The organism is Nonomuraea deserti, from assembly GCF_004348685.1.
Lineage (GTDB): Bacteria > Actinomycetota > Actinomycetes > Streptosporangiales > Streptosporangiaceae > Nonomuraea > Nonomuraea deserti.
Genome location: NZ_SMKO01000053.1, coordinates 1 through 51269, shown reverse-complemented (window position 1 = coordinate 51269; position 51269 = coordinate 1). Strand labels below are relative to the sequence as shown.

Annotated in this window: 48 protein-coding genes; 27 read left to right on the top strand and 21 right to left on the bottom strand. The window is 71.1% G+C overall.

The features are described 5' to 3' along the window. Window positions 1-376 precede the first annotated feature (376 nt). Window positions 377-865 (bottom strand): hypothetical protein, encoded by a 489-nt coding sequence (locus E1292_RS20880; protein WP_132596913.1) that lies wholly within the window; start codon window positions 863-865, stop codon window positions 377-379. A 402-nt stretch (window positions 866-1267) separates the two neighbouring features. Between E1292_RS20880 and E1292_RS20875 the strand changes: the two genes are divergently transcribed. After that, entirely contained in the window at window positions 1268-1831 is a 564-nt protein-coding gene (locus E1292_RS20875; RefSeq protein WP_132596912.1) for a hypothetical protein, read from the top strand. Window positions 1832-1985: 154 nt separating this feature from the next. Next, complete coding sequence (locus tag E1292_RS20870; RefSeq protein WP_132596911.1) at window positions 1986-2726, top strand: isocitrate lyase/PEP mutase family protein; 741 nt, start codon at window positions 1986-1988, stop codon at window positions 2724-2726. On the opposite strand, the gene E1292_RS20865 is transcribed toward E1292_RS20870, so the two are convergent. Next, window positions 2720-3619, bottom strand: coding sequence for a ribonuclease Z (locus E1292_RS20865; RefSeq protein ID WP_132596910.1), 900 nt, complete (start codon window positions 3617-3619; stop codon window positions 2720-2722). The two genes, E1292_RS20870 and E1292_RS20865, sit on opposite strands and share 7 nt — an antisense overlap. Between E1292_RS20865 and E1292_RS20860 the strand changes: the two genes are divergently transcribed. From E1292_RS20860 to E1292_RS20835, 6 genes are read left to right on the top strand one after another with little or no spacing between them, the layout of a single operon-like run. Then, on the top strand, window positions 3618-4154 hold the full coding sequence (locus E1292_RS20860) for a methylated-DNA--[protein]-cysteine S-methyltransferase (protein ID WP_132596909.1): 537 nt from the start codon (window positions 3618-3620) through the stop codon (window positions 4152-4154). The two genes, E1292_RS20865 and E1292_RS20860, sit on opposite strands and share 2 nt — an antisense overlap. A 13-nt stretch (window positions 4155-4167) precedes the next feature. Beyond that, window positions 4168-5073 (top strand): tRNA (adenosine(37)-N6)-dimethylallyltransferase MiaA, encoded by a 906-nt coding sequence (gene miaA, locus E1292_RS20855; RefSeq protein ID WP_246090232.1) that lies wholly within the window; start codon window positions 4168-4170, stop codon window positions 5071-5073. Between the two features lie 9 nt (window positions 5074-5082). Next, window positions 5083-5895 (top strand): diaminopimelate epimerase, encoded by an 813-nt coding sequence (dapF, locus tag E1292_RS20850; protein ID WP_132596907.1) that lies wholly within the window; start codon window positions 5083-5085, stop codon window positions 5893-5895. A gap of 48 nt (window positions 5896-5943) precedes the next feature. Next, on the top strand, window positions 5944-6699 hold the full coding sequence (locus E1292_RS20845) for an SCO6745 family protein (protein ID WP_246090231.1): 756 nt from the start codon (window positions 5944-5946) through the stop codon (window positions 6697-6699). Between the two features lie 19 nt (window positions 6700-6718). Beyond that, window positions 6719-8995, top strand: coding sequence for a tetratricopeptide repeat protein (locus E1292_RS20840; RefSeq protein WP_165974648.1), 2277 nt, complete (start codon window positions 6719-6721; stop codon window positions 8993-8995). Window positions 8996-9029: 34 nt separating this feature from the next. Continuing rightward, the gene (locus E1292_RS20835; RefSeq protein WP_132596905.1) at window positions 9030-9788 is read left to right on the top strand and encodes an SDR family NAD(P)-dependent oxidoreductase; all 759 of its coding nucleotides are present in this window, start codon (window positions 9030-9032) and stop codon (window positions 9786-9788) included. Between the two features lie 110 nt (window positions 9789-9898). Here E1292_RS20835 and E1292_RS20830 read toward each other — a convergent pair whose 3' ends face one another. After that, on the bottom strand, window positions 9899-10897 hold the full coding sequence (locus tag E1292_RS20830; protein ID WP_132596904.1) for a helix-turn-helix transcriptional regulator: 999 nt from the start codon (window positions 10895-10897) through the stop codon (window positions 9899-9901). A 241-nt stretch (window positions 10898-11138) separates the two neighbouring features. Here E1292_RS20830 and E1292_RS20825 point away from each other — a divergent pair, with 241 nt between their 5' ends. Genes E1292_RS20825 through E1292_RS20800 form a run of 6 tightly spaced genes read left to right on the top strand, consistent with a single transcriptional unit; the run spans window position 11139 to window position 19439 of the window. After that, a complete protein-coding gene (locus E1292_RS20825) occupies window positions 11139-13589 on the top strand; it encodes a GcvT family protein (RefSeq protein WP_132596903.1) in 2451 nt (816 codons plus the stop codon). Continuing rightward, a complete protein-coding gene (locus tag E1292_RS20820) occupies window positions 13586-14788 on the top strand; it encodes a sarcosine oxidase subunit beta family protein (protein ID WP_132596902.1) in 1203 nt (400 codons plus the stop codon). The genes E1292_RS20825 and E1292_RS20820 overlap by 4 nt, the downstream gene beginning before the upstream one ends. Then, entirely contained in the window at window positions 14788-15030 is a 243-nt protein-coding gene (locus E1292_RS20815) for a sarcosine oxidase subunit delta (RefSeq protein ID WP_132596901.1), read from the top strand. The genes E1292_RS20820 and E1292_RS20815 overlap by 1 nt, the downstream gene beginning before the upstream one ends. Beyond that, window positions 15027-18134 carry a 2Fe-2S iron-sulfur cluster-binding protein gene (locus tag E1292_RS20810; protein ID WP_132596900.1) on the top strand — a complete coding sequence of 1036 codons (3108 nt, stop codon included), beginning with the start codon at window positions 15027-15029 and terminating at the stop codon, window positions 18132-18134. The genes E1292_RS20815 and E1292_RS20810 overlap by 4 nt, the downstream gene beginning before the upstream one ends. 60 nt (window positions 18135-18194) lie before the next feature. Continuing rightward, entirely contained in the window at window positions 18195-18863 is a 669-nt protein-coding gene (locus tag E1292_RS20805; protein ID WP_246090230.1) for an HNH endonuclease family protein, read from the top strand. A 21-nt stretch (window positions 18864-18884) separates the two neighbouring features. Then, a complete protein-coding gene (locus E1292_RS20800; RefSeq protein ID WP_132596898.1) occupies window positions 18885-19439 on the top strand; it encodes an endonuclease/exonuclease/phosphatase family protein in 555 nt (184 codons plus the stop codon). A 6-nt stretch (window positions 19440-19445) separates the two neighbouring features. On the opposite strand, the gene E1292_RS20795 is transcribed toward E1292_RS20800, so the two are convergent. Beyond that, window positions 19446-20333, bottom strand: a complete 888-nt coding sequence (locus E1292_RS20795; RefSeq protein WP_132596918.1) for an MBL fold metallo-hydrolase — start codon at window positions 20331-20333, stop codon at window positions 19446-19448. A 155-nt stretch (window positions 20334-20488) separates the two neighbouring features. Between E1292_RS20795 and E1292_RS20790 the strand changes: the two genes are divergently transcribed. Next, window positions 20489-20917, top strand: a complete 429-nt coding sequence (locus E1292_RS20790; protein ID WP_132596897.1) for a MarR family winged helix-turn-helix transcriptional regulator — start codon at window positions 20489-20491, stop codon at window positions 20915-20917. 119 nt (window positions 20918-21036) lie between these two features. Here the strand turns inward: E1292_RS20790 and E1292_RS20785 are convergent, their stop codons facing one another. Further along, complete coding sequence (locus tag E1292_RS20785) at window positions 21037-21246, bottom strand: hypothetical protein (protein ID WP_132596896.1); 210 nt, start codon at window positions 21244-21246, stop codon at window positions 21037-21039. A gap of 29 nt (window positions 21247-21275) precedes the next feature. Next, window positions 21276-22448, bottom strand: coding sequence for an epoxide hydrolase family protein (locus E1292_RS20780; RefSeq protein ID WP_132596895.1), 1173 nt, complete (start codon window positions 22446-22448; stop codon window positions 21276-21278). A gap of 103 nt (window positions 22449-22551) precedes the next feature. Here E1292_RS20780 and E1292_RS20775 point away from each other — a divergent pair, with 103 nt between their 5' ends. Next, window positions 22552-23127: a CGNR zinc finger domain-containing protein gene (locus E1292_RS20775; protein ID WP_132596894.1), complete on the top strand. Its 576-nt coding sequence runs from the start codon at window positions 22552-22554 to the stop codon at window positions 23125-23127. Between the two features lie 142 nt (window positions 23128-23269). Here E1292_RS20775 and E1292_RS20770 read toward each other — a convergent pair whose 3' ends face one another. Both E1292_RS20770 and E1292_RS20765 read right to left on the bottom strand, forming a co-directional pair. Next, window positions 23270-24187, bottom strand: coding sequence for an alpha/beta hydrolase family protein (locus E1292_RS20770; protein WP_132596893.1), 918 nt, complete (start codon window positions 24185-24187; stop codon window positions 23270-23272). Window positions 24188-24202: 15 nt separating this feature from the next. Then, on the bottom strand, window positions 24203-25078 hold the full coding sequence (locus E1292_RS20765; protein WP_132596892.1) for an LLM class flavin-dependent oxidoreductase: 876 nt from the start codon (window positions 25076-25078) through the stop codon (window positions 24203-24205). A gap of 249 nt (window positions 25079-25327) precedes the next feature. Between E1292_RS20765 and E1292_RS20760 the strand changes: the two genes are divergently transcribed. Then, complete coding sequence (locus E1292_RS20760) at window positions 25328-25930, top strand: TetR/AcrR family transcriptional regulator (RefSeq protein WP_132596891.1); 603 nt, start codon at window positions 25328-25330, stop codon at window positions 25928-25930. A gap of 44 nt (window positions 25931-25974) precedes the next feature. On the opposite strand, the gene E1292_RS20755 is transcribed toward E1292_RS20760, so the two are convergent. From E1292_RS20755 to E1292_RS20745, 3 genes are all read right to left on the bottom strand, one after another. Beyond that, entirely contained in the window at window positions 25975-26304 is a 330-nt protein-coding gene (locus E1292_RS20755) for a PepSY domain-containing protein (RefSeq protein ID WP_132596890.1), read from the bottom strand. Window positions 26305-26402: 98 nt separating this feature from the next. Next, complete coding sequence (locus E1292_RS20750; protein ID WP_132596889.1) at window positions 26403-27641, bottom strand: sensor histidine kinase; 1239 nt, start codon at window positions 27639-27641, stop codon at window positions 26403-26405. Further along, window positions 27638-28318 carry a response regulator transcription factor gene (locus tag E1292_RS20745; RefSeq protein WP_132596888.1) on the bottom strand — a complete coding sequence of 227 codons (681 nt, stop codon included), beginning with the start codon at window positions 28316-28318 and terminating at the stop codon, window positions 27638-27640. The genes E1292_RS20750 and E1292_RS20745 overlap by 4 nt, the downstream gene beginning before the upstream one ends. A gap of 94 nt (window positions 28319-28412) precedes the next feature. Between E1292_RS20745 and E1292_RS20740 the strand changes: the two genes are divergently transcribed. Further along, entirely contained in the window at window positions 28413-28835 is a 423-nt protein-coding gene (locus E1292_RS20740; RefSeq protein WP_132596887.1) for a hypothetical protein, read from the top strand. A 9-nt stretch (window positions 28836-28844) separates the two neighbouring features. Here E1292_RS20740 and E1292_RS20735 read toward each other — a convergent pair whose 3' ends face one another. From E1292_RS20735 to aceB, 7 genes are all read right to left on the bottom strand, one after another. Further along, window positions 28845-29057 (bottom strand): DUF2277 domain-containing protein, encoded by a 213-nt coding sequence (locus E1292_RS20735; protein WP_132596886.1) that lies wholly within the window; start codon window positions 29055-29057, stop codon window positions 28845-28847. Between the two features lie 3 nt (window positions 29058-29060). After that, window positions 29061-29801, bottom strand: coding sequence for an IclR family transcriptional regulator (locus tag E1292_RS20730; RefSeq protein WP_181958266.1), 741 nt, complete (start codon window positions 29799-29801; stop codon window positions 29061-29063). Window positions 29802-29911: 110 nt separating this feature from the next. Further along, window positions 29912-30664 (bottom strand): IclR family transcriptional regulator, encoded by a 753-nt coding sequence (locus tag E1292_RS20725; protein WP_132596885.1) that lies wholly within the window; start codon window positions 30662-30664, stop codon window positions 29912-29914. Next, entirely contained in the window at window positions 30661-31863 is a 1203-nt protein-coding gene (locus tag E1292_RS20720) for a (Fe-S)-binding protein (RefSeq protein ID WP_132596884.1), read from the bottom strand. The genes E1292_RS20725 and E1292_RS20720 overlap by 4 nt, the downstream gene beginning before the upstream one ends. A gap of 1 nt (window position 31864) precedes the next feature. Beyond that, window positions 31865-33052, bottom strand: coding sequence for an FAD-binding oxidoreductase (locus E1292_RS54980; protein ID WP_132596883.1), 1188 nt, complete (start codon window positions 33050-33052; stop codon window positions 31865-31867). Further along, complete coding sequence (locus E1292_RS20710; protein WP_132596882.1) at window positions 33052-34488, bottom strand: FAD-linked oxidase C-terminal domain-containing protein; 1437 nt, start codon at window positions 34486-34488, stop codon at window positions 33052-33054. Before E1292_RS20710 ends, E1292_RS54980 begins: the two co-directional genes overlap by 1 nt. Before the next feature lie 36 nt (window positions 34489-34524). After that, on the bottom strand, window positions 34525-36102 hold the full coding sequence (gene aceB, locus E1292_RS20705) for a malate synthase A (protein WP_132596881.1): 1578 nt from the start codon (window positions 36100-36102) through the stop codon (window positions 34525-34527). A 164-nt stretch (window positions 36103-36266) separates the two neighbouring features. Between aceB and E1292_RS20700 the strand changes: the two genes are divergently transcribed. The 8 genes from E1292_RS20700 to E1292_RS53865 all read left to right on the top strand — a co-directional run bounded on the left by E1292_RS20700 (window position 36267) and on the right by E1292_RS53865 (window position 46763). After that, on the top strand, window positions 36267-36959 hold the full coding sequence (locus E1292_RS20700) for a DUF4097 family beta strand repeat-containing protein (protein ID WP_132596880.1): 693 nt from the start codon (window positions 36267-36269) through the stop codon (window positions 36957-36959). A 75-nt stretch (window positions 36960-37034) separates the two neighbouring features. After that, entirely contained in the window at window positions 37035-38456 is a 1422-nt protein-coding gene (gene hflX, locus E1292_RS20695; protein ID WP_439331897.1) for a GTPase HflX, read from the top strand. A gap of 486 nt (window positions 38457-38942) precedes the next feature. Further along, window positions 38943-40151, top strand: a complete 1209-nt coding sequence (hutI, locus tag E1292_RS20690) for an imidazolonepropionase (protein WP_132596879.1) — start codon at window positions 38943-38945, stop codon at window positions 40149-40151. Between the two features lie 14 nt (window positions 40152-40165). Beyond that, on the top strand, window positions 40166-40987 hold the full coding sequence (locus E1292_RS20685; RefSeq protein ID WP_132596878.1) for a DegV family protein: 822 nt from the start codon (window positions 40166-40168) through the stop codon (window positions 40985-40987). 106 nt (window positions 40988-41093) lie between these two features. Beyond that, complete coding sequence (locus E1292_RS20680) at window positions 41094-41963, top strand: helix-turn-helix domain-containing protein (RefSeq protein WP_132596877.1); 870 nt, start codon at window positions 41094-41096, stop codon at window positions 41961-41963. Between the two features lie 48 nt (window positions 41964-42011). Then, window positions 42012-42623: a dihydrofolate reductase family protein gene (locus E1292_RS20675; RefSeq protein WP_132596876.1), complete on the top strand. Its 612-nt coding sequence runs from the start codon at window positions 42012-42014 to the stop codon at window positions 42621-42623. 992 nt (window positions 42624-43615) lie between these two features. Then, a complete protein-coding gene (locus E1292_RS53870) occupies window positions 43616-44155 on the top strand; it encodes a ComEA family DNA-binding protein (RefSeq protein ID WP_246090229.1) in 540 nt (179 codons plus the stop codon). A gap of 1 nt (window position 44156) precedes the next feature. After that, entirely contained in the window at window positions 44157-46763 is a 2607-nt protein-coding gene (locus E1292_RS53865; RefSeq protein WP_246090228.1) for a ComEC/Rec2 family competence protein, read from the top strand. Between the two features lie 74 nt (window positions 46764-46837). Here E1292_RS53865 and E1292_RS20655 read toward each other — a convergent pair whose 3' ends face one another. After that, window positions 46838-48010, bottom strand: a complete 1173-nt coding sequence (locus tag E1292_RS20655) for an RNA-guided endonuclease InsQ/TnpB family protein (RefSeq protein ID WP_246090227.1) — start codon at window positions 48008-48010, stop codon at window positions 46838-46840. 167 nt (window positions 48011-48177) lie between these two features. Between E1292_RS20655 and holA the strand changes: the two genes are divergently transcribed. After that, window positions 48178-49149: a DNA polymerase III subunit delta gene (gene holA / locus E1292_RS20650; RefSeq protein ID WP_132596874.1), complete on the top strand. Its 972-nt coding sequence runs from the start codon at window positions 48178-48180 to the stop codon at window positions 49147-49149. Window positions 49150-49536: 387 nt separating this feature from the next. Here the strand turns inward: holA and E1292_RS20645 are convergent, their stop codons facing one another. Together E1292_RS20645 and E1292_RS20640 are read right to left on the bottom strand one after the other, a co-directional pair. Next, complete coding sequence (locus E1292_RS20645; RefSeq protein WP_165974647.1) at window positions 49537-50229, bottom strand: ABC transporter ATP-binding protein; 693 nt, start codon at window positions 50227-50229, stop codon at window positions 49537-49539. Continuing rightward, window positions 50222-51148: an ABC transporter ATP-binding protein gene (locus E1292_RS20640; protein WP_132596873.1), complete on the bottom strand. Its 927-nt coding sequence runs from the start codon at window positions 51146-51148 to the stop codon at window positions 50222-50224. The genes E1292_RS20645 and E1292_RS20640 overlap by 8 nt, the downstream gene beginning before the upstream one ends. Window positions 51149-51269 lie beyond the last annotated feature (121 nt).

The window sequence follows — 51269 nt, the reverse complement described above, 5'->3', positions numbered from 1 at the left end:
TGTATAAGGGACAGGGCTCCTGTTCAGCCCTCTGACCCCGGCGCCCCGGTGCAGGCCTCCTCGCTTCGGCGCTGACGCCTGCCTTCGCCACGCTCCGGCCGCGGTTGAGGAACGAGGCGCCACTGACGGCGGTGGGTTCTCCTGCCGGTACGTCCGAAGCCCCTGGCGGCGGTGGACCGCCGGTTCGACAGGGTTTCCGGGCATGGTGTGGAGCCGCCGGATCGGGCGGGGTCGTCCCCGGATCGGGGGGCCACGGCCGGGTGGGTGGTGCGAGGTCTTCAGATCCCCGGCGCACCGCCTGCCCGCCTCCCTGTCCGGTGCCGGGCACCGGACAGGGAGGCGGGCAGGCGCTCCCACAGCCGCACCCGGATGGGGGTCAGCGGGTGAGGCGGTCGAGAAAGCTGTAGCAGGGCTGCCGGCGGAAGTCGTCGAACGTGGCGCAGGGGTCGAGGCCGCGTGCCGGAGGTGCGGGGACGACCGAGCGCCGGGTCGGCGCGGGCACGGGCGCGGGGTCGCGGCGAGGTGGCTGAGGGGGCGGTTGCGGAGCGGGCGAGCCCGCCGGGCCGGGCGCCGCGGACCGTACCTGGACGGGTGCTCGGGGAGCCGCCGACCGGTCGCGGAAGGGCGGCGGAGGTGCGGCCGTGCGTTCGGGGAGGTGCGCCGGCGAGCCCGGGGACGCGGTCGCGACCGGGGGGCCCGTGGCCGGTGACGCGCGGCCGGGTTCGAGCGTGCCCGAGGACGGCGTTCCCGAGATCCCCCAGGGCGGCGTTTTCGAGGTGCCCCAGGGCGGCGTTCCCGTGATGCCCCAGGGCGGCGGGACGGGCTGGATCCACGGCGGCGACAACGGCCCCATCACGGCGTCCACGGCCTGTGCGGACGGCTGCGGGAACGTTCCAAACAATGGCTCCGGAGATGGGGACGTGGTTGCTATTGGTGTCATGTTCGACGCCCAGAGTGGCGGCGGAGGCGCGATCGATCTTGGGAAATGCGGAGATTCCTGATCGAATTCGGCGGAGCTTTGCGGAGACGGTTCTGAGGAGTCGGTGAATGCCAGGAAAATCCCCAGGGTCGCGGTGACGAGTACCCCGGCTGCTCCGGCCAGCGGTGCCAGGCGGGCGCGGCTACCTGGTCTTATGGATCTAAGGGGGGACAAGTCGTGATTCCTTCGTGATTGTTCTGCGAGCATTCCGGTGTTGCGGCTAGTGTGGTCCATCACCCGCGGAAGCCGGTGAGCTTTCCCGATACGACCGCAGGGAGCTGCAACACCATGCAAGGTTCGCGTGAGCCGGATCATCAGGAGATCCTGGTCGGGCCTGGGGACACCCACCTGACTTCGAGGAACGCGCCCTCTGGGCACAAGTCCTCGAAGAACAACAAGAAGATCGCCGTGATCGTCGCCTCGGTGGCGGTCGCCCTCGTGGTGGCGGCCGGCGGCGGCTACATGCTGGCAGGAAACCCCACTGACCCCGCACAGCCCGGAGGCGCCCAGCCGGTGCCCTCGCAGAGCGCCGGCGGCGACGAAGAACTCCAGGGCGACGACGACGCGACCATGGGTGACGCCAAGACCGACGCTCCTGACGACAACCTGCCGACCGGCGAGGACGGCGGCAGCATGGGCGACGTCAGGACGGGCGACGACGGCGAGGGCGGCCCCGGCAACGACGACACGGGCTCGACGGGCTCCAACCCGTCCGATGGCACCAAGCAGACCAACACCGGCAAGAAGCCCGCGACGACGTCCCCGAACAAGCCTCCGCAGGACGAGGGCGACACCCCGGCCGACGGTCCGGCGGGCCTGGTCAACGGCCAGTGCGCCACGGGCGGCTGCTGAAGGCGTCAGGGAGGAAAGGCCGGGGCCGCTCGCACGAGCGCCCGGGTGCCTCGCGTCCGTACACGTGCCTGAGCAGGGCACAGGTGAAGTGGCTTGCCGTAATTCGCCGGTATTGGACCTTCGGCGGCGCCGGGGCGCTCCCTAAAGTCGCCGCATGACGACTGACAAGGCGGCCGCGCTACGAGCCCTTCACGTGCCGGGCACTCCGCTGGTCCTGCCCAACGTCTGGGACGCCGCGTCGGCGCGCGCCGTACAGGATGCCGGTTTTCCCGCGGTCGCCACCGGCAGCGCCGCCGTCTCGCGCGTGCTGGGCTACGAGGACGGCGAGGGCACCCCGGCCGACGAGATGATGGCGGCCGTGGCGCGCGTGGCCAGTGCGGTCGACGTGCCCGTCACCGCTGACGTCGAGCGCGGGTACGCGCTTGGACCGGCCGCGCTGGCCGAGGCGCTGGCGGGCGCCGGAGCCGTCGGGTGCAACCTGGAGGACTCCGTCCCCGGGACCGGAGAGATGGTGGAGACCGGCGTCCAGGCGGAGTTCCTCGCCGAGGTACGAGCCGCCGCAGGTCCGGACCTGGTGATCAACGCCAGGATCGACCTGTACCTGCACGGACGCGGAGACCGCGCCGCGGCCGTCGAGCGCGGACGGCGCTATCTGGAGGCGGGAGCCGACTGCGTCTACCCGATCGGCCTGGCGGACGAGGAGGAGATCCGGGCGCTGGCCGGCGAGCTGGGCGGGATGGTCAACATCCTGTTCGGGCCGGGAGGCTCCTCGCCGGCGCGCCTGGCCGAGCTGGGGGTGGCCAGGATCAGCTTCGGCAGCGGGCTGCACCGCGCGTCCGACGACTACACGCGCGGGCTGCTGGCGAAGGTCAGGGAGGGCCGGAGCCCCTACTGACGGCGGCGCGGCACGGGGATCCTCATCAGGTCGCGGGCGAGCACCACCTCGCCGTCGAAGCTGCGCCGCGCCTCGGCGGCGAAGACCGGCTCCTCGGCGAACCCGTACCGCTCGGAGAAGTGCGTGAGCACCAGCCTGCGCACCCCCGCGTCCGCCGCGACCACCCCCGCCTCGAAGGCCGTCAGGTGCCCGTACTCCTTGGCCAGCGCGCTCTCCGATGACAGGAACGTCGACTCGATCACCAGCAGGTCGGCCCCCGACGCCAGCTCGAAGACGGCGTCGCAGAGCCGGGTGTCCATCACGAAGGCCACGCTCTGCCCCGGCTTGGGCTCGCTGCACTGGTCGAGCGTGACGCCGCGTACGGAGCCGGTCCGCTGCAGCTCGCCGACCTCGGGGCCGCGGATGCCGTGGGCGGCCAGCCGGGCGGGCAGCATGCGGCGGCCGGCCGGCTCCTGGAGGCGGTAGCCGTAGGACTCGACCGGATGGGACAGGCGGCGCGCGGTCAGCGGGCCGACGGTGGCGAGGTCGCCGTCGAGGGGATGTTCGGAGATGACGGATGTGTCGGCGAACACGGCCGCGTGGCGGAGCCTGCGCCAGTAGGGCTCGCCGGTGCCGGGGAAGAGTGCCCGCACCGGGTGCCTGACCTTGTCGCGGGCGATGCGCTGGACGACGCCGGGCACGCCCAGGCAGTGGTCGCCGTGGAAATGTGTGACGCAGAGCCAGTGCACGTCGTGCGCGCTGACCCCGGCGTGCAGCATCTGCCGCTGCGTGCCCTCGCCCGGGTCGAACAGGAAGCCCTGACCGTCCCAGCGCAGGAGGTAGCCATTGTGGTTACGGTGTCGGGTAGGGACCGCGCTGGAGGTGCCCAGCACCACGAGCTCACGTGAGGACATGATGCCCGCCGCCGCAGAGACCGCCGCCTTCGCCGAGGTGCCGACGCCCGTCGGCCTGTTCGTGCTGGCCGTCACCGAGACCGGCCTCGTGGCGTCGGGCTGGGCGTCGGCACACGGGTCGCGTGCGCGCCTGGCCGACCGGCTCGGCCTGCCTGAAGTTCATGATGCGGATCGTACGGCCTTCGCGGTCGCGGAGCTGAACGCCTACTTCGCCGGCGACCTGAAGGTCTTCGAGACGCCGATCGACTGGCGCCTGATGTCCGGCTCGCGGCTGCGGGTGCTGCAGGCCCTCCACCAGGTCCCGTACGGCACCGCCGTCACCTACGGCGAGCTGGCCCGGCGCAGCGGCTCCAGCGTGCCGGCCCGCGGCATCGGCTCGATCATGGGCTCCAACCCGATCCCGATCTTCGTGCCCTGCCACCGCGTGATCGCGGGCACCGGCCTGGGCGGCTTCAGCGGCGGCGAGGGCGTGGAGACCAAGCGCCGGCTGCTGACTCATGAGGGTTATCTGCAACCGACGCTGCTCGACCTCTAGCAGACTGGTCAGCGTGAGCCAGCAGCCCGTCATCGCCGTCGTCGGCCCCACCGCGGCGGGAAAGTCCGATCTCGCCGTCGACCTAGCGCTCCGGCTGGGGGGTGAGTGCGTCAACGCCGACTCCATGCAGCTCTACCGGGGGATGGACATCGGCACGGCCAAGCTCACCCCGGCCGAGCAGCGCGGGGTTCCCCACCACCTGCTGGACGTCTGGGACGTCACGGTCACGGCGAGCGTGGCCGAATACCAGGAGCTGGCCAGGGCCGTCCTCGACCGCGTCGACGTGCCCGTCCTGGTCGGCGGCAGCGGCCTCTACGTGCGGGCGGCCATCGACGAGCTGGAGTTCCCGGGCACCGTCCCGGGGATCAGGGCGAGGCTGGAGTCGGAGCTGGCCGAGCGCGGCACCGCCCCGCTGTACGAGCGGCTGCGCGGGCTGGACCCGGCCGCCGCGGCGGCGATCCTGCCCAGCAACGGCCGCCGCATCGTCCGCGCCCTCGAGGTGATCGAGCATTCCGGGCGCCCGTTCTCGGCCACGATGCCCTCCTACGAAGCGGTCTACCCGAGCGTGCTGATCGGCCTCGAGGTGCCGAGGCTCGAGCTGGACGAGCGGATCGCGGTCAGGGTCGAGCGCATGTGGCGGGCGGGCCTGGTCGACGAGGTGCGGCGGCTGCTCGGCGAAGGGCTGGCCGAGGGCCGCACGGCGAGCCGCGCTCTCGGGTACGCCCAGGTCATCCGCTTCCTGGAGGGCGAGTGGAGCGAGGAGCAGGCGATCGCGGAGACCATCAGGCTGACCAGGCGCTTCGCGCGCCGCCAGGAGTCGTGGTTCCGCCGTGATCCGCGGGTGTGCTGGCTGCCCTACGACGCACCCGACCTGCTTGAGCGATCCCTCGATCGAATAACGGCAAGCCGGTGTGCATAAACTTTTAGAATGCGCTTTCTCAAGGGGCACGGCACCGAGAACGACTTCGTCATCCTGCCTGATCCCGACGGCGAGCTGGACGTCTCAGCCTCGCTCGTCGCGAAGATCTGCGACAGGAGGACAGGCATCGGGGCCGACGGTGTGCTCAGGGTCGCGCGCACCAAGCAGAGCCACGAGGTGGCCGAGCAGGCGTCCGCGGCCGAATGGTTCATGGACTACCGCAACGCCGACGGCAGCATGGCGGAGATGTGCGGCAACGGCGTGCGCGTGTTCGCCCGCTACCTGATCGACAACGGGCTGGTGGAGCACTCGGAGTTCGCGGTGGCCACCCGTGGTGGCCTGCGCAGGGTCCGCGTCGAGCCCAACGGCGACGTCACGGTCGACATGGGCCGGCCCGTCGTCCACGGCGAGAGCGTGGCCACCGTCGGCTGCCACGAATACACCGGCCTGTACATCGACATGGGCAACCCGCACCTGGCCTGCGCCATCGGCGATCCCGTCGCCCAGCTCGACCTCGCCCACCAGCCGGGCTTCGACACGGGGGTCTTCCCCGGCGGCGTCAACATCGAGCTGTTCAACCCGGTGGGCACCAGCCGCGCGGTGATGCGCGTCTTCGAGCGCGGCTCCGGCGAGACCCGTTCGTGCGGCACAGGCGCGGTGGCCACGGCCGTCGCCGCCGCGAGCCTGTCGGGCGACAGCACCGGCACCTGGACGGTCGAGGTGGTCGGCGGCACACTGACCGTCATCCTCGACGAGGACACCAGCTACCTTTCCGGTCCCGCGGTCATCGTGGCGAGTGGCGAACTGATGCTTGCAGAATGATGTTCTCCTGAGGAATGCTGGGTTCACTTCGCGAACTGAGAGGTGGACATGGCGCAACCACGCACGACCGCGGCACAACTCAGGGCTCCGATCGGCCAGTTCGGCGGCGGTTTCACGATCTCCAGGGAGGCCAAGGCCGTCTGCGACGAGTACGGCCTCGGCCCCCGCGAGCTGTACTTCCGCGGGCGCTGCGGCGTGCTCGGCGAGTGCGACGCCGACGTGGTCAGCGCGGTCGTCGTCTTCTTCCCGCCCGAGCACGTCGAAGAGAGCTGGAACGGCGGCCGCAAGGTGCCCGCGGAGCAGGCCGTCGAGCTCTACGCCGAGGCGTGCAGGGCCTGGGGGCGGCGCAAGCTGGGCGGCCACGACGGCTGCTCCAGGATCGCCGAGCTGCTCCAGCGGGTCGTCGAGGAGGCCTCGCCCGTCGGCGCGCCGCTGTTCGCGGGCTGGCGGGCGGTGCCGCTGGCCGACGACTCGCCGGCGCGCGCCGTGCAGCTCATGCACGTCGTACGCGAGCTGCGCGGCGGGCTGCACGCCAATGCCGTGATAGCGGCGGGCCTCGACCCCCTGGAGGCGACGCTCGCCGCCGGCCACGACGCGACCCCGTTCGGGCGCACGACCGGGGAGGAGATCGCCCGGTTCTTCACCTGGCCGGAACCCTACCCGCAGCCCGGCCCCGACGTGGTCGAGCGGCGCGCCGCCGTGGAGGAGACGACCGACGATCTCATGGCGCGCGCCTTTTCGGTCCTGAGCGACAGCGAATCGGACGAGCTGATCGGGCTTCTGCGTTTTGGGGACGCTCGTTGACCTGGCAGACTGGCTGCCCATGGACGTGGACATCTGGGCCTGGGTCGGCGAAACCCAGCAGCAGCTTTCCGAGGCGGGCAACGTTGGCCTCGCCATGGCGCTGGGAGACCTTCCCGCACAGGCCTATGAGGGCCGTAACCCGCAGCTCGACGTCATGGCTCCGGCCATCGCGCAGCAGGCAGAGGCCCTGGAGCTGCCCTGGCTCGAGTTCTACGCCCGCTACTGGCACCTGATCGGCCGCATCGGCGACCGGGCTCAGGGCGCGGTGGCCGTCGACGACGCCCAGCAGCTGCTCGAGTTCGCTCGGCGCGAAGACGTGCGCGAGTGCCCGGCCGCTCCGGCGGCGATCGAGGCGATGGCCATCGCGTGGGCCAACGCCGACGGCCCCGGCCACGCCGCCGAGCGGCTCGAGCTGCTGGGGGCGCGGATCGAGGCGCTGACCCCGGAGAAGCCCGCCTTCACCGGGCTCGTCACGCAGTATGTCGCCGCGCTCATCGACGCGGGACGGCCGGGCGAGGCCGTGACCTATGCCGAGTCGGCCGTCGAGCGGCTGAAGGTGGCCGGTCGCGAGGCGAGCTGGGAGCTCGGCGCCGAGAGCGCCCGCGCGCTGCTCGCCGCCGGCCGGGCCGAGGACGCGCTGCAGGCGTTGCAGGCCGCATCGGAGTTCCAGCCCGACGACCCGGTGGCCAAGGAGCACCGCGACGGCGTGCGCAGGGCACTCATCCTGGCCACGCTCGATCGCATCGCCGAGGCCGTCGACGCGCTGCCCGACCTCGACGTGGTGGGCGAGCACCCGCGGGTGTTCGTCGAGTGGTCGCGGGCCGTCAGCAAGCTGGCCGGCTCCGCCCAGATCACCAACACCTGGCAGCTGGGCCGCGTGCTGCGCCAGTGGATCGACTACTTCAGCATGATGGGCGGCTATCGCGCCCGCGTCGAGCTCGCGCTGGTCGCGGGCGAGCTGGCCATCGCCAGGCAGGGGGTCTGGCAGGCCAGGCTGCTGGCCGACCTCGCCGAGTCCGGGGTCGCCGAGCTGCGCGAGACCGAAGGGCTCGCCGAGCGCATCGCCGCCCTGCGCGCCACCGCCGACGCCACGGGCGAGCCCGAGCCGCCCGGCCCGCTGGAGGAGCGGGTCGGCCTCTTCGACGCCGCCGACGGCTTCAACGCCGACCCGGAGAAGTGGGTGGGCTGGCTGGCCCCGCTGTCCGGGCAGGACCTCGAGGCCACCCGCCGCCACACGACCACGGCCGGCTTCCTGGGCTACCCCGCCACCGGCGCCGACATCTACTGGAAGATGCTGGTCGACTCCGGCGACATCGCCACCGCCGACTCCGACGACGTGGCCTACCTCACCACGCTGCTCATCGAGGCCCGCCAGGACGAGCGGCTGGAGCAGATGGCCGCGATGTTGCCGCACGACGCCCAATACCTCGCGCTCGCCAGGCTGCACAGCGCCCGCGAGCGCTGGCCGGAGACGCTCGAAGCGGCCGAGCACGCCGTGGCGGCCGGCGCCGGGCTCGAGGCCCGCCGCCTGCTGTCGGGCGCGGCCCAGCAGCTCGACCAGAACGACAGGGCGGCCGGGGTGCTGCACGAAGTGCTCGACGAGCTCGTCGACGAAGACGTCTGGCGCATGATCGTCATGGCGACCTCCGCCGAGAACTGGGAGATCGTGCACAAGGGCGCGGCCAAGATCGGCATGCCGATCAAGTCCAAGGAAGGCCCGATCGAGGAGGAGATGGGCCTCATCAGGGTCATCCTGCCCGCCCCCGACGGCGGCCAGCGCCAGGTCCTGTCGATCCGCACCGGCCCCGCCACCGCCAGGCTGGCGCTGCCGCAGCCGCGCGGCATGGAATACAACGCCGGCGACCTGGTCGTCTTCGACCCGCAGCTGCTGGAGCCGGTGCCCGACGACCCCGAGGAGCAGCAGAACTTCGTGCCGCCCTTCGCCGCGGTGCGCATCCTGCGGCCCGGCGGCTACACCAGCTACTTCTTCGACGGCGCCGCGCCGAGCGAGGAGGACTGGGCGGAGTTCACCGAGGTCATGGCCGAGCGCGGCTGGCCGATGTGGGTCTACAGCGACGAAAACTACACCATCTCCCACCCGTCCTCGGGTGAGCCGCTGCCCGGGGTGTTCGGCTGGGTCGCGGTGCCGCCCGACGTGTCGCCCAACGAGGTCGACGCCCTGCTCGACGACGCCACCGAGCGGTGGGTGCACCCGCTGGCCTGGCTCGACCTGGCCCGCGAGATCGACGTCGAGGTCGAGCGGCACGAGCGCATCGTCAAGGAATACGGCCTGTAAGGCTCTCGGGCCGACCGCAGAGACGAGGACTGACGTGCTGGAGCGCTTCCGGCTCGACGGCAAGGTGGCCGTCGTCACCGGCGCCTCCGCCGGGCTGGGCGTCGCCTTCGCCCAGGGCCTGGCCGAGGCGGGCGCCGACGTCGTGATCGCCGCCCGGCGCGCCGAGCGGCTGGAGCAGACACGGCGGCTGGTCGAGGAGGTCGGCCGCCGGTGCCTGGCCGTGCCGGCCGACGTGTCACGGCCGGAAGACTGCGACGCCCTCGTGGCCGCCGCCGTCGAGGCCATGGGCGGCGTCGACGTGCTGATCAACAACGCCGGCGTCGGTACGGCCGTGCCCGCGCTGCGCGAGACCCCGCAGGAGTTCCGGCAGGTCATCGACGTCAACCTGCACGGCACCTACTGGATGGCGCAGGCGTGCGCGCGGGTGATGCGGCCCGGCTCGTCGATCGTCAACATCGGCAGCGTGCTCGGCGAGACCACGGCAGGGCTGCCGCAGGCCGCCTACAGCGCGTCCAAGGCGGCGGTGACCGGGCTGACGCGCGACCTCGCGCAGCAGTGGACCGGTCGCCGCGGCATCAGGGTCAACTGCCTGGAGCCGGGCTTCTTCGCCTCCGAGATGACCGAGCAGTACAAACCCGGTTATCTGGAGCGCATGGTGGAGTCGCGGGTGGTCATGGACCGCACCGGCGACCCGGCCGAGCTGGTGGCCGCCGCGGTCTTCCTGGCGAGCGACGCGGCGTCGTACATCACCGGGGTGACGCTGCCGGTGGACGGCGGGATCCTGCTCACATAGGCCCCGCCACGTGCGGTGGACCGGGATCCTGCTCACATAGGCCCCGCCACGTGCGGTGGATGGGGCCTGCTCACTCAGGTTCCTGCCACGAGTGGTGGGCGGCGGGATCGTTACTTGGGTCCCGCCACGAGCAGGTCGTGCCGGGCGGCGAGGAAGCCCGCGTGGAAGCGGGTCCTGGCGCCCAGCCGCTCGCACAACACCTGCACGCGGCGCTGCACCGTACGCGGGCTCAACCCCAGTTGCCTGGCGATGGCGTCGTCCTTCATCCCGGCCGCGAGCAGGGCCAGCACTTCGGCGTCGGGGGCCTGCGGCCACATCTCGGGCTCCAGGGCTTCGCCGGAGGTCAGGCGGAGCGGCACGGCGGCCCGCCACAACGTCTCGAACAGCCCCACCAGAGCGTCGAGCAGCGCGGACGGGTGCACCACGAGGGCGCTCTCCACGGCTCTGTAGTCGTCGGAGACCAGGGGCAGGATGGCGGTGCGGGCGTCGGCGACGGCCAGCTTGACCGGCACCTGGCCGAGCCTGGCCTGCTCGCCGTCGGCGATGGCGCGGCGCGTGTGGGCGAGCATGCCGGGGTGCTCGAACGCCAGCGGGCTGTAGATGCCACGGGTGGGCGCTCCCTGGCGGGCCGCCCGCTGCCGGTTCTCCTGGTCGTCGCTGATGTCGACCGCGTACGGGGGATGCACGAGCACGAGCATCTCCCGGGTGGCGTTACGTTCGAGCTGCAGATAGCGGCGGGCCACGGCGTCGCGCCCGGTCACCACCTCCAGCACCTCCTCGGGCTGCGGCCCGCTGCGTTCGGCGACCTCGGTGGCCAGCAGCGCGGCGGCGGCCCTGCTGTGGGCGATCTCCTCCTGGCGGCGGGCGACGAGGATGTCGATGGCGACGTTCGGGGGAGTGGCGACGAGTCGCAGCGGGCGGCCCGCGACGCGGGAGATCAGCCCGAGGTCCTCCAGCCTGGGCAGCATGCGGCGGATGGCGGCGGGGGACGATCCTGTCTCGGCGGCGAGCCGGCTCAACGTGGCGGGGCCGTGTCTGAGCAGGGCGCGGTAGGCCGTCTCCTCGGCGACGGTGACGCCGAGCCCTTCCAGCAAGCGCCGCTGCGCCATGTCGCACTCACCCCCAAGATCTCCACAAGCGTAAGGTGACCGCGTTCAGCGGTCCACCTGGGTGCGGTGCGGATTGCGGGCAGCGGTCCAACACGGGCCGCGTTGGGCGGTTCGGCGCTGGTTGGGGAGGCAAGTTCACAGTGTTCCGGAAAGCCGCTCTTGTTCCAGAGGTGCGCATGGCTCTATGTTCGGTTGCGTAGTGCGGTGCGTGTTGCGTATTAGGGAACAATCCGGAGGCGCCATGAGTGGACCCCGTTTGGTGATCGTAGGGGCGGGCATCGTGGGGTGCGCTCTCGCCGACGAGCTCACCGAGCGGGGGTGGACCGACGTCACCGTGCTCGACCAGGGCCCGCTCTTCGCCGCCGGCGGCTCCAGCTCCCACGCGCCCGGCCTGGTCTTCCAGACCAACCCGTCCAGGACGATGACGGAGTTCGCCTCCTACACCGTGCGCAAGTACACCGCGCTGGGGGAGAGCTGCTTCCGCCAGGTCGGCGGCCTGGAGGTGGCCACCACTCCGGAACGCTGGGCCGACCTGCACCGCAAGCACGGCTGGGCTGAGTCGTGGGGCGTCGAGGGAGAACTGGTCGACGCCGGGCGGTGCGCGGAGCTGTGGCCGCTGCTGGACAAGGACAGGGTGCTCGGCGGTTTCCACGTGCCCGGCGACGGCCTGGCGGGGGCGGTCGCCTGCGGGCAGGCGCAGGCGGAGCGGGCCACGGAGCGCGGGGCCACGTTCCTGCCCGGCCACACGGTGGTGGGCGTCGAGCAGCGGGGCGGCCGGGTGAGCGGTGTCTCGGTCGTGACCTCGGACGGGCACCGGACGATCCCCGCCGACGTGGTGGTGTGCGCGGCGGGCTTCTGGGGCCCCTCGATCGGCGCGATGGCCGGGCTGACCGTGCCGCTGCTGCCGCTGGCCCACCAGTACGCCAGGTCGGGCCCTCTCGCGCCCCAGCCGGAGGGCCCCATCCTCCGCCACCAGGACCGCGACCTCTACTTCCGGCAGCACGGTGACCGCATCGGCATCGGCTCCTACGCCCACAGGCCCATGCCGGTCACCCAGGAGGAGATCGGCACCCGGTCGACCACGATGCCGTCGGTGCAGGCGTTCACCGAGGAGGACTTCGACCCCGCCTGGCGCGACGCGGTCGAGCTGCTGCCCGCGCTGGCCGAGTCGAAGTACGAGGAGGGCATCAACGGCGTCTTCTCCTTCACGCCCGACGGGTTCCCGCTGATCGGCGAGGCGCCTCACCTCGGCGGGTTCTGGCTGGCCGAGGCCGTCTGGGTGACCCACTCGGCCGGGGTGGCGCGGGCGGTGGCCGAGGTGCTCGTCGGCGGGCGCTCGTCGGTCGACCTCCACGAGTGCGAGCTGGGCAGGTTCGAGCAGGCGCAGCTGTCGCCGGCGTTCGTGGAGGAGCGGGGCAAGCAGAACTTCGTCGAGGTCTACGACGTCATCCACCCGCTGCAGCCGATGGAGTCGCCGCGGCCGCTGCGCACCAGCCCGTTCTACCCGCGGCAGCGGGAGCTGGGCGGGTTCTTCCTGGAGGCGGCGGGGTGGGAGCGGCCGCACTGGTTCGAGGCCAACGTGCCGCTGCTGGAGGACCTCGTACGCCGCCGCAGGGGCGAGCACGCCGACGTGCCGGAGGAGGCGCAGGGCATGGCGGTCGAGCCGTTCCTGGGGGCGGCGCAGCGGGACGAGTGGGCGAGCCGCTACTGGTCGCCGATCGCCGCCGCGGAGTCGTACGCGACCAGGGAGCGGGTGGCGCTCTATGACATGACGCCGCTCAAGCGCGTCGAGGTCAGCGGGCCGGGGGCGGCGGCGTTCCTGCAGCGCTTGACCACGAACAACGTGGACAAGAAGCCCGGTTCGGTCACCTACACCCTGCTGCTGGACGTCAAAGGCGGCATCAGGTCCGACCTCACGGTGGCGCGGCTGGACGAGGAGACCTTCCAGGTCGGCGCGAACGGCAACCTCGACCTCGAGTGGCTGACGCGGCACGCGCCCGGCGGGGTGCGGGTGCGCGACCTGACACCCGGCACGTGCTGCGTGGGCGTGTGGGGCCCGCAGGCCAGGGAGCTGGTGCAGGGGCTCACCGACATGGACCTGTCGCACGAGAACTTCCGCTACTTCAGCTGCAGGTCCGGATATGTCGGTCAGGTGCCGGTGCTCGCGATGCGCGTCTCCTACGTGGGCGAGCTGGGCTGGGAGCTCTACACCACCGCGGACATGGGGCTCAAGCTGTGGGACACGCTCTGGTCGCCCGGGGTGACGACCGCCGGCGGGCGGGCCGCGTTCAACAGCCTGCGGCTGGAGAAGGGCTACCGGCTCTGGGGCGTCGACATGACCACCGAGCACAACCCGTACGAGGCGGGGCTGGCCTTCGCCGTCAGGACGGACAAGGACTTCGTCGGCCGCGACGCGCTGACGACCGACGTCACGCGCAGGCTGGTGCCGCTGCTCAGCACGGAGGTGGTCATGGGCAAGGAGCCCGTGCGGCATGCGGGCCGCACGGTCGGGTACGTCACGAGCGCGGCGTACGGGCACACCATCCAGCGGCCCATCGCGTACGCCTGGCTGCCCGCCGAGCTCACCGAACCAGGGACGCACGTGGATATTTCCTACTTCGGCCGCCGCGTTCCCGCGGAGGTCGCGAAGGAACCCCTGTTCGACCCCGGGATGGAGAAGATCAGACGTTGACCCACCCCGACTTCCTGTGGCGCAATCCGGACCCGAAGCCCGCCTACGACGTCGTCATCGTGGGAGGCGGCGGTCACGGCCTGGCCACCGCCTACTACCTGGCGAAGAACCACGGCCTGACCAACGTCGCCGTCCTGGAACGCGGCTGGCTGGCCGGCGGCAACATGGCCCGCAACACCACGATCATCCGCTCCAACTACCTGTGGGACGAGAGCGCCGCGATCTACGAGCACTCGCTCAAGCTGTGGGAGGGGTTGAGCGACGAGCTGGACTACGACCTGCAGTTCAGCCAGCGGGGCGTGCTCAACCTGGCGCACAACCTGGGCGACGTGCGCGAGGGCCGGCGCCGGGTGAACGCCAACCGGCTCAACGGCGTGGACGCCGAATGGCTCGACGCCGACGAGGTCAAGAAGTTCTGCCCGATCATCAACGTCAGCGACCGGGCCCGCTACCCCGTCATGGGCGCCACCCTGCAGCGGCGCGGCGGCATCGCCAAGCACGACCACGTGGCCTGGGCGCTGGCCCGCCAGGCCGACGCGTACGGCGTCGACCTCATCCAGGGCTGCGAGGTCACCGGCTTCGAGATCACCGGCGGGCGGGTCACGGCCGTCGAGACCTCGCGCGGGCGCATCGCGGCGGGGAAGGTCGCGCTGGCGGCGGCCGGGCACACCTCCGTGCTCGCCGAGCGGGCCGGGATCCGCCTGCCGCTGCAGTCGCACCCGCTCCAGGCGCTGGTGTCGGAGCTGCTGGAGCCGGTACTCGACTGCGTGGTCATGTCGAACGCCGTCCACGTGTACGTCAGCCAGGCGCACAAGGGCGAGCTGGTCATGGGGGCGGGCATCGACGCGTACAACTCCTACGGGCAGCGCGGCGGCGTGCACGTCATCGAGGCGCAGATGGCGGCGGCCCTGGAGCTGTTCCCGATCTTCAGCAGGGCGCGCGTGCTGCGCACCTGGGCCGGGATCGTCGACGTCTCCCCTGACGCCTCGCCCATCATCGGGCCGACCCCCGTCGACGGGCTCTACATCAACGCGGGCTGGGGCACCGGCGGCTTCAAGGCGACCCCGGGCTCCGGCTGGGTGTACGCCCACACCCTGGCCCACGAGCGGCCGCATCCGCTGGCGGAGCCGTTCGCGCTGGACAGGTTCACCACGGGGGCGCTCATCGACGAGCACGGCGCGGCGGCGGTGGCGCACTGATGCTGCTGATCGACTGCCCCAGCTGCGGGCCCCGCGACGAGAACGAGTTCCACTACGGCGGTCAGGCCGGCATCGCCTGCCCCACCGGCGACATGACGGACGAACGGTGGGCCGAGTACGTGTTCATGCGCGACAACCCCAAGGGCTGGTTCCACGAACGCTGGTTCCACGTGCACGGCTGCCGGACCTGGTTCACGGTCGAGCGCCACACGGTCACCCACGAGATCAGGAAGCCACGATGAGGTTCACGTTCGACGGCCGCCCGATGACGGGCGAGCCGGGTGACACGCTGGCCGCGGCGCTGCTGCGCAACGGGGTGCGGGTGGTCGGCCGCAGCGTCGATCTGGGCCGCCCGCGCGGGATCTTCGCCGCGGGTCCCGAGGAGCCGAACGCGCTGGTCCGCGTGGGCGCCGACCCGATACTGGCGGCCACCACCGTGGAGCTCCACGACGGGCTGGAGGCGCGGAGCCTGCGCGGCAAGGGGCGGGTCGATCTCGACGCGGTGGACGAGCGCCGCTGCGACAAGGGGTACCTGCACTGTGACGTGCTGGTGGTGGGCGGCGGGCCGGCCGGGCTGGCCGCGACCCTCGCGGCGGGGCGGTCGGGGGCGCGGGTGATCCTCGTGGACGACCAGCCGCGGCTCGGCGGCGACCTGCTGAACAGCCGCCTGCTGCTGGACGGCGCCCCCGCGCTCGACTGGGTGGCCGGCCTCGACCTGCCCGCCAGGGTGCTCACCAGGACGACGGCCGCCGGCTACTACGACCACAACTACGTGCTCGCCGTGGAGCGGCGGGCTCGCGGCGAGCGGCTGTGGCACATCAGGGCGCGCCGCGTGGTGCTGGCCACGGGTGCGCACGAGCGCTCGGTCGCCTTCCCCGGCAACGACCGGCCCGGCGTGATGCTGGCCGCCTCCGCCCGCGCCTACGCCAACCGCTACGGCGTGCGCGCCGGACGGCGGGCGGTGGTGTTCGCCTGCGCCGACTCCGGCTACGAGGCGGCCGAGGACCTCACGGCCGCCGGGGTCGACGTGCTCGCCGTCGTGGACCCGCGCCCTTCCGGGCTGCCGGCGGACGTGGAGGTGCTCGCCGGGCAGGTGGTGACGGGCACGACCGCGGACGCGGAGGGCGTGCTCACCGGCGTCCGGGCAGGCGCCCGGCACTTCGACGCCGACCTGCTGGCCGTCGCCGGGGGCTGGAACCCGGCCGTGCACCTGTTCAGCCAGTCGGGCGGCCGGACCAGGTTCGACGAGGAGCTCGCCGCCTTCGTCCCCGGCACGTCGGCGCAGGCCGAGCGGCCGGCCGGGGCTTGCAGAGGCCTGTACGGCACGCGCGAGGCCATCGCCGACGGCTACGCCGCGGGAGCGGAGGCCGCCGGGCGCACCGTGCCCGGGCTCAGGGTGCCGGAGTGCGGCGAGCGGCCCCTGCGGCGACCGGCGGCCCTCTGGCTCGTCGAGAGAACCCCGGGCAGCGAGCCCGCCTTCGCGGACCTGCACCGGGACGTCACCGTGGCCGACCTGGCCAGGGCCACGGGCACCGGGATGCGGTCGGTGGAGCACGTCAAGCGCTACACCACCGCGGGCACCGGCGCCGACCAGGGCAAGACCTCGGGCGCGGTCGTGGTGGGCGTCATGTCCGCGCTGCTCGGCGCCGCGCCCGGCCAGGTCGGTACGACCACGTTCCGGCCGCCGTACACACCCGTGTCCTTCGCCACCCTCGCGGGACGCGACCGCGGCGCGCTGTCCGACCCCGTCAGGACCACCGCCCTGCATGACGCGCATGTCGCGCGCGGAGCCGTGTTCGAGGACGTCGGCCAGTGGAAACGCCCGTGGTACTTCCCCCGGGACGGCGAGGACATGGAGGCCGCCGTGCGGCGCGAATGCCACGCGGCCCGCACCGCCGTCGCCGCCATGGACGCCTCCACCCTGGGCAAGATCGACATCAGGGGCGCGGACGCGGGCGAGTTCCTCGACCGCGTCTACACGAACATGTACTCCACGCTCGCCGTCGGCGCCTGCCGCTACGGGGTGATGTGCGGGGCCGACGGGATGGTGTTCGACGACGGCACCACGACCAGGCTCGCCGACGACCACTACCTGACGACCACGACCACGGGCAACGCCGCCGCGGTGTTCGACTGGCTGGAGGAGTGGCGGCAGACGGAGTGGCCGGACCTGGACGTGTCGTTCACCTCGGTCACCGACCACTGGGCGACGGTCGCCGTCGCGGGCCCCCGCGCCCGCCAGGTCATCGCGGCCGTCGCGCCCGAGGCGGTGGAGCTGGCGTTCATGCGGTACGCGAGCGTGCCCGTGCTGGGCGTGCCGGGCCGGGTGTTCAGGATCAGCTTCTCCGGCGAGCTGGCCTACGAGGTCAACGTGCCGTGGCGGTACGGCAGGGCGCTGTGGGAGGCGGTGCTGGAGCTCGGCGCGGTGCCGTACGGGACGGAGACCATGCACGTGCTGCGGGCGGAGAAGGGGTTCGCGATCGTCGGCCAGGAGACCGACGGGACCGTGACCCCGCAGGACCTCGGCATGGGGTGGATCGTCTCGGCGCGCAAGCCGGACTTCGTCGGCAAGCGCTCCCACGCCCGGCCGGACACCGCGCGCCAGGACCGCAAACGCCTGGTCGGCCTGCTCGCCGACGATCCGGCGGCGCTCGTGGAGGAGGGCGCCCAGCTGACCGCCGCGGGCGTGGCGCCGATGCTCGGCCACGTCACCTCCAGCTATCACAGCGCCGCGCTCGGCCGCACGTTCAGCCTGGCCATGGCCAGGAACGTGTCCCCGGGCGACCGGCTCACGGCGGTGTCAGGGAACGTGGCGCACCCGGTGACCGTCGTGGAGCCCGTCTTCTACGACCCCGACAACACCCGCCGCGACGGCGACCCCCTGGTGGAGAGCCCTGCCCCGTACGCTGGGGAGTGCCGGTCGGAGAGCCCGGCCGCCGCCTTCGCCGCCCGCTTCGAGGCCGCGAGCACCCCTCGTGCGCACCTGCGCGAGGTGCCGTTCGAGCCCATGTGGGAGGTGCGCGGCACGGATCCGGGCGCGGGCCTGCGGCTGGGCCCTGACTGGTGGCTGGTGACCGGGGACGTCCCGCCACGCCCCGGCTGGGTGGACGTGTCGGGCCAGCGTACGGTCCTGGAGCTCGCCGGTCCCGCCGCCCACGACGTGCTCATCACCGGCTGCCCGATCGATCTGGACCCGTCGGTCTTCCCCGGGCACGCCCAAACCCTGCTGGCCAAGACCTCGGTGATACTTGAGCGGGTATCGCCAGAAACGTACCGGATCTACGTGAGATCATCTTTCGCTAGATACCTGGCAGAGTGGCTGATCGATGCCTTGGAGGCGTTGTAAGACCCGTTGATGGGCATTTCTATCCCTAGACTTGACGAAAACAAGGTCCGGGGGTGTGCGGTGCGGGTTCGGGGATTCGTGGCCGGTGTGGCCATGTCGGGGATGCTGGCCGGCTGCGGTGGCCTGACCGTGCAGTCGGCGGGCGGGAACGTGGAGCAGCCGGACTCCGCCTCGGTGTCGGAGGCACGCGACAAGCTGGCGGGGCTCGACGTCAAGGGCCGCGCCCCGAAGACCGGCTTCGACCGCGACGAGTTCGGCCCCGCCTGGTCCGACGTCGACCACAATGGCTGCGACACCCGTAACGACATCCTCAAACGCGACCTGGAGGGCGAGACCTTCAAGCCCGGCACCCACGACTGCGTCGTCCTGACGGGCACGCTCAACGACCCCTTCAGCGGCAAGACCATCGAGTTCGAGCGCGGCCAGGACACCAGCTCCAAGGTCCAGATCGATCACCTGGTGCCGCTGTCGGACGCCTGGCAGAAGGGCGCGCAGCAGTGGTCGGAGACCAAGCGCAAGGAGTTCGCCAACGACCCGCTCAACCTCCTGGCCGTCGACGGGCCGCTGAACGGGCAGAAGAGCGACTCCGACGCGGCCACCTGGCTGCCGCCGCGCAAGGCGTACCGGTGCGCCTACGTCAGCCGGCAGATCGACGTGAAGGCCAAGTACGACGCCTGGGTGACCAAGGCGGAGAAGCAGGCCATGGAGACCATCCTCGACGGCTGCTGACCCTGTACGCACAGTCATGGTGTGCGTAAGATCCGAAAGCGCGTGATCCGCAAGAGCGGCGCCAACATCGTCACCCTTCAGGAGATCCATCGCAAACCCGGCGCCGACCAGGTGCGGCAACTCGCCGACGCGCTCGGCTGGCACATCAACAGGAACGTCCACTTCGACGCCGGCGACAACCCCGGCAGGTGCGACAAACCGCAGTCCGGCAAGGCAGGCAACACGATCCTGTCCAAGTTCACGAACCACCCACCTGTCGCCCGGCCTGACACCGCCGTCGGTGGCGCGCCGCGAGGCCCAGGCCGGCAAGGTGCGCTCCTCCTTCGGCTCCAGGTCGGGATCATCCTCACCGGCGACTTCAACGCCAAGCCCGCGGACGCGCTCTCGAAGCGGTTCGGGAGCGCTGGGTGGGTCGACACAGGCGCCAAGTACGCCAACGGGCCGACGCTCGGCAACGCGCGCACTCGACTACATCCACACCAGAGGCGTCACCACGACGAGCGGCTCCCTGCTCTCCACCACGGCCTCCGACCACCGGCCGATCGTGATGAGGATGACCCGCTGAACCACGGGTGACCGGCGTCAGACGTCCAGGGGGCGCCAGGCGGGGCCGGCGCCGTCCCGGCGGACCTGCCCGAAGACCGCATCGGCGAAGTGGATGCCGAAGCCGATCGTGTCAGGCTCTTCCAACTCGGCAACGAGATGATGACGATGTTCGGCGGACTGGGCGCGGTCATGGTCGTAGAGGCAGGACCATTCGGGGTGGTCCACCTGGATCGGTGAATGCAGGGCATCGCCGAAGGCGATCAGCCGGGTTCCGCCCCCGGTGATGACGTACTGCGTGTGCCCGGCCGTGTGACCACCGGTGAACTGGACCCGCACGCCAGGGAAGACCTCCTGCCCGTCGGTCACCGTGCGCACGCGCGGCGCCAGTGCGGTGGCCTCCTCGGCGGTGATGCCCTGCGCGAACAGGTCGCGTTGGGCCCATTCTGGTTCGGCAACCACGTACGTGGCCTGGGTGAACACGGGCTGGTCGCCACCCGGGGCGGGATGCCAGGCCCAGCCGACGTGATCGATGTGCAGGTGGGTGAAGGCCACCGCCTCGATCTCTTCCGGCCTGCGGCCGAGTTCGGCCAGACTGTCCAGCAGCGCGCCACCGTGAACGGCGCCGTTCGGACTTTCCGGCTCGGCCGGCAGCGACACCGGACCCCACCCCGCATCGATCAGCAGCGCGCGGTCGCCGTTCTCCACCAGGAGACCACCGATACTCGCCACAAGATGGCCGGAGGCATCCAGGTACTGCGGGTGGGCGGCCCAGGTCTCATCGGTGGTGTCCGGCAGCCATCTGCGTGGCCTCCCCTGGATGGCTCCGTCCGGCACGAAGGACACCCTCGTGCCGCCCAGTCGTAGCGAGTGGATCCCCGCTGGCCGCCGCAGCCGATCGTCCTGGTCAACCGCAGAGTTCGCCATGGTCACGTCTCTTCTTCGGGGTCGGGTCGTCGCCGCGTCGTCGGCGACCAGACCACCATAAGAATCACGCTTGAAACGGTCAAGCTTTAACTATACTGGCTTGAAACGGTCAAGCTTCAAATATGTTGGCTTGATGGACTTGATAGGATGGGTGCATGACCACGTCTCCAGAACCGCAGGCCATCGCCGAGCGGGAGCTGTGCGGCCTGGTGAACGGACTGGCCCAGCAGATAGCCGTTCACGTACGCGAACGCGCGGTCACCTTGGGCCTCACCTCGGCCCAGGCGACCGCGCTGCGGGAGATGACCGGACCAATGACCATGCGAGAGCTTGCCGGACGCATGAGCTGCGAGCCCTCCAACGCCACCTTCATCGTCGACAAGCTCGAAAAGCAGGGCTTGATCGAGCGCCGCGCGCACTCCACCGACCGTCGCGCCAAGCAACTCGTCCTCACCCCGGAGGGCAACGCCCTCCGTGAACGGCTCCTCGAACTCCTCGTCCAGGACTCACCACTGGCCGGCCTCACCACGCAGCAGCAGCGCGCTCTTCAGAACCTGCTCGAACAAGCCCTCAGCCGTTCGTGACGATCGTGGGCCCGCTCGGTCGGAGTCCCGCCCGTATCGGTGGGCCCGCCGCGAAAGTGCGCGGGGGCCCGTGCGCTCACCCTGGCATCGTGCCGGCGTACGGCCGCGAGCCGGTCGAGTTACCCGTCGAGTTGGGCGAGGCCGTCGGGCAGCGGGTCGTCCTTGCCGGCGCGCCACACCTTCAGCTCCATGGCCTCCCGTTGCATCCGTCGTTCGCCGTCCGGACCCGGGTAGGGCCAGCGGATCAGTACGTCGAGGCGTTTGGTGCCGGCGGCGTATTCGCGGTCAAGGTGGCCGCCGCCGTTGACCAGGCGATGCAGGAAGGCCATTGGCGAGATTCCGGATCGCCGGGCCGCGTTCACCGATGAGCGGCCAGCACTGCCGCGAGGCCTTCTTGCAGGTCTTTGACGAAATATTCGGGAACCTCCAGCGACGGGAAATGTCCCCCGGTTTCGGGCGACCTCCATCGGACGATCTGTCGGTACCGCTCCTGCGCCCAGGGGCGCGGACACTTCTCGATGTCGCGGGGATACATACTGATTGCTGACGGGACGTCGACCCGAAGTTCGGGATCGAGCGAGTTGTGGCTCTCGTAGTAAATGCGGGCCGACGATGCGCCGGTCCGCGTCAGCCAATACAGGGTGACGTCGTCAAGAACGCTGTCTCGGGAAATCGTCTCGAACGGGCTGTCTTCGGTATCCGTCCACTCGGCGAACTTGTCAAGGATCCAGGCAAGAAGCCCGACCGGTGAGTCGACGAGCGAGTAGCCGATGGTCTGCGGTCGGGTCGCCTGCTGCTTCGCGTACGCCGCGTGGTGGCGCCAGAAATCGCGGGTTTCCTCGGTCCACTTGCGCTCGACCGCCGTCAGCCCGTCCGTTGTCAACCCGGGGGGCGCCTCCGCGAACGTTGTGTGGATGCCGAGAACGTGCGCCGGGAACCTGCCGCCGAGAACCGTGGTGATATTGCCTCCCCAGTCGCCGCCGTGGGCGACGAAAGTGTCGTAGCCGAGCCTTTCCATCAGTTCCACCCATGCAGCCGCGATCTTTTCGGTTCCCCACCCGGTGGTGGCCGGCTTGTCGCTGTAACCGAAGCCTGGTAGCGATGGAACCACGACGTGGAACGCCGGCGCGTCCGCATCTTTCGGATCTGCAAGTTCGTCCACGACATCAATGAACTCGGCGATGCTGCCCGGCCAGCCGTGCGTCAAGATCAGAGGAGTGGCGTCTGCGCGCGCGGATCGGCGGTGCAGGAAGTGGATTCCCAGATCGTCAATGGTCGTGCGGAACTGGCCGATACGGTTCAGGCGCTCTTCGAACGACCGCCAGTCGTACCCGGTGCGCCAGTAGTTCACGACCTCGACGAGGTCGGCGAGAGGAACGCCCTGTTCCCATCGGCGAGGGCCGGGCGCGTCGCGATGGAGCGTCTCAGCTTCCGGTAGCCGCGCCGCGGCCAGTCGCGCGCGCAGATCGTCGAGGTCAGCGTCAGTCGCGTGGGCTTCAAATGTTTGCACGTCGCTGGTCGGGCGGGGCATGAGGCCTCCTGGCCATCGCGGAACCGGCTGCGAGCTGGTGCGAACCGGCTAAGGCGGTTCTACCATGCCCTTCTGTCGGCGCGCAACCTGCTAAGGTGGTTCCATGCGCGCTGGGTTCCCGGACTTCCGCCTCGGCAACGTGCTGGCGACCAGCTTCACGGGGACTCTGTCGGAGCGTCATGGCAACGCCGTGGAGCGCATTCCCACGCCGCACCGACTCGTCGACTGGCTGGCAGCGAACGGCCTCGCCGTGGACTCCTGCACCACCGCCCAGCTCGACCTCGCCCGGGAGCTGAGGGAGTCGATTCACGCCGCCGCGACAGCGGCCGCGATCCAGGGCGCTCTCCCTGCGCCTGCTGTCCAGGTCATCAATGACTGCAGCGTTCAGGGTCGGGCCGCGGCCGTCCTGACGCCCGAGGGCAAGCGGCGATGGCGGCTCGGCTCGGCTTCCTGCGTGGAAGACGCCCTCAGCGTGATCGCCGCCGACGCGATCAGCATCATCGCCGGCGAACGAGACGGAAGATTGGCCTTGTGCGCGTCACCGACCTGCCGAGCCGCCTTCTTCGACACCAGCCAAAGTCGCACCCGCAAATGGTGTGACATGAACACGTGTGGCAATCGTCAGAAGAAAGCGCGCTTCACTGCCAACCACCGCAAAAACCCCAGATCAGCGGAGTGATCGTTACCTCGCTACATCGAAGTGAGCCCCACGCCTGCGACACACCCGTCGGGTTGGGTGCGCTTCAACAGCACCACGAAGAGCCATCCGTCGCCTTCGTGTGAGGGAGACGGCGCAGCGTTTCTGGCCTGGCGAGGCCGGCCTACTTGCTGCGCAGGGTCCCCAGCGCGCCGAGGTCCTCCTCCAGCGCCGTGTTCCAGCCGGCGTCCTCGGAGCAGAGGACGCTGCGCAGGTAGGCGGTGGTGAGCCGCTGGATCAGGGCGACGCGGGCGGGGTGCTCGTCGGTCGTCTCGGCGGACTCGTACCCGGCGACGCCCCCGAGCGAATGCTCGGCCCCGGACAGCGTGAGCAGGCTCTTGCTCCCGGGACTGTGGATGTAGGGGTCGGTGAACCAGTCGGGGCCGCGGGTGGACAGCGCGGACTGGTCCTTGTCTCCCGCGACGATGAGCGAGGGCGTGGTCATGTCGCCGAAGTACGGCCTCATGAAGGGGAAGTGCTCGGCCGCGAACGGGGTCAGGTCGTCGCCGAGGCCCGTAAGGGCGAGCAGGACGCCGGCCTTGACGCGCGGGTCGGACATGTCCGCCCCGGGAACGCCGTCGAACCCGAGGACGCGCGCGCCGAGCAGCGTGCTCGCGCTCTGCGCTCCCCAGGAGTGGCCCGACACGGCGACGCGGTCGCGGTCGAGGCGCCCGCCGAGTCCCGGTACGGCGGCTTCCAGGAGGTCGAGCCCGTCGAGGGCGCGCTTGAGGTCCTCGATGCGGATGCGCCAGATCTGCGGTGTACGGGGGTCTTCGGGCGGGAGGCCGAGCGTCCGGGAGTCGAGGTGGGTGGGCCGCAGGACCACGAACCCGTGAGCGGCCCAGTGGTCCGCCAGCGGGGCGTAGCCGTGCATCGACTGGCCGAAGCCGTGCGAGAACACGATGACAGGCAGGCCGGTGCCGGTCACCGGGGCGGACACGTGGATCTGGAGGTCCTCGCCGCGGCCCGGGGCGGGCAGGACGACCGGCTGCACCGAGACGACCGGAGTGGGGGAGCCGGCTGCGAGGTCTGTTTCCGTCATGAGAACGAACACTCTCTAGCGATTCTTGGTGACGAGCTCGTCGGTGACCCACCGCGCGACGTTGTCGGGGTAGGGCGCCGGCAGCCCGAGGACGATGTGGGTGAAGCCGGCGTCGAGTGCTTCGCCGATCGCGTCGCGGGTGATGTCGGGCTGGTCGTAGGAGACGGGCAGGTGGATGGAGCGGGCGATGGTGGCGGGGTCGCGGCCGATCTCCGTGCAGTAGCGGTCGAGCAGCGCGCTGCGGCTGACGACGTCGGCGATGTCGCCGCCGGGGATGTTCCACAGGTCGGCGTGCTGGGCGACCACCCGCAGCGTCGCGGAGGAGCGGCCGCCGATGAGGATCGGCGGGTGGGGGCGCTGGACGGGTTTGGGGTTGCCGTACGCTCCGGTGACCTGGACGTAGGTGCCGTGAAAGTCGAACGGCTCCGTCTCGGTCCACACCCGCCGGATCACCGTGCACGCTTCCGCGAGGCTGCCCAGGGCGTGGGCGGTGTCGTGGAAGGGCAGGCCGTGGGCTTCGTACTCGCGCCGGGCCAGGGGCCAGCCGGGTCGTGAGCCGACGCCGATGCCGAAGTCGAGCCGTCCGCCGGAGATGACGTCGACGGTCGTGGCGATCTTGGCCAGGAGCGCGGGCGGCCGGATGCGGTTGCTGGTCACCATCACGCCGAGCCGCAGCCGCCGGGTCTGCGCGGCGAGGGCGGACAGCAGGGTCCAGCCCTCGTGGATCGGCCCGTCGGGGTCGCCGAAGATGGGCAGGAGGTGGTCGAACAACCATGCGTGCTCGATCTCCGGGATGGTGTCCGCCTCGCGCCAGACCCGCAGGACGTCGTGGTAGCCGACCTGTGAGGGGGCGGTCATGATCCCGAAGCGGGGCCGGGTGGTGTGCGGCATGGAGGCACTGCTCCTTTCGCGGGCGGCCGCGCTGACAGAGGGCCGCCCGAGGAGTGAACGGAACGTGTTTTCGGTGCGTGCTGGAGCCGTCGGTCGCGGCCGGCCCGATGCACGCACGCCAGCCGCCCCTCATGGGGGCGCTGGGGCAGTGCGCGGCTTGGCCGTCCGGCCGGCGCTCTGGCATCATGGGATAAACGGAATCTGGTTCCAGCTACGATAGGGATCGACGTTCCGTTTTGCAAGTCCGGCATGGAGGGAAACAGCGCGGTGAACGACGGAGGCGCGGGGCGTGTGGCACCTCGCAAGCGGGCCGATGCCCGGCGCAACGAGAGGACGCTGCTCGACGCCGCCGCGGCCGTCTTCGTGACCTCGGGCGTCGAAGCGCCGGTGCGCGACATCGCGGCCAGGGCCGGAGTCGGGGTGGCCACGATCTACCGCCACTTCCCGACCCGGGCCGATCTCATCATCGCCGTCTACCGGCACCAGGTCGAGGCCTGCGCCGAGGCCGGTCCCGCCCTGCTGGAGAGCGCCGCGAATCCCTACGACGCGCTGAGGCGATGGATCGACCAGTTCGTCGACTTCCTGGTCACCAAACACGGGCTCGCCGCCGTGCTGCAGTCCGACAACGCCGGCTTCGACGCGCTGCACACGTACTTTCTGGACCGTCTTGTGCCCGTCTGCACCCACCTGCTCGACGCGGCGGCCGCCGCCGGTGAGATCCGTACGGACGTCAACGCCCTCGAGCTCATGCGCGGCGTCGGCAACCTCTGCATCGGCGCCGACAACGATCCCCGCTACGACGCGCGGCGGATGGTCGCCCTCCTCATCGCAGGACTCCGCCCACAACCATGAAACGCCGGGCCACAGTGGCCCGGCGTTTCCTCACGGAATGCGGATCAGTCGTCGTTGTCGTCGTCGTCCTCGTCCGCCTGCTCCGTCTCGTTCTTGGTGACCTTGCCCGTGGCGGCGTCGATCTTCAGCTCGTGCCGCTGTGATCCCTTCGTCAGCTCGATCTCCCACACGTCCGCCCGCGTGCCCTGGGAGTCGAAGTCGAGCTCGCTGACCCAGGTGCCCGCCACCTGCTTGTGCGCGATCTCGATGGCCTGCTCCGCCGTGACCTTCGGGGCGGGCGCGGCGGCGGTGGTGGCGGCGAGAGCCGCGCCACCGCCCGCGACGAGCGTGACGACCCCGGCGCCGGCAACGATGAACTTCTTCGTGATTCGCATGACTCCACGCAACCGCGATCGCCGCTAATCGCGCGCTAAGCCGTGGTTAAGACCGGGCTGGAGCCGAGCCGGCGGCAAGGGTCTCCCGTGCGCGACGGTCAGGCGGAGGCCAGGACGACCTCCACGCGCGCGCCGCCCGCGGCGGCCGTGGAGACGGTCAGGCCGCCGCCCGACGACTCGGCGGTGCGGCGGGCGATGTCGAGGCCGAGCCCGGTCGAGCCGCCCCCGCTGGTGCCGCGCTCCAGCAGCGCCGGGTCGAAGCCGGGGCCGGAGTCCTCGACCACCAGCAGGGCCCCGGAGTCGCGCGGCCCGAGGCGCACCGCCATGGGAACCCCTTCGGGGGTGTGCGCGAAGACGTTGCCGAGCAGCGCGTCCACGCAGGCGGCGAGCTCCTCGGCGCCGACCGCCACCGGCAGCGGGGCGTCGGGCAGCGAGAGCGACACGTCCCGTCCCTGGTCCTCGGCCAGCACCGACCAGAACCGCACCCGCTCCCGCACCACCGCCGCCGCGTCGCACGCGTCCCGGCCCGCCGAGCGCCGCCGCGCGTCCGTGATGACCGCGCTCACCGCGCGCTGGAGCGCGTCGACCCGGCTCTGCACGCGCGCCCTCTCCTCCGGGTCACGCAGCGACTCCGCGTCCAGCCTGAGGCCTGTCAGAGGGGTACGCAGCCGGTGCGAGAGGTCCGCCACCGACTCCCGCTCCGCCGCGAGCAGGTCGTCGATCCGCCTCGCGAGATGGTTGAGCGCCAGCGCCACGGAGCGCACCTCGGGGGGACCGCCGAGTTCGGCCCTGGCGGACAGGTCGCCGCCGGCCAGCCGGTGCGAGACCCCGGCGAGCCCGTCCACGGGCCGCGTCACGGCCAGCGCCAGCCGGTCGGCCAGCACGATGCCCAGCACGACCAGGGCGAGCCCGAGCACGAGCAGCGCCAGCCACGCCTCCCGCACCCCCTTGGCCAGCTCGGCGTCCGGCACGAACACCCTGATCACGGCCGTGCCCTCCAGCGTCTGCGCCGAGACCAGCACCTCCCTGCCCCCGGGGGCCGCGGCGGTGACGCTGCGTCCGGTCGAGGCCAGGCGTACGGCGTCGGAGCGGGGAGCGGGCCCGCCCACCGTGCCGCCGCCGGGCAGGAACACGGTCACGGGACGCCCCGCCTGCTGCACGGCCAGCGTCAGGTCGGGCGTGCCCACGGCCACCGCCACGAACTCGGCCGCGGCGGTGGCCCTGCTCATGGCGCCGTTCTCGGCCACGGCGCGGATCAGCAACGCCATCGGCACCAGCAGCGCGATCAGCACGAGAGACGTGGTCGCGGCGACCAGCAGCGCGAGCCACCGCCTCATGACGGCTCGACCAGCTTGACGCCGACGCCGCGGACCGTGTGCAGGTAGCAGGGCTCGGACGCCGTCTCGCCGAGCTTCCTGCGCAGCCACGACAGGTGCACGTCCACCGTCTTGTCGGCCCCGCCGTAGGGGAGTTGCCACACCTCCGTCAGCAGTTCCCGCTTGGTGACCACCTCGCCCGGCCGCGCGGCGAGATAGTGCAGGACGTCGAACTCGCGCGGCGTCAGGTCGAGCGCCGCCCCGTCCAGCGTGGCCGTCCGCGCCCGGGGATCCACCCGCAGGGCTCCCACCGCCAGCGGCTCCGGCGCGGAGTCGCCGCCCGATCGCCGCAGCACGGCCCTGACCCGGGCGTCGAGCTGCGCCGCGCTGTACGGCTTGACCACGTAGTCGTCGGCGCCCGCGTCCAGCACCGGCACCATCTCCGCGTCACCGTCGCGGGCCGTCGCGACGATGACCGGCACCCGGCTGACCGCCCGCAACATGCGCAGCAGCTCCACCCCGTCGAGATCGGGCAGCCCCAGGTCGAGGACGATCAGGTCGGGACGGTCCTGTACGGCCAGCCGCAGCCCGTCCAGCGCCGTCGGCGAGGAGGAGACGGCGTGGCCGAGCTCGCGCAACCCGCGGCTGAGCGCCGTGCGGATCGCCACGTCGTCCTCGATGAGCAGGATGTCAGCCATGTACATGAACGTAGACGCTCGATGGCGATGCCTTGGGCCGCCTTAGGGTCGCCTTAACCTGGTCTTAGCCGTAGAGGGGGGAGGCTGGGAGCCGATGAAGAGACTCGTCCTGGCCTGGGCCGCCACCGCCGTCGCCGCGACCGGCGCGGGCGTGGCGGTGCTCGGCCTGCTCGGCAACGGCCTCACCGGCGCCTCCAGCCACGTGCTCACCGGGCCGGAGGTGCGCGCGGCCCTGGCCACGGCGACCGCGCGCGCGGTCGCGACGCCGACCGGCTCGCCCGCCAGGCCCCGGCAGGAGAAGCTGATCCGCAGCCCGGGCGGGACCGTGATCGCCTCGTGCGACGGCGACCGGGTGACGCTGCGCTCGTGGAGCCCCGCCCAGGGTTATGCGGCGGACGGCGTCGAGCCGGGGCCCGCGCGGGTGACCAAGGTCGAGTTCGAGCCTGAAGAGGGCGAGGAGATCGAGCTCACGATCACCTGCTCGGGCGGCCGGCCCGTGGCCCGCACCTCGTCGTAGCCGGGCCGGTCAGCGGCTCCCGCGAACCTGCAACGCCCCCAGCAGCTCCTCGGACGCCCGGGTGATGGTCTCGACGGCCCGGTCGAACGCCTCCGCGTTGTGCGCGGCGGGTGCCCGGAAGCCGGAGATCTTCCTGACGTACTGCAGCGCCGCCGCGCGTACGTCCTCTTCGGTCACGCTCTCGGTGTACGGGGGACGGAGGGTCTTGATGCTTCTGCACATGCCTTAACGGTAATAGCCCATGCGCTGGCTTATCTCCCGCGCGCCCTCGACCAGCAGCTCGCCCACCTCGGGCAGCCGGGCCGGCGTCAGCCGGTAGGAGGGTGCGGAGACGCTGACGGCGGCCACGACGGAGCCGTCGTTGCCTCTGATCGGCGCGGCGACCGCGTTGAGCCCGACCTCGAGCTCCTCCACGGCCGCGGCCCAGCCGCGCTCCCTGATGGCGTCGAGCTCCAGCTCCTCCTTGGAGGTGATCGTCCTGGGGGTGTAGTGGTCGAGCTCGTCGGGCATGCGCAGGGCGCCGAAGGCCAGCAGCACCTTGCCGCTGGAACTGGCGTGCGCGGGGGTGCTCTTCCCGACCCAGTTGTGCCCGCTGATCGCGGCGGGGCCGCGGATCTGGGTGAGGTTGACCGCGTCGCCGTCCTGTGGGACCGCGATGTTGACGGTCTCGCCGATCTCCTCGGCCAGGCGCAGGCACACGTCTCTGCCCTCACGCGACAGGTCGAGCTGGGCCGTGGCGGCGCCGGCCAGCCGCACCACGCCGAATCCGAGCTGGTAGCGGCCGCGGTCGCTGCTCTGCTCCACCAGTCCGCCCTGCTCGAGAGCGGCGAGTAACCGGAACGCCGTGGACTTGTGCACGTCGAGCTCCGTCGCGAGGTCCGTCACTCGGGTCGAACCCTCACGGGCGAGGATTTCCAGGATGGCGATGGCCCGATCTACTGATTGCACGGTCGCGGTGTTGCTCATACCGCAACAGCATACTTCGCCGCACGGAGCTTCTCACGGGGATCTTCGCGGCCGGTGAGAGGGATCCGCCGCGTTCCCGCACGTCAGGGGGCCAGAAACTGGTTGACTACTCAACTTCCGCCGGCGACCGGGCTGAGCTCGTTTCCGAAGTCCAGCGCGATCTTACGCATGCCCTCCGCCAGCTCGTCGCGGTCGAGCCCGTCGATGCGTTCCGCGGGGCCCGACACCGACATCGCGGCCACCACCCGGTCGCCGTCCCAGACGGGCACGGCCAGGCAGTGCACGCCCAGCTCCTCCTCGCCCAGGTCCATGGCGTAGCCGCACGACCTGACCCGTTCGAGCTCGGCGAGCATGGCGGTCAGATCGGTGATGGTGTTGGGGGTGCGCCGCGGCATGCCGGTGCGCTCGAACACGGCGACCGCCTCGGAAGCCGGCCGCCCCGCCAGCAGCACCTTGCCCACCGCCGTGCTGTGCGGCAGCACCCGCCTGCCGACCTCGGCGAACATCCGCAGCCTGCGCGGCGAGGGCGCCTGGGCCACGTAGACGATGAAGTCGCCTTCGAGCACGGCCAGGTTGGCGGTCTCGCCGGACAGCTCGACCATCTTGGCGAGGTACGGCTGCGCCCACACAGCGACCATGCTCTCCGCGATGCCGCCCAGACGCACGAGCCCGCCGCCGAGGGCGTACCGGCGGTCGGATTCCTGGCGTACGTAGCCGCGGGCGAGCAGCGTCTGCAGCAGCCGGTGGATGGTCCCGTACGGCAGGCCCGTCCTGGCGGCGATCTCCGACAGGCCCGCCTCGCCCCCGTGCTCGGCCAGCGCCTCCAGCACGTCGAGCGCCCGCTCGACCGACTGGACGCTCATAGGCGCACACCGCGGAGCGAGGCGTCGAGCACCTCGGCCGTGTGCGCCACCCTGATGTCCTCGCCGGCGCGCCGCATGGCGGCGGCGATCTGCATGGTGCAGCCGGGGTTGGCGGAGACCAGCAGGCCGGCGCCGGTCGTGCCGACCGCGCGGGCCTTCCTGTCGCCGAGGTCCTGGGCGGCCTGCGGCTGCAGGATGTTGTACGTGCCCGCGGACCCGCAGCAGACGGCCGACTCGGGGATCTCGCGCAGCTCCAGGTCGGGGATGCCGCGCAGCAGCTCGCGCGGCTGGTCGCGGATGCCCTGGGCGTGGGCCAGGTGGCAGGCGTCGTGGTAGGCGACGGTGAGCGGCAGGGGGTGCCGCTTGGCCACGGGGCCCAGCTCGGCGAGATATTCGGACAGGTCGGCGACCTTGAACCGGGGCTCGCGGCCGAGCAGCTCGGCGTACTCCTTCATGGAGGAGCCGCATCCGGCCGCGTTCACCACGACGGTGTCGACGCCCGCCTTCTCGAACATCCTGACCGTGCGGCGGGCGAGCCTCCTGGCCTGCTCGGCGCGCCCGGAGTGCACGCTGAGCGCGCCGCAGCAGCCCTGGCCCCGCGGGATGACCACGTCGCAGCCCTCCAGCGCGAGCACCCGCGCGGTGGCCGCGTTGACCTGGGGGAAGAACTCCCCCTGTACGCAGCCGGTGAGCATGCCGACCACGGCCCTGCGCTCACCTCTAGCCCTGACGACGCGCGGCATACGCTGGCGGTGCTCCACCCGCGGCGCCAGCCCTGCCATGGAGCCGAGGCCGGGGTGCACCCGGGCCAGGAACGGCGCCATCCGCCCGGCCAGCCACATCGTCGGGCGCAGCAGCCGCAGCCTGCGCGGGTAGGGGAAGAGGCTGAACACGATCCCGCGCACGGCCCGGTCCTCCGGCTCGCGCACGTGCTCCCGCTCGACCACGACCCTGGTCTGCTCGATCAGCCGGTCGTACTGGACTCCGGACGGGCACGCCGTGACGCACGCCATGCACCCCAGGCAGGCGTCGAAGTGCCCGGCCATCTCCGGGGTGATGGGCGTGCCCTCGACGTGCTGCTTCATCAGGTGGATACGGCCGCGCGGCGAGTCCATCTCCTCGCCCCACAACGCGTACGTCGGGCACGTCGGCAGGCAGAACCCGCAGTGCACGCAGTCGTTGATCAGCTCAGGATCCACGCTAGATCCCTCCCACGAACCGGCCGGGGGACATCCTGCGCCCGGGATCGAACCGTTCCTTCACCCGCCGCATCAGCGGCAACGTGCTCACATGCCCCCACCTGTCGACGCCCTCGTACGGCGAGGCGGGAACGGTCACCCGTCCGCCCAGCGCCTCGATCCGCGCCCTGAGCCGGTCGACGACGGCCGTCAGCTCCTCCTCGGAGACGTCGTCCCAGAGCTCCAGGTAGGCCTGTCCCGTGACCGGCGAGCCGCGGAACGAGAACCTGGTCTCGCCCACCGCCGCCAGCGTCTCGACCGTGCGCGCGGGCGGGAAGCGCACCTCCAGCAGCACGTCGTCCATGAGGATCAGCCCCCACCAGTCCGGCGGCTCGGCCGTGATCGTGCCGTCGCCGAGCACGTCGCGCAGGGCGGGCGCCCGCTGCCCGGCAGCCGACCCCTCCACCAGCACCGCGATGGTCGCGTTCCGGCCGTCGGGGCAGTCGATCTCCACGGCGGAGGGCTCGGCCTGGGAGGCGGCCAGACGCCGCAGCGGCTCGCCGGCGAGGTCGGCGACCTTCGTGCGGGTCACGATCCAGCGCCGCTCCGGGGGCAGCGGGTGCAGGCGGAAGGTCGCCTCGGCGATCACGCCGAGCGTGCCGCGGGAACCGGTGAAGAGCTTGCCGAGGTCGTAGCCGGCGACGTTCTTGACGACTTTGCCGCCCGACTTCGCGACGGTGCCGTCGGCCAGCACGACGGTGATGCCGATGAGCAGGTCGCGGGCGGTGCCGTAGCGGAAGGCGCGCGGGCCCGCGGTCGCGGTGGCGAGCGTGCCGCCGACCGTCGTGTGCTCCGCGAACGGCGGGTCGAGCGCCAGCTCCTGCCCCTTGCCCGCGAGCGTGGCGGCCAATGCGTCCATGGTGACGCCTGCCTGCGTCCGCACCACGAGGTCGCCCGCCGCGTGCTCGATGATCTCGTTCATGCAGCACATGTCGAGCAGCACGTCGCACCGCTCGGGCGGGTGGCCCCAGTGCAGCTTGGTGCCGCCGCCCGCGGGCACCACCGCGAGGTCCTGCTCCTCGCAGGCCCGCAGCACCGCCGAGATCTCCTCCACCGTCTCGGGCAGGGCCACCCAGCGCGGCACCACGCCGCTCACGGAGTCCTTCTCGCCGGCCCGCCTGACCGTCACGCCGGTCGCCGCCAGGGTCATCAGAACTGCTCCGCCTTCCCCGACTCGACCAGCGGGTGCACGCCCTTGCGCACGCCCGGCACCTCGCCGCACAACCGCGGCGTGGGGAACACCTTGCCCGGGTTGGCCAGGCCCCGGGGGTCGAACGCGCACCGGACGAGCTGCATGGTGTCCAGGTCGTCCTCGCTGAACATCCTCGGCATGTAACGTGACTTGTCGACCCCGACCCCGTGCTCGCCCGTGATCGAGCCGCCGTGCTCGATGCACAGGTCGAGGATCGCGCCGGAGACCACCTCGGCCCGCTCGCCCGCGCCCGGCTCCGCGTCGTCGAACAGCACCAGCGGGTGCAGGTTGCCGTCGCCCGCGTGGAAGACGTTGGCCACCTTGATCCGGTGCTCGGCCGAGAGCCGGTCGATGGCGGCCAGCACGCCGGGCAGCGACGTGCGCGGCACCACGCCGTCCTGGACGATGTAGGCCGGGCTGATGCGCCCCACGGCCGCGAACGCCGACTTGCGGCCCTTCCAGATCGCCGCCCGCTCGGCGGGATCGGCCGCCACGCGCAACTCGAACGCGCCCGAGCAGATCTCCCTGAGCTGGGCGAACTGCCGCTCCACCTCCGCGGCGGGCCCGTCGAGCTCCACGATGAGCACGGCGCCGGCGCCCTCGGGATAGGCGCAGGCCACCGCCGCCTCGGCCGCCTCGATGGCCAGCGCGTCCATCATCTCGATCGCGGCCGGCACGATGCCCGCACCGATGATCGCCGAGACGGCCTCGCCGCCCTGCTCGATGCTCCCGAACGCGGCCAGCACCGTGGTCACCGACTCGGGCGCGCGGCAGAGGCGTACCGTGATCTTGGTGGCGATGCCGAGCGTGCCCTCCGAGCCGACGAACGCCCCCAGCAGGTCATAACCGGGGTCCATGCGGTCGAGCGTCACCAGGTCGCCGTCGGGGGTGACGATCTCGCAGGCCTCGACGTGGTTGACGGTGAAGCCGTACTTCAGGCAGTGGGCGCCGCCGGAGTTCTCCGCGACGTTGCCGCCGATCGAGCAGATCTGCTGGCTGGAGGGGTCGGGGGCGTAATAGTGGCCCCGGTCGCGCACGGCCTCGGTGATGGCCAGGTTGGTGACGCCCGGCTCGACCACCGCCCTGCGGTTGTCCAGGTCGACCTCCAGGATCGCGCGCATCTTCGAGGTGACGATGAGCACGCCGTCCTCGCGGGGGAGCGCGCCTCCTGACAGGCCGGTGCCCGAGCCCCTGGCCACGAAGGGCACGCCGAAGTCGTTGCACAGGCGCACCACACGGGCGACCTGCTCGGCCGTGGCGGGCAGCACGACCACGCCGGGGGTCGCCCGGTGGTAGGTCAGGCCGTCGCACTCGTACGTGCGCAGGCGTACGGGATCGGTGATCACCGAGTCGTGGGGCAGCAGCGACCGCAAAGCCGCTATCAGCGTTTCCATCACCGATCCCCCTTTTCCTGTAGGTATCTGCCTTTCCTATGGCATTTGAGCATATGCCGGAAGAGTCAGGAACTCCGCGAAATCGTCATCCAGCGCGACCTCCTTGAACAGCGCGGTGGCCTGGGCGTACAGGCCCTCGTCGTAGCCCGGCTCCTGCGCGATCTTGGCCAGCTCTTCCGCGATGATCTGCTCGACCAGCTCCTTCGTCACCCGCGCGCCCGTGTCGGCGAGCTCGATGTCGTTGTGGATCCACTGCCAGATCTGCGAGCGGGAGATCTCCGCCGTGGCGGCGTCCTCCATGAGGTTGTGGATCGCCACCGCGCCCAGCCCGCCCATCCAGGCGGCGAGGTAGCGCAGCGCCACGTCCACGTTGTTGCGCAGCCCCGCCTCCGTGATCTCGCCGGGCGTCTCCGAGACCGCCAGCAGGTCGGCGGCGGACACGCTGACGTCCTCGCGCAGCCTGTCGAGCTGGTTGGGCCGCGACCCCAGCACGCCGTCGAACACCTCGCGGCAGACCGGCACCAGGTCGGGGTGCGCCACCCACGACCCGTCGAACCCGTCGCCGGACTCGCGCGTCTTGTCGGCCCGCACCTTCTCCAGCGCCACCGCGTTCACCTCGGGGTCACGCCGCGAGGGGATGAACGCCGCCATCCCGCCGACGGCGTGCGCGCCGCGCTTGTGACACGTGCGCACCAGCAGTTCGGTGTACGCGCGCATGAACGGCGCGGTCATCGTCACCGCGTTCCGCTCGGGCAGCAGGAACTCCCTGCCCCTGGTGCGGAACTTCTTGATCACGCTGAACAGGTAGTCCCAGCGGCCGGCGTTGAGCCCCGCGGAGTGGTCGCGCAGCTCGTAGAGGATCTCCTCCATCTCGAACGCCGCCGGGTAGGTCTCGATGAGCACGGTCGCCCTGATCGTGCCGTGCGGGATGCCGAGCAGTTCCTGCGCCCGGGTGAAGACGTCGTTCCAGAGCCGCGCCTCCAGGTGCGACTCGATCTTGGGCAGGTAGAAGTACGGGCCCTTGCCCTTGTCGAGCTGCCGCTGGGCGCAGTGGAAGAAGTAGAGGCCGAAGTCGAACAGCGCCGCCGCGACCGGACGCCCGTCGACCTGGGCGTGCTTCTCGCCCAGGTGCCATCCGCGAGGCCGCACCACGACCGTGGCCAGCTCGTCGTCGGGGCGCAGCGCGTACGTCTTGCCGCCGGACTCGAAGTCGATCGTGCGGTCGAGCGCGTCGCGCAGGTTGATGTGGCCGCTCACGCAGTTCTCCCAGAGCGGCGAGTTGGCGTCCTCGAAGTCGGCCAGCCAGACCTTGGCGCCGGAGTTGAGCGCGTTGATGGTCATCTTCTTGTCGACGGGGCCGGTGATCTCGACGCGGCGGTCCTCAAGGCCGGGCGCAGGGGAGGCGACCTGCCAGTCGCCCTCCCTGATCTCCTTCGTCTCCGGCAGGAAGTCGAGCATGGCGCCGGCCGACAGCTCCGCCTGCCGCGTCCGGCGGGCCTCCAGCAGCTCCAGCCGCCTGGCGTCGAACTCGCGCTGGAGAGTCGCCACGAACGCCTGCGCCTCCGGCGTGAGGATCTCGTCGAACCGGTCGAGCATCGGGCCGGTGATCTCCATGGGACCTCTTTCTGCACTTTTTCGCGATGTGGAAAACGACTTCTGGATTATGGAATCGACGCTACCCTTACGGTCCTTGCCCGGTCAAAGACGGGGTTCCTCCGGGGGATCGTCCGGGGCATCCCCGATGTGGGCGGGCGCCGCGCCGCGAAAGGATGCGGGGCATGAGAACGATGGCGATCGCGGGCGGGCTGCTGGCCTCCGCATTGGCGCTGACCGGGTGCGGGCTCGCGAACATCGGGGGCCCCACCGAGCAGGACACCGCGTCCTACCAGGTGACGGAGAAGGTCACCAAGCTGCGGCTGGAGAGCGGTGCGGGCGACGCCGTGATCACGGAGACCGACGGCGCCGCCGTCCGCGTCACCGAGACGCTCCGCTGGCGCGGCGACGACAAGCCCGCCCCCGAGCACAAGGTCGAGGGGGAGGCGCTGTTCCTCACCTACGACTGCCCGTCGAACTTCGGCAGCTGCAGCGTCGACTACAAGATCGAGGTCCCCAAAGGGCTGGCCGTCGACCTCGATGCCGGCTCGGGCAACATCACGCTCAGGGACCTGACCGGGATGATCGACGTGAAGCTCGGCTCGGGCGACGTCGACGCCGCCGGCCTCGGTGGCAAGAAGGTGTACGCCGAGGCGGGGTCGGGGAACATCGAGCTGAAGTACCGCAGCGCCCCGGACGACGCGCGGCTGAAGACCGGCTCGGGCGACACGAGGCTCGTCGTGCCGGCGGGCAAGTACGCGGTGACGACCGACGTGGGATCCGGCGACGAGAACATCAAGGTCGACAACGACGGTTCCGCGCCGCACAAGATCTCGGTGACGGCGGGTTCGGGCAACGTCGACGTGGAACCGGGATAACCAGGTGATTGCGCCAGGGATGTCATGCCACCATCGTGGGAAGACACCGTGGTGTCCAGACGTTTCCTCATAGAGATGACACGAATGCACGAATATTCCACGCTCGACGCGTACGAAACCGGCGACATGGACCTCGAGGAGCGCCAGGCGCTACGCCGCGTGGTGGGCCTGTCCACCGAACTCCAAGATGTCTCCGAGGTCGAATACCGGAAGTTGCGGCTCGAGCGGGTCGTCCTGGTCGGCGTCTGGACCTCCGGCACCGTCGAAGATGCCGAGAACTCGCTACTGGAGCTCAAGCTCCTGGCCGAGACGGCCGGGTCCGAGGTGCTCGACGGCCTGATCCAGCGCCGCCAGAAGCCCGACCCGGCGACCTACATCGGCTCGGGCAAGGCCCTCGAGCTGCGCGACGTGGTCGAGTCGACCGCCGCCGACACCGTGATCTGCGACGGCGAGCTGACCCCTGGCCAGCTCCGCCAGCTCGAGGAGACGGTCAAGGTCAAGGTGATCGACCGCACCGCGCTGATCCTCGACATCTTCGCCCAGCACGCCAAGAGCCGCGAGGGCAAGGCCCAGGTCGAGCTGGCGCAGCTCCAATACCTGCTGCCCCGCCTGCGCGGCTGGGGTGGCAACCTGTCCCGGCAGGTCGGCGGGCGCGCCGCGGGCGGCGTCGGCATCGGCGGCCGCGGCCCGGGTGAGACCAAGATCGAGCTCGACCGCCGGCGCATCCGCGAGCGCATGGCCAAGCTGCGCCGCCAGATCGGCAGCATGTCCACCTCGCGTGACACCATGCGCTACCAGCGCCAGCGGCGCGAGGTCCCGGCCGTGGCGATCGCCGGCTACACCAACGCGGGCAAGTCCTCGCTGCTCAACCGCGTCACCGGCGCCGGCGTGCTGGTGGAGGACGCGCTGTTCGCGACCCTCGACCCGACCGTGCGCCGGGCGCGCACGCCCGAGGGCCGGCTGTTCACGATCGCCGACACCGTCGGCTTCGTCCGGCACCTGCCGCACCAGCTCGTCGAGGCGTTCCGTTCCACGCTGGAAGAGGTGGCCGACGCCGACCTGATCCTGCACGTCGTCGACGGCTCCCACCCCGACCCCGAGGGTCAGCTGGCGGCCGTGCGCGAGGTGCTCGCCGACATCGAGGGCGCCGCCGGCATCCGCGAGATCGTCGTGATCAACAAGGCCGACCTGGCCGATCAGGAAGTGGTCGACCGGATCCTCCGGCGCGAGCGCGACAGCATCGTGGTGTCGGCCCGCACGGGCAAGGGCATCCCCGAGCTCATGTCGCTCATCGACCGGGAGCTGCCGCGGCTCGACCACGAGGTCAACCTGCTGGTGCCGTACGACAGGGGTGACCTGATCTCGCGCGCCCACAAGGAGGGCGAGGTGCTCTCCGTCGAGCACGTCGAGGACGGCACGATCCTCCACGCCCGCGTGCTGCCCAGCCTGTCGCAGGAGCTGGCGCGGGTGGGCAAGCCGGTCGAACGCGTCTCCTAGGGTCCCGGGGAGGCCGGCGCCCGCCGGTATATCGCGGAGCGGTTGGGCAGCTCTCGCCTCAAAGCGTGCAGAGCTGCCCAAAAGCGGCAGTGGTCCCCGCACCCTGGGGTTGCTACCATTGGCCAGACCTAACGTTGGTCTGCATTTTGGGTTCGGGTTCTGGGTTTCGGATGATGACCAGTGGTGTGAAAGTCGTCAGCGGGGGCCATGGGGACAAGGCAGGGCTGGGTGACGGATGGGATCAGTGGTCTTTCTTCCGAATAACCCTGTACAGCGGCCCAGCCTGTGAAATAACGTAACTGAACTGAAATCGCCGGATCATGTCTCCGGCGATACGGTCACCGCACAGCATGACGCGGACTAGAGCAGGAGACCCCCCATGTCGTCCGGACCCGGAGCGGACTCAGTGGGCGCGGCGCAGGCCGTGCGCTGGGCGCTGGGGCCATGCCGGGAAACGGGCAGAGGCTCTCGCGGGGCGGTGATGCGGTGACCGTTCGGCTGCTGACCAACATCGGCCGTCTCTGGACCGGCAACGAAGTCCTGAGCAACGCCGCCATCCTCGTGCACAACGACCGCATCGCGTGGGTCGGGCGCGCGCCCGACCTGCCGCAGACGGTGCCCGGAGTCGTCGACGACATCGTCGACGTCGACCACGTCGAAAACCTGGGTGGCGCCCTCGTCACGCCCGGCCTCATCGACGCCCACACCCACCCGGTCTACGCCGGCAACCGCTACGCCGAGCTGGCCATCCGCACCGGCGGGTCCACGTCCGCGTCGATCACCGCGGCAGGCGGCGGCGTGGGCTCCACCGTCACCGTGACCCGCGGCACCGACCCCTGGACGCTCTGCAACGGCGTGCGCGAGCGGCTGCGCGACTGGCTGCTCAGCGGCACCACCACCGTCGAGGCCAAGACCGGCTACCACCTCACCCGCGATGGCGAGCTGGCCGACGTGCGGCTCCTGCGCGAGCTGGAGAAGGAGCCGATGATGCCGCGGGTGCACGTCACCTTCCTCGCGGCGCACGTGGTCCCGCCGGAATACTTCGGCCGGCAGCGCGAATACGTCGAGGCCGTCGGCTCCTGGTGCGCCGACGCCGCGGCCGCGGGCGCCGACAGCGTCGACGTCTACTGCGACGAGGGCCACTTCACCACCGAGGAGTCCCGCTGGGTCCTCGCCTCCGGCCGCAACGTCGGCCTGCTGCCGCGCATCCACGCCGGCCAGTACAGCCGCCGCGGCGCCGTCCAGCTGGCCGCCGAGCTCGGCTGCGCCTCCGCCGACGGGCTGCACCACATGTCCGACGAGGACATCGCCATCATGTCCCGCTACGGGGTGCCCGCCGTCGTCTGCCCCGCTACCGCCCTGCAGCGCGGCCACCTCCCGCCGGTCCGCCAGATGATCAAGCACGGCGTGCAGATCGCGCTCGGCAGCGACCACAACCCCGGCTACTGCGGCATCACCTCGATGGCCCTGGTCATCGCCATGGCGGTGTCGGCGTTCGGGATGAGCGTCAACGACGCGCTCCGCGCGGCCACCCTCGGCGGCGCCACCGTCCTGGGCGCTCCCGACCGCGGCGTGCTGGCCCCTGGCCGGCTGGCCGACATCGTGCAGTGGGACGCCGACCACGAGGGCGCCTTCGCCTGGTCCTTCGGCCTCCAGCCGCGCCGGGTGTGGCGGGGCGGCACCCCTGTCCAGTAACTGACCCCCGGGACATGCCGCCCACGGTCGCCGTCGTCACCGACTCAACCGCCTACCTGCCGCCCGTGCCGCGGGTCACGGTCGTGCCCGTCCAGGTGATCGCCAAGGGCGTGCCACATGACGAGGGCTCCTTCACCGGCGACCTCGCCTCCGTCACCACCTCCAGGCCCGCGCCCGCCACGTTCGCCTCCTGCTACGCCTCCCTGGCCGCCGCGGGCGCCACGGGCATCGTGTCGGTCCACCTCTCGGCCGCGATGTCCGGCACCGCCGAGTCCGCCCTGGCGGCCGCCTCCGACGCCTCCGTACCGGTGGAGGTGGTCGACAGCCGCTCCATCGCGATGGGCCTCGGCTACCCGGTCCTCGCGGCGGCGCGCGCCGCCGCCGGCGGGGCCTCCCTGGAGGAGGTCGCCTCGGCTGCCCGCAGCCGCGTGGCGGCCACCCGCACGTTCTTCTACGTCGACACCCTCGATTACCTGCGCCGCAGCGGCCGCATCGGCACCGCGGCCTCCCTCTTCGGGTCGGCCCTGATGATCAAGCCGCTGCTCCACATCGTGGACGGCCAGATCTCCCTCCTCGAGAAGGTCCGCACCTCGTCGCGCGCCATCGCCCGGCTCGAAGACCTGGCCGTGGAGGCGGCGGGCAAGGGGCCGGTGGAGGTGGCGGTGCAGCACCTGCAGGCCCGGGAACGCGCCCGGGCGCTGGCCGAGCGGCTGTCCAAGCGGATGCCCTCATGGGCGGAGCTGCGGGTGGTCGAGGTGGGGGCGGTGATCGGCGCCCACGCGGGGCCCGGCATGCTCGGCCTGACCGTCGCCGCACTCCAGCACGCTGACCACTGACGTTCGCTGCCGGCGGACGACACACCGGCAGTCTGTGCGGCTCACATCCGATGGTGAGGGAGGCCACCGTTGAGGGTGAGCGACCCTCGTCGGCCACACTGAGTCCATGGACTACGTCGGCCGAGTGCCCGCCCCGCCGCTCGACCGGTTCATCGATGACATCTACTGCCTGACGGGGGTGCCGAGCCACCGCTGGATGAACGTCCCGCCGATGCCGTCGGCACACCTGTTCGTCAACCTGGGCGGACCCGTCCGCCTGCGTGATTCCGACCCGTCGGTGCCGTCGGCAGTGTTCACCGATGGGTGGTTCATGGGCATATGGACCAGGCGCTTCCTGTTGGAGTATCCCCCACGGGTGCGGCTCGTCGGAGCGCACTTCAAGCCTTGGGGGCTCTCGCCGTTCGTCGATGGGCCGGTGACCGAGCTGCGGGACCGATGGGTGCCGGTCGACGCCGTCTGGCCACGGGCTCTGGACAGGATTCGCAACCGCGTCGGCGACCTCGCATCGGCCACCCGGACACTGCGGGTGGTGGAGGAGGAGCTACGATCACGACTTGCCGATGCGCCGTCGCGCGGTCTGCGCCTGGTCCAGCGCACAGGCGGGCGTCTGGAGACTTCCCACGGCGTGGTTCCGGTCAGTGCGCTGGCCGATGCCGCAGGGGTGAGCGGCAATCACCTCGCCACGCAGTTCACGTCCCATGTCGGGATCACCCCGAAGCGGGTGGCGCGGATCTATCGCTTCGCACGCCTGATCGTTTCCGTGGACGCCCTGCGTCCGGTTGCATGGTCCGAGCTCGCTCAGGAGGCGGGCTATTTCGATCAGGCCCACCTCAGCAGGGAATTCAGAGACTTCACCGGCCACACCCCGGCGGAATACCTGGCCCTGCGGCGCCGATTCCCCGCCGAGCAGGGGTTCCCGCCGGACAGTGGTCCGATGCCCGCTGATGGATTTTTTACAAGCCCGGCCGCGCCCTGAGTCGGCAAGATCGAGGGCGAACGCGCAAGGCGACTCGAGGGAGGGTCTGTGGGCACGGTCATCATGCACAACGTGGTGTCGGTGGACGGCTTCATCGCCGACGAGAACGACGACGTCGGGCCACTCCACGAGTGGTACTTCAGCGGGGACACTCTGATCATCGAGGGTGCGGACCAGCAGTACGATCATTCCGGAACGGGAAGCGCCTTCAAGGTCTCACAAGCATCGGCGGGATACGTCCAGGCGATGTGGGAGGCGATCGGCACGAGCGTGATGGGCCGCAACCTGTTCGACCTGACGAACGGCTGGGAGGGCCATCCGCCCGCCGGCGGCCACGTGGTCGTGGTGTCCCACCGGCCCAAACCCGAGGGCTGGCATCCCGAGGCGCCGTACCATTTCGTCGACGGCGTGACGGCTGCGATCGACCGGGCCCAAGAGCTCGCCGGGGAACGAACCGTCATGGTGAACGCTGGTGACGTGGGCAGCCAGATCCTCGCTGCCGGCCTCGTGGACGAGGTGGCGATGGACGTGGTGCCGGTGGTGTTCGGGTCGGGCAGACGCTACTTCGGCGACATCGATGGGCAGCATCTCCTGGAGGATCCCCACGTGGTCATTCAGGGGGAGCGGGTGCTTCATCTGAGGTTCAAAGTACGCCGCTAGCGCGGTGGTTGTTTGATCATGCGCGCGGCGGACCCGGGTGGAGCGTGTTCGCCTCGCCGTACCGACCGCCGCGGGGTCCGGCCCTCCGGGTTCGACGCCCGTCGCGCTCGTACGGGCTCGGCCATGCACCCCTCCGTCCGTCGGTGCCGGTCTCGCGGCCCCAGCATTGTCCACAGCCCTTTCCCGGCCGCCGATGTTGTCCACAGAACGCGGCTCGGTCCCCTGACACGGCCGCCCGCAGCCCTACCTTCACCTGCGTGCGAACCCCCGATCCGACGGCCGAACGAGCCATCGCCGAGTCCCGGCTGCGCTCGATCACCACCCCGCCCCGTCGCCCCCGCCGCCGGCCCGCGAGGGTGGCACGCATTCCCGCCGACGGTCGGAAAATGCCTTATGCCACCGACCCTCACTCCAGCCCTCGCGCCTACTTCCCTCAGACACCGCGGTCCGTCGAGGGGAATCGTGCGGTCGTTGACCGTTCTCCTGGGGAGCCGCGCGATGGTGTCCGTGCGCCCGTTGACGGGTTCCTTGACGAGCCGCGAGACGTCGAGAGATTCCCTGAAACTCATGAGGCCCGCGGTGGATCGTCCCGGGCGTCCCGGGCGTCCGGGGAGTCGTGGATCGTGGAGAGCGCCAGCGAGGCCTGTGAGCCTTCCGATGCCTTGGACCTAGCTCCTGAGCCACCGTGGTCCTTCGAATCTGCCTACGGCCCCCCGCAGCCTTCACAACCATCACCTCGCTCACAGACCGCAAGGCCCACAGGGCCCGGACAGCCCGTGCGGTCCGCACAGCCCGCACAGCCCGGACCGTCCGCACAGACCGCACAGACCGCACAGCCCGGACCGTCCGCACAATTCACTCAGACCGCGCAGAGTGCACGGGAGCGCGGTCCCGCCCCGGTTCCGCCGACATTCCAGGCGTTCCGTGCGGCCCTGGCGTCCCAGAGCCCTGCCCTCGATCCAGGCAAGCCCGGTCTGCGTGTTCTTGTGGCCGTGGGCGCCCTGGCCATAGCCGTCGCGGCGTTCTTCGTCTGGCGATCCCAGCCCTCGCCCGCGCCGCTCCCACCACCCACCCCCGTGTCGTCGCCAAGCCCGTCCACGACCCCCACCGCGCCCAAGGTGACGATCCACGTGGCAGGCAAGATCCGTAAGCCTGGCGTCTACCTGCTCCCCGCAGGTGCCAGGGTCACCGATGCGGTGACCGCGGCCGGGGGAGTGTCACGAGGAGCGTCCCTGGACTCCCTCAACCTCGCCAGACGGCTGATCGACGGAGAGCAGATAGTCGTGGGCGCACCTCCCGGCACGGTGTCCCAGGGTTCGCCGATCACGGGCCCTGCCGGGGGCGTCATCGACCTCAACACCGCCACACCAGACCAGCTCGAAGAACTGCCGGGCGTGGGCGAGGTGCTGGCGGCGCGCATCGCCGAATTCCGTACCACCCACGGCGGTTTCACCTCCATCGACCAGCTCCGCGAGGTCAGCGGCATAGGTCCGCGCAAGTTCGACGAGATCAAGCCGAAGGTGCGCGTCTGACGTGACCGACCACCCGCTACCGCCCGTCCCCGGCAGGAGCCACGCCTGGCCCCTGATGCTCCCCGCGATCGCCGCCTGGGCCTGTGCGCTGATCCTGCTCGGCTGCTCCGCACGCACCGGCGTGATCGTCGCCCTGGCCGCAGCCCTCGGCGCCGTCGCCGTGGCCTGGCACACCCGCTCACTCCCCGGACGACGGGACGGACGCTCGACCAGCGGGCCGGCCACGTGGCGCGGTGTCGCCCTGGCCGGCCTCGTCTGCGCGGCCGCCGCATCAGGATCGGTCGCCTTCCGGGTCCACGCCGTGACCACCGGTCCGGTGGCCGAACTCGCCGAGAGGAACGCCTCCGTCATCGCCCGGATCGTGCTGACGGACGACCCCAGACGCAGATCGAGCCGGAGCATTCCGTACGCCCCGGACAGCTACGTGACTCCGGCCACCCTGACGATCATCCGAACGGCCGGGGTCCGACAGGCCGTCAACGTCCCCGTCATCGTCTTCTCCAGCGGAGCAGCCTGGGCCCGCCTCCTCCCCAGCCAGCACCTCGAAGTCACCGGCCGGCTCGCCAGCCCCACCTCGGGCGATCTGGTGGCGGCCGTCCTCCTGGTACGCGGCCCGCCGCGGGTCCTGACGCCTCCGTCGAAGCTCCAGACGGTGGCGGGCGCCCTCAGGTCGGGCCTGCGGTCCGCCGCCGACGTGCTCCCTCCGGACCAGCGCGGCCTCCTTCCCGGCCTGGTCGTCGGCGACGTCTCACGGATGGACCCGCAGGTGACGGCCGACTTCAAGGAAGCGGGTCTGAGCCACCTCAACGCGGTGAGCGGGGCCAATCTGGCCATCGTCGCGGGCGCGATGCTGGCCCTGTCCCGCCTGTTCGGCTTCCCGCTGCCCGTACGCGCCGTTCTGGCCGCGCTCTCCATGCTCGCGTTCGCCGTGGTGGCCCGTCCGTCCCCGAGCGTCCTGCGTGCCTTGCTCATGGGTCTGGCCGCCGCCGTCGCGCTGGGCACCGGCAGGGCACGAGACGGTTTCGCGGCCCTGTCCGCAACGGTTCTCCTCCTGGTGCTCTTCGTCCCAGAACTCGCCCGTTCCTATGGCTTCGCCCTCTCGGTGGCCGCCACCGCCGGGATCCTCCTCCTCGCCCCGCGCTGGCGCGACAGACTGTCGGCGACTCAGGAAGACGAGAGCGACGCACCACCCCAGGGCCCGAGCGCGGGGCCGCGACCGCATCCCAGTGGCGCGCCCCTGCCCGAGACGGGCGGTGGCCCGGGGCGTGATCGACGCGACCCGCATGGGCTCGATCAGGGCGGCGGGCCGGGACCCGACGCGGGCAACGGCTCGGGAGCGCCTGGCAGGGGGCGGGCGCAGCCCCGGTCACCGGTGCGGTTGCCGCGCTGGCTTGCCGAGGCCATCGCCGTGCCGGCGGCGGCGCAGGTGGCGGTGACACCGGTTCTGGTGTTGATGTCGGGACAGCTCACACCCGTCGCTCTCATCGCCAACCTCCTCGCGGCTCCGGCGGTGGCTCCCGCGACGCTGCTGGGTTTCGGGGCGGCTCTGGTGGCCCCCGTGTGGCTTGACGGGGCCCGGCTCCTGGTGGTCCCGGCCGGTTACGCGGTCGGATGGATCATCATGGTCGCTCGATGGTCGGTGGGCCTGCCGTACGCCACCGTGCCGTGGCCGGGCGGCCTCCCCGGACTGGGGTTGCTCGCGCTCGCGGTGGCGGTCGGAACACTGATCCTGCGGCGTCGCGCCTGGCGGGCGATCGTGCTGACGGCGGCCGGTGCCGCTCTGGTGGCGGTGCTGGTGATCCGGCCGATCGCGACGCCCTGGCCGCCGGACGGCTGGCTCATGGTGATGTGCGACGTGGGCCAGGGCGACGGGATCGTCGTCGCTGCGGGGCCAGGACGAGGGGTCGTGGTGGACACAGGGCCCGATCCGGTCGCGATGGACCGGTGCCTGCGCGGCCTCGGCGTCGACGACGTTCCGCTGCTCGTCCTCACCCATCCGCATGCCGACCACGTGGGCGGCCTGCCCGGAGTGCTCCGGGACCGGCGCGTCGGCGCGGTGGTCGTCAGCCCGCAGCGGGCCCTGGCGCGAGCCTCCGCACGCGTCTCGGGCACGCTGGAGGGACGCCGGATACCGGAATGGACGGTCTCGCCGGGGACTCGCTGGACGTTCGGCCCGTCAGAGGTGACCGTGCTCGCCCCCGACCCGGCCTCCGGCGAGGTGGCCGGCCAGGGCGAGGGCAGCGCGATCAACAACTCCAGCGTGGTGCTCCACGTACGCTGGCGATCGGGATCCGTGCTGCTCAGCGGCGATCTGGAGACCGAGGCCCAGGAAGAGGTGTTACGCCGCTCCACGGTCCGCGCCGACATCCTGAAGATCCCGCACCATGGATCCAACAGGCAGTCGCCCGCCTTCCTGGAAGCCGTGGGTGCTCGGGCCGCGCTGATCAGCGTGGGGGCGGACAACGACTACGGCCACCCGGCGCCTTCCACGCTCGCGCTGCTGCGCAGGCTCGGCGCCGCCGTCTACCGGACCGACCACTCAGGGGATCTCGCCGTGGTGGAGAGGGAAGGGGGAATGGCCGTGATCTCGCGCGGGCGGGCACCCTGAACGAGGCCCGGGTTGGGCTTTTCTGGCATGCTTCCCTCGTGACTCCTCCGCTCCCTGAAGGGAGCGGCTTCTCGCTAAGCCGCTTCCGCAGCCTGGCGAAGGGCAAGCCCTGCCCTGAGGATGTTGATCGCCGCGTCGACGTCGGCGTGCGCGGTGTGGCCGCATGCCGTACAGGCGAATTCGGCTTGGGTGACGCGGTTCTCCCGTGCGCAGTGTCCGCAGCGCGAGCAGGTGCGGGAGGTGCCGGCGGGGTTCACCGCGATCAGCTTGCGACCGGCGCTTTCAGCCTTGTGCGCGAGGACCGTCAGGAACACCCCCCAGCCCGCGTCCAGGATCGACCGGTTCAGGCCGGACTTCTGTGCGACGTTGCGGCCGGGACGCTCGCTTGTGCCCGCTGCCGAGCGGGTCATGTTCGTGATCCGCAGGTCCTCGTGCACGATCACGTCGTAGCAGCCCATCAGCGCGAGCGCGGCCTTGTGCGCGCCGTCCAACCGCTGGCGGCGGACCTTGCCATGCAGGGCGGCGACGCGGGCCACAGCCTTGCGCCGCCGCCTGGACCCCCGCTTCTTGCGGGCAGGCTCTCGCTGTGCGGCAGCGAGACGATCGGCGGTCACGGCCAGGTGGCGCGCGTTGGCCACGTGCACGCCATCGGACGTGGTGACCAGCGACGCCACTCCCATGTCCACGCCGGCCACCGCGCCAGTAGCGGGCAGCGGCTCAGCTGGTACGTCATCGCACGACAGGACGACATACCAGCGGGAGCCTTCCCGCTTCACGCTGATCGTCTTCACGCGGCCCTTGACTGGCCGGTGCTGGTGCACACGGACATGCCCGATGCCCTGAAGGCGCACGCAGGTGGCGGTCGGGTGCTCGGGCTGGGAGTCCCACCGGCAGCCGTCGCCGTCCTTGGGCCACTGCACCGTGTCGAACCGGCCCCGCCCCTTGAAACGCGGGAACCCGGGCGTACGGCCCTGACGGACCCGCGTGAAGAACGCGGAGAACGCCCTGTCCAGGCGGCGCAGGGTGGCCTGCTGGGAGGAGAACGACCAACGCGCCTGCCCGTCCGGGTCATCAGCGCGAATGTGCTTGAGCAAGCCCGACTGGTCGCCGTAGCGGACCGTCACGCCCGCCTTGCGGTAGGCGGTGCAGCGGTGCTCCAGCGCGGCGTTGTACAACTGCCGATGGTCTTCCAGACACGCCGCGAGCGCGACGGCCTGCTTGCTGGTGGGACGCAGCAGGAACTTCAACGACCTGCGCACGCCGACCCCCCAAGCTCGGTTACGACAACGCCACGGTATCGACCGGCACCGACAAAATCCGGAAGGAAATCTGCGATGCGTAGACCCGACAGGTCAGGGCACGCTCGGGCCTTGGCGGCCCTCCCGCTCCCGAATTCTCCCCTCGGGAGGATCTGATGGTGGGAACCGATCCGGCGCTTGTGACCTTGGTCGTCGGCGATGAGGAGTTGCTGGCCGAGCGGGCGGTGAGCGGGGTCGTCGCGGCGGCGCGGGCCGCTGATCCCGAGTCCGAGGTGCACGATCTTGTGGGCGGCAAGGTGTCAGTGGGGGAGCTGACGCAGCTGACCTCCCCGTCGCTGTTCGGCGGGCAGTCCGTCATCGTGATCCGGTCGGCGCAGGATCTGCCGAAGGACGTCATCGCCGAGGTCGTGGCCTATGCCAAGCAGCCCTCCGACGACACCGTGATGGTGCTGGCGCATCCTGGAGGAGTCAAAGGCAAGGCGCTGGTCGACGGGGTGAAGAAGGCCAAGGCCCAAGTGGTCACCGTCAACAAGGTGACCAAGGCGGGGGAGCGGCTGGAGTTCATCAAAGGGGAGTTCAAGCGTGCGGGGCGGAGCATTGCCGGCGACGCCGCCACCGCGCTGCTCGATGCCGTGGGGAATGATCTCCGGGAGCTGGCGGCCGCCTGCAGCCAGCTGGTGTTCGACACCGAGGGCAAGACGATCAACGCGTCCGCCGTGGCGCGCTACCACAAGGGTCGGGCCGAGGTCACCGGCTTCAACGTGGCCGACTCCGCGATCGAGGGTCGGCTGGCCGAAGCACTGGAACAACTGCGGTGGGCGCTCGGCACCGGCGTCGCCCCCGTGCTGCTGGTGAGCGCGTTGGCAGGTGGGCTGCGGTCGCTGGCCAAGGTCGCGAGCGCGCCGCGCAGCCTGCGGGGCGGTCAACTGGCGAGTCATGTCGGTATGCCGCCGTGGAAGGCCGACCGGGTGAAGCGGCAGCTGAACGGGTGGGGTCCCGACGGATTGTCGAAGGCCATCCAGGCGGTGGCCGAAGCGGACGAACAGGTCAAGGGCGGCGGCGCCGATCCGGCTTACGCGCTCGAACACACCGTGCAGGTGATCGTAGCCAGCCGCACCGGCCGTTGATCGTCACCGGCCGTGCCGGGCGTCGCCGGGCCGCAGGTGCGGAGACGACGGTCGTGGCCAGCCGCCCCGGCTGGTCGGCTGCGCGGGATGGTGGTTGTGGCCAGCTGTCTGGGGTGGTTGGCTGCGCGGGTTGATGGTTGTGGTCGGCTGTCCGGGGTGGTTGGCTGCGCGGGATGGTGATTGTGGTCGGCTGTCCGGGGTGGTCGGCCGCGGGACGGTGGTTGTGGCCGGCGCTCCGGTCAGGGGGTGCCGGTCGGGGCGGGAGATGCTCCGGTCGGGGTGGGGGCGGGAGATCCTCCGGTAAGGGCTGAGGTCCCGCGTACGTGCACCGCAGGGTTTTCCAGGGACACGTGAAGAATGCGGAAGCGTGCCGGAGGCGGACCGGCGTCAGGTGAGGGCTTCCTCGCGGACCACGCCGTCGCTGATCTCCAGTACGCGGTCCGCCAGCGTCATGAGGCTCGGGTCGTGGGTGGCGACCAGGGCGGTGACCCCTTCGCTCCGTACGAGTGCCCGCAGCAGCTCCATGATCTGCCGTCCCGTCTGCGAGTCGAGTTGCCCGGTCGGCTCGTCGGCCACCAGCAGGCGCGGCCGGTTGGCCAGCGAGCGCGCGATCGCCACCCTCTGCCGCTGCCCCCCGGACAGTTCGTACGGCCGTTGGTTGACGTGCTGTTCCAGCCCGACGAGCGCCAGCAGCATCCGGATCCGTTCCTCGCGTTCCTTCACCGGCATGCGCACCAGGCGCATCGGCACGCCGACGTTCTCGGCCGCCGACAGCACGGGGATCAGCCCGAACGACTGGAAGACGAACCCCACCACGTCTCTGCGCAGGGCGAGCAGTTCGTCGTCGGACATGGCGGTGACCTCGTGGCCGTCCACGACCACCCGTCCGGCGTCCGGTTTGTCCAGGCCGCCGATCTGGTTGAGCAGCGTCGTCTTGCCCGACCCCGACCGCCCGCGGATCGCGACGAGTTCTCCGGGGAACACCGAGAACGACACGTCCCGCAGCGCCTCGACCTCCTTGGGCCCGCTCCGGTAGACCTTGCGCACCCCTTCCACCACGACCAAGGGCGACTCACTCACCTGACGGCTCCTCTCGCGCGGGCCACACGCCGATGTGGTCGGATTCGAGTTCGAGACGTACCCGGCGTTCCATCTCGAGGGCGTTCATGAAGTCGCGCGGGAGTTGCAGGCGGCCCACCCGGTCGAGTACGGCGTATTCCTCGGCGATGATCTGCCCTTCGGCGTCCTCGCGCCGCAGCGTCTCGCTGCTGGTGCGGCCGTCGCGGATGCCGACCGTCCGGTCGACCTGTTCGGACACCAGCGGGTCGTGGGTGACGACCACGACGGTCACTCCCAGTTCCCTGTTGGCCTTGCGCAGCGCGTCGAACACCAGCTCCGACGTCTCGCTGTCCAGTTCGCCCGTCGGCTCGTCGGCGAGGATGAGCTGCGGGGAGTTGGCGAGGGCGACGGCGATGGCCACCCGCTGCTGCTCGCCGCCCGACATTTCGGGAGTTTTGCGGTTGGCGCAGTAGCCGACGCCGAGCAGTTCCAGCAGCTCGCCCGCCCGCTCCCGCCGTTCCCCGCGGCCGCCGGCCAGCTTCATCGGCAGCTCGACGTTCTCCTTGGCGGTGAGGTACGGCAGCAGGTTGCGGGCCGTCTGCTGCCAGATGAAGCCGACCACGGAACGCCGGTAGCGCAGCCGGGCGCGGGCGTTCATCGACAGCAGATCCATGCCCGCCACCCTGGCCACCCCCGCCGTCGGGACGTCGAGCCCGGACAGCACGTTGAGTAGCGTCGACTTGCCCGAGCCCGACGCGCCCACGATCGCCACCAGCTCGCCCTTGTCGATCACCAGATCCAGGCCCTGCAGCGCGACGACCTCGACGCCTTCGGTCTTGTATATGCGCACGAGGTTGTCGCACACGATGTGCGCGTCGCCGCCGAACGCGGCCTTCTGCCGCGTGGCCTTCGCTTCCAGTTCGGACAGGGTGGGGTTCATCTCTCGTTCCTTCGCTGGAGACCCCGGGCTTCAGCCCTGGGGAGGAAAGCGAACCTGCCGCGTAGCGGCGCACAGGACGTCAGTCCGCCGTCAAGGCGGAATGGCGTTAAGCAGGCGCGGG

Bases quoted from the DNA above. Each gene is read 5' to 3' on its own strand.
- E1292_RS20730 (WP_181958266.1), bottom strand. From the start codon at position 29,801: ATGAGCAACACCGCGACCGTGCAATCAGTAGATCGGGCCATCGCCATC.
- E1292_RS20755 (WP_132596890.1), bottom strand. From the start codon at position 26,304: ATGCGAATCACGAAGAAGTTCATCGTTGCCGGCGCCGGGGTCGTCACG.
- holA (WP_132596874.1), top strand. From the start codon at position 48,178: ATGGTGGGAACCGATCCGGCGCTTGTGACCTTGGTCGTCGGCGATGAG.
- E1292_RS20795 (WP_132596918.1), bottom strand. From the start codon at position 20,333: ATGGCGAACTCTGCGGTTGACCAGGACGATCGGCTGCGGCGGCCAGCG.
- E1292_RS20765 (WP_132596892.1), bottom strand. From the start codon at position 25,078: ATGCCGCACACCACCCGGCCCCGCTTCGGGATCATGACCGCCCCCTCA.
- E1292_RS20780 (WP_132596895.1), bottom strand. From the start codon at position 22,448: ATGCCCCGCCCGACCAGCGACGTGCAAACATTTGAAGCCCACGCGACT.
- E1292_RS20810 (WP_132596900.1), top strand. From the start codon at position 15,027: ATGAGGTTCACGTTCGACGGCCGCCCGATGACGGGCGAGCCGGGTGAC.
- dapF (WP_132596907.1), top strand. From the start codon at position 5,083: ATGCGCTTTCTCAAGGGGCACGGCACCGAGAACGACTTCGTCATCCTG.
- E1292_RS20775 (WP_132596894.1), top strand. From the start codon at position 22,552: ATGCGCGCTGGGTTCCCGGACTTCCGCCTCGGCAACGTGCTGGCGACC.
- E1292_RS20770 (WP_132596893.1), bottom strand. From the start codon at position 24,187: ATGACGGAAACAGACCTCGCAGCCGGCTCCCCCACTCCGGTCGTCTCG.
- E1292_RS20735 (WP_132596886.1), bottom strand. From the start codon at position 29,057: ATGTGCAGAAGCATCAAGACCCTCCGTCCCCCGTACACCGAGAGCGTG.
- E1292_RS20860 (WP_132596909.1), top strand. From the start codon at position 3,618: ATGATGCCCGCCGCCGCAGAGACCGCCGCCTTCGCCGAGGTGCCGACG.
- E1292_RS20725 (WP_132596885.1), bottom strand. From the start codon at position 30,664: ATGAGCGTCCAGTCGGTCGAGCGGGCGCTCGACGTGCTGGAGGCGCTG.
- aceB (WP_132596881.1), bottom strand. From the start codon at position 36,102: ATGGAGATCACCGGCCCGATGCTCGACCGGTTCGACGAGATCCTCACG.
- E1292_RS20845 (WP_246090231.1), top strand. From the start codon at position 5,944: ATGGCGCAACCACGCACGACCGCGGCACAACTCAGGGCTCCGATCGGC.
- E1292_RS20865 (WP_132596910.1), bottom strand. From the start codon at position 3,619: ATGTCCTCACGTGAGCTCGTGGTGCTGGGCACCTCCAGCGCGGTCCCT.
- E1292_RS20640 (WP_132596873.1), bottom strand. From the start codon at position 51,148: ATGAACCCCACCCTGTCCGAACTGGAAGCGAAGGCCACGCGGCAGAAG.
- E1292_RS20870 (WP_132596911.1), top strand. From the start codon at position 1,986: ATGACGACTGACAAGGCGGCCGCGCTACGAGCCCTTCACGTGCCGGGC.
- E1292_RS20760 (WP_132596891.1), top strand. From the start codon at position 25,328: ATGGAGGGAAACAGCGCGGTGAACGACGGAGGCGCGGGGCGTGTGGCA.
- E1292_RS20685 (WP_132596878.1), top strand. From the start codon at position 40,166: ATGCCGCCCACGGTCGCCGTCGTCACCGACTCAACCGCCTACCTGCCG.
- hflX (WP_439331897.1), top strand. From the start codon at position 37,035: ATGACACGAATGCACGAATATTCCACGCTCGACGCGTACGAAACCGGC.
- E1292_RS20710 (WP_132596882.1), bottom strand. From the start codon at position 34,488: ATGGAAACGCTGATAGCGGCTTTGCGGTCGCTGCTGCCCCACGACTCG.
- E1292_RS20875 (WP_132596912.1), top strand. From the start codon at position 1,268: ATGCAAGGTTCGCGTGAGCCGGATCATCAGGAGATCCTGGTCGGGCCT.
- E1292_RS20840 (WP_165974648.1), top strand. From the start codon at position 6,719: ATGGACGTGGACATCTGGGCCTGGGTCGGCGAAACCCAGCAGCAGCTT.
- E1292_RS20700 (WP_132596880.1), top strand. From the start codon at position 36,267: ATGAGAACGATGGCGATCGCGGGCGGGCTGCTGGCCTCCGCATTGGCG.
- E1292_RS20825 (WP_132596903.1), top strand. From the start codon at position 11,139: ATGAGTGGACCCCGTTTGGTGATCGTAGGGGCGGGCATCGTGGGGTGC.
- E1292_RS20750 (WP_132596889.1), bottom strand. From the start codon at position 27,641: ATGAGGCGGTGGCTCGCGCTGCTGGTCGCCGCGACCACGTCTCTCGTG.
- E1292_RS20815 (WP_132596901.1), top strand. From the start codon at position 14,788: ATGCTGCTGATCGACTGCCCCAGCTGCGGGCCCCGCGACGAGAACGAG.
- E1292_RS20785 (WP_132596896.1), bottom strand. From the start codon at position 21,246: ATGGCCTTCCTGCATCGCCTGGTCAACGGCGGCGGCCACCTTGACCGC.
- E1292_RS20740 (WP_132596887.1), top strand. From the start codon at position 28,413: ATGAAGAGACTCGTCCTGGCCTGGGCCGCCACCGCCGTCGCCGCGACC.
- E1292_RS54980 (WP_132596883.1), bottom strand. From the start codon at position 33,052: ATGACCCTGGCGGCGACCGGCGTGACGGTCAGGCGGGCCGGCGAGAAG.
- E1292_RS20745 (WP_132596888.1), bottom strand. From the start codon at position 28,318: ATGGCTGACATCCTGCTCATCGAGGACGACGTGGCGATCCGCACGGCG.
- E1292_RS20830 (WP_132596904.1), bottom strand. From the start codon at position 10,897: ATGGCGCAGCGGCGCTTGCTGGAAGGGCTCGGCGTCACCGTCGCCGAG.
- E1292_RS20790 (WP_132596897.1), top strand. From the start codon at position 20,489: ATGACCACGTCTCCAGAACCGCAGGCCATCGCCGAGCGGGAGCTGTGC.
- E1292_RS20680 (WP_132596877.1), top strand. From the start codon at position 41,094: ATGGACTACGTCGGCCGAGTGCCCGCCCCGCCGCTCGACCGGTTCATC.